The organism is Caulobacter sp. GW822-FHT07D08 (genome assembly GCF_058798735.1).
Window position 1 is genome coordinate 1 of record NZ_JBXAKU010000027.1, and the last position, 55,551, is coordinate 55,551.

Below are 55,551 nucleotides of genomic sequence, written 5' to 3' on the forward strand. Positions count from 1 at the left end.
GTATTGACCTGCTGAAGGCCGGTCGCCTGTTCCTGAGCCGAGGCCGAAATCGACTCGACGATGCCGGTGATCCGTCCGACCAGGCAGGCGATATGGGTCAGGGCCGCGCCGGTTTGGCCGACCAGATCCACCCCCGCATCGACCTGACGTGAGGAGGCGCCGATCAGCAGGCGAATTTCCTTGGCCGCGCTTGCCGACCGCTGGGCCAGGGCGCGCACCTCTTGGGCGACAACGGCGAAGCCGCGGCCTGCGTCACCCGCCCGGGCGGCCTCGACCCCGGCGTTGAGGGCCAGGAGGTTGGTCTGGAAAGCGATCTCGTCGATCACGCCGACGATCTGGCCGATCTGACCGGCGGAGGCCTGAATGGCGCTCATCGAGTCCACCGCGCGGTTGACCAGGTCGACGCTGCGATCGGCCTCGTCCTTGGCGGCCGCGACGATCTGGTGGGCGTCGGTCGAGCCCTCGGCGGTCCGCATCACCGTGCCGGTGATCTCATCAAGCGTCGCGGCGGTCTCCTCAAGGCTGGCGGCCTGTTGTTCGGTGCGCCGCGACAGGTCGCTGGCCGCCTCGCTGATTTCCTGGGAGCCTGAGCCGATCGCCTCGGCGTTGAGAATGATCAGGCCCATGGTGTCATTGAGCTTGGCCACCGCGGCGTTGAAGTCGGCGCGAAGCTGTTCGTATTCAGGCGCGAAAGTCTGCGTCAGGCGTTGGGTCAGGTCGCCGGCCGAAAGTTTGCCCAATCCGTCGGCGATGGCGGCGACCACGGCCGCCTGCTGCCCCGCGGCCAGGGCGCGTTGGGCCTCATGCTCCTGGCGTTCAGCCTCGGCGGCGGCGCGCTGGGCGGCCGTTAGGGTTTCCAGATCCAGCTTTTCAATGGCGTTTTGGCGGAAGATCAGCACCGCTTGGGCCATGTCGCCGACCTCGTCGCGGCGACCGATCGCCGGGATTTCCACATCGTGACGTCCGGCCGCCAGGGCGCCCATGGTTTGGGTCATGGCCGCCACAGGGACCGCGACGCCGCGGGTCAGGAGCCATCCGGCGAGGCCGGCGAGCGCCACCACGGCGCCAGATCCCAGCCACAGGATCAGGGTCGAATGACTGACCGCCGCGCGATGGGCCAAGGTGCGACGCTGATAGACCTGGTCAATATTGCGCGCGATGGTGGCGCTGAGCGCCTGGGCCGCCGCCAACTTGCCCCCGCTGATCATGGCCACCGCCTGCGGTCGGCTCGCTGGGTCACTCGCCAGGCGGATTTGGTTCAGGGCCTCGTCGCGCCGCCAGGCGTTGGCGGCGGCGTCCATCTGACCGACCAGCGCCAGGTTCTTGCGATCGGTTGCGACCCGACGCAGATGGCCAAGGGCGGCGTCATAGGCGCGCCCTTCCTGGCGATAATGATCAACGAAGGCGGAATCTTGAGTGGCGACGAACGCGCGCACGGCGCTTTCCTGCGCCAGCAGCGCGGTGTCCATCGCCGCGCGATCTTCCATCACCATCTTGGTGATGTCCTTGGACGCCGCCGCGGCGGTTATGGTCGACAGGTTGAAATGAACAGTGGCGCTGACGCCGATAAAGACGGCGATGATCGCGCTGAAGGCGACGGACAGTTTTCGCGAGATGCGAAGATGCGACAGCATGGGGGTCTCGGGACTGACGAACACCTCACGCCCGGATGAGGCGATCTGAGACGGCGCGAGGCAAGCGAGCGCCTGGTCCACGCACCAGGATCGAACACCAGGGCTGCCAAAGGGAAGGGCCGCATCCAGTGTTGCGATCAGCCTGACACAGGCTGCGCCGGCTGTAATTGACCCCCATCAGCTCCGGTCTGGTTGAATGTCAGGAGTCCGCAAAGCGAAGGTCTACGCGGCGCATGGGTCGGCTCGAAAGCCGCCGTGATAGGGCCCGCTCGTCTCTGGTTCGGGGGCTCTCGGGGCGACCCCGACGCAGCGATCAGCCCGCCGTCAGCAGGCCCCGCGCGATGATGTCGCGCTGCATCTCGCTGGCTCCCGAATAAATTGTCGCGGCGCGCAAGCACAGGCGCCGCGCCATGACTCGCGCGCCGACGTCCAGCGCCTCGCCGCCGGCCAGATCGGCGGCCACGCCCAGGGCGTCGAGCGTGGCCGACGCCGCGTCGCCGGCGATCTCCATCGCCAGCTCAGCCACCTGCTGATGCAGTTGGCTGCCGACCAGCTTGAGCATGGACGGGGCCGTCTGATCGTGAGGGCCGGGGCGACCCGATGGAAGCGCCGCAAGCTCCAGCTGCTCGAAGACGTCCACCTCGATCGCCAAGCTCGTCAGGCGCCGGCGCAGGTCTGGATCGACGCTCAGCCCTGCCCGGTCCAGTTGCCCGGCGGCGTGGCGGAAGGCGCGACGCACCAGGGCCGCGGGAGTGTTGTTGGCGCGAGCCAATTGCATCAGGCGCTTGGCCATCGTCCAGCCGTCATGCTCGGCCCCAACCCGGTTGTCGACCGGGACGACCACGTCGTCGAAGAACACCTGATTGAACTCGTGTTGGCCCGCCAGGTCGAGGATTGGCGACACCGTCAGGCCAGGGCTGTCCATGTCGATCAGCAGAAAGGTCAGTCCGTGTTGGCGGCGCTCGCGGTCGGCGGTGCGGAAGATGCCAAACATCCGGTTGGCCAAATGGGCGCCGGTGGTCCAGATCTTGGTCCCGCTGACATGATAGGCTTCGCCGCGACGGACCGCGCGACACGACACCGCCGCCAGGTCCGACCCCGCCCCTGGCTCGGAGAACCCCTGACACCAGAGATCCTGCCCCGACAGGATCGGTCCCAGATAGCGCGCGCGCTGGGCGTCGCTGCCTTGCTCGATCAATAGCGGGCCCAGGCTGCGCAGACCGCCGGCGAACAGGACCGGCGCGTCGTTCAAGGCGCATTGGCGGTCGAACAGGAACCGCTGGCGAGCGCTCCAGCCTGTCCCGCCCCAGGGCGCCGGCCAGGCCGGGGCGATCCAACCGCGCGCGAACAATCGCGCGTGCCAGATCCGGCACGCCTCGATCTCGGAATGGACGCCCAGGGTTTGTCGGCCCGCCCGCCGAAGGTCGGGTGTGAGCGCCTCCTCGAGGAAGGCGCTCACCAAGGCCAAGAAGGCCTCATCCGACGCCGATCGCATCGAAACTGGATCCGGAAGGGGGGTTGCTCGATGAACCACTAAGCCGATCCTGGCCCCGCGCAGTCCGCGGCCCTCTCCTCCTAGGCCGCCCGGAGGGCTCACGCCTTGATGGACCGCAACCGCCATCGACAAAGTCGCCGTCCGCCAGTTTGATGGGCGGCAAGTCCGGACACGACAGCCATGCGCCATCGTCGCAAGCCCCGGATTCGCCCTTGCTTGCCCCGTCGGCGCGCCTATCGTCCGCGCCGCATGAGCTCACCTGTCCCTCCATCGTCGGGCGGCCTAGACGACGGTGACGTCGCCACGGCGACCCGACGGCCGATGATCACCCTGACCCAACAGCCCTTCGCGCCCGGCGTGCTGCTCGACGCCTTTTGCCGCGGTCGCGCTGAGGTCGGTGCGATAGCGAGCTTCACGGGCCTGGCGAGGGCCGAAGGCGGCGCGGCCCAGATCCTTGAGCTGGAGGCCTATCCAGGTTTCACCGACGCGGTGATCGCCGACTTCGCAGAGCGGGCCAAGATGCGGTTCGCGTTGTTGGACTATCAAATCGTCCATCGCACGGGCTCCATCGCCCCCGGCGAGGCGATCGTCTTCGTGGCCACGGCCGCGGGCCACCGTCGCGCGGCCCTCGATGCCTGCGATTTCCTGATGGATTATCTGAAAAGTCAGGCCCCGTTCTGGAAGAAGCAGCATGGCCCAGACGGCGTCCGTTGGATCGAGCCGACCGCCCAGGACCATAACGACGTCGGGCGATGGGATCGCTCGCGCCTTCCCACCGAGGATCTTGCCCAATGACTCGCCTGACCCACATCGACGACGAGGGACGGGCCAGGATGGTCGACGTCACGGGCAAGGCGTCGACGACCCGCGAAGCGGTGGCGGCGGGCTTCGTGCGCATGACGCCCGCGACCCTGGCCCTGGCGCTGTCGGGGACCGGCGCCAAAGGTGAGGTGCGAGCGGTGGCCGAGATCGCCGGGGTGATGGCCGCCAAGAAAACGTCCGACCTGATCCCGCTGTGCCACCCCCTGGCCCTGTCCAAGGTTGAGGTCTGCGTCGAGCCCGGCGAGGGCGGATTGGCGGTGACGGCGCGGGTCAAGACCACCGGCCCGACCGGGGTAGAAATGGAAGCCTTGACCGCCGTCTCGGTGGCCTGCCTGACCATCTATGACATGCTCAAGGCGGCCGAGAAGGGCATGGTCATCGAGGCTGTGCGTCTGACCGCCAAGAGTGGCGGCAAGTCAGGAGCCTGGCTTTCATCGCCCCCGGGCGATGCTGGCCAATCCCGCCCCCTACCGTGACGGCCGCCCTTTCGCCTCGTCGCCGGTGGCGTCGAGCAGGATAGAGGTCCAGGCTGATGTCGTGTCCAGGCGACCTTGATCTCGCGCAAGGGCTTGGTCTGTCAAATACCCCAAAGGTGCGCCCATGACCGAAGACTCCCACTTTCAGCAACTGCTGAAGACCGCCGCCGCCCAGGTGCAGCCTCATCGCCTGCTGTTTGTGTTCGCTGGCGCCGAACTGCCCGATCATCCGACCCCGACGCAGCGGGTAAACTTCCTGGCCGGACGCGGCGGCGCCTTAGCGGCGCTGATGTGCGTCGACAAAGCCCCTGACGAGCTGTCTGACTTCGACAGCTTGGCTCGCGAATCCAAGGACGCGGGACCGCCCTGGCAGGTTGTGTTCGCCGCCGCCCTGTCCGGGCGCGACGGAAGCCCCCCGGCCAAGGCCGAGATCGACGCGGCGCTCAAGACAATGGTCGAAGCCGTGCGGGTGGGTGGCGTCGATCGATACGCCGCCTTCGGCCCCAACGGCGATCCGCTTCATTTCCACTGAGCCGGCCGATTGGTGATTTTAGGCCGTCGGTTCAGAGAGGATCGCGCGCTCGCCCGACCCCCGGCACGCGAACTTGGCCGATCCCCCCAGCATTGTGATCGTTTTCCGCGGCCGCTCGGCGGACATGGGCTCGCAAGCCTTCCGTCGCGGGCTCAACGATCGTCCCATAAGACGAACCGAGGCCGGCCTTCAACCGGGCAAGGTAGAAAGACACAATTGACCGGAGAGCAACGGTCCATGCGCGTTGGTTATGCCTGTAAGGACGGCGGAACCGTCCCGGCGCCCATCAGGCCAAGCTCTGTCTAGAGGGATTGTCGACCTGCTGGGCACGTTCAGCCAAGCTCCAAAGGCGTGGATGTCCGCCGCATGGCCGAAGGACCAGCCCTCGCCATGGAGCAGCGCGTTGTGAAGTTGCTGGACCTGGCGGCGGGGGTCGGGCGCGCTGGCATAGCCGCGCAGCAGCCGGCGAGCCTTCACAAGCGCCTCGGCGCGGGTGGTTTTGAACACAGCAGGACGTCCCAAGATTACGGAGTCGGCCAGCGCCGACAGCAGCGATCTAAGAGGGCTGCAAGCCCACGACCACCCCACAACACGCCGCTCGAACACTCACGCGATGACGAGCGGCGCGCTGGCATGATCCTGGCCGGCTCTTGCTCGAAATCTAAGGCGATCCGCATCACGTCTTTCGAGCCTTGCGGCCGCGCGTGAAGCCGCGATCGCTCTCCATGAAGCGGCCGACCATCGGCACGATCAGCTTGCCGTAATCGAGCAGATCGCGGTGCAGGGCCGCGGGCAATTCCACCGTGACCTTCACGGGGGTGTCGTCCTCGATAGGACCCAGTTTCAGCTTGCTCATTGGGGGCCTTCCACAGTGTAGGGCTCAAGGACCAGATCGCGCGACAGCAGCACCCGCAGCGGCGCAGCGGCGCAGCGGCGCAGCGGGTCGAATGGTGAGGGTCGGCGTCAAGGCAAGGCTGCGTCCGACGGCCTGCTGGCCCACGTCACTGATCGACTGGCTGGCGCCGCGACGGATCGCCCGCTCCAGGTCACCGCCGTCGCTTGACTGCCCGGCCTCGGCCCCGATGGCCAGGACCGTGCTAAGCGCGGCGGCGGCGAGCACTGCCTTCCCGTGCCGGTCGACGCCATCGGCCAGCCCGGCCATGCCTTGGGCGTCGGCGCCCGGCAACTTGTCGAGCATGATCGAACGGCCCGAGGGCAGGATCAGCCGCGTCCACGCCACCGACAGCCGGCTCTGGCCGACGTGGGTGGCGGTTTCGTATTGGCCGATCAGCCGGGATCCGGCCGGGATCAGGAGGTGATGGCCGCCCAGGCTGTCGAAGACGTCCTGACTGACCTGGGCGATGGCCAAGCCCGCCGCGTCCGATCGAAGGCCCGTCACGAGGGCCGCCGGAATGATCGATCCGGCTTGCAGGAGGTAAGGCGAGGCCGGCGGCTGGAGCCGCTCGGGGCTGGTCGCCCGTTCGTCGGCGATGCTGGCGACTGCCGCGCCTACGGAAGCGGCGGGCAAGGTCTGCTCACCGCCCTTCATCGTCGCCGCCGCGAAGAGACCGGCTTTGCGCGCCGCCTGCCGGGCCTGGACCGCCGGGCCCACCGCCGCCGGCCTCTCGACTGGACGCGCAGTCACTGGCGGCGGCAAGGACGTCGTGGGTTCCGACGACGCGGCTGAAGCGCCAAGCCCGCGAGCGCGCTGGGCGCTGAGCATGGGCCGGCCAAGATCGCCGGGCAGCGGCGGCCCCAGCACCGGAACCTGCCGACGTTGTAGGTAGTCGCGCGGCAAGCCGGTGACCGCTTCGGGCGGCGAGGCGGCAGGCTGGAACACCGGCTGAGCGGCGGAACGCTCGCGTTCGCGAAGCGACCACGCCACGGCGGCGGCCATGCGACAGCGCGCCACTTCCGGACATTCACGCACCCGCGGAAACCAGGCACTCGTTTGGTCCACCGACGACCAGCTTGACGAGCCCGGTTCAATCGATTGGTAGGAGTCGGCGGGCCGGTAAGGAGCCACTGACCGCGCCTAGGGCTTGCCCTGCATCGCGATCCCGTCGAGCCCGCTGCCACGATTAGGGTTCTGGTGGCGACGAGAAGAAATGCGTGAGGCGCGGATTATCCGGGCCGCAGATATACTCGCCCAAATCTTTTAGCTCGACGAAGACGAACAGATCTCGCTCTCCAACGCGAGGATTTCCGCTCGCAAGGAGCCGCCAGACTGCGAAGAGAAGCGTGACCCGCGTGAACGACCCCGGCCGCTAGATCAACGAGCTTGACCCCGATGCCCGATTAGAGAAGCGGACATTGGCATGCCTCCAGAAACGCGAAGTTTGCTGGTTCGGTGTGCCGACGTCTTGCGCACTGCTGCCAGGCGGCGACATGCGTTCCGCGCCCGAGCGCCATTTACGCTGCGGGTCCAGGACGTGCGCGAGCGCTGGTGCGAGCCGGAGGAACTAACACGCGCTTCGCTCTCGACTGCTTTCGCGAACAGGAGCCAATTCGGCCGCCAAGCCGTGACGCGACGCGCGCTCGCGGCCGATCCGCGGTGATCAGATCGCCGCCGTTGAAGCCCTGATGATGATCTCATGGGCCGTGCAGTCGGCGGATATCTTGACCTTGTCGTCCCCGTCGCGGCCCCCGTCTCGCAGCGTCATGACCAGGGCCTCGACAGCTAAGTCCGCCATCATGTCGATCGGCTGACGGACCGTTGTCAGGGCCGGCCACAGCTTGGTGGCGATTGACGAGTCGTCGAAGCCCGTCACGGAGAGATCCTCGGGAATCCGCACGCCGCGACGCTGAGCCATCGCCATCACACCGGCGGCGGTATCATCATTGCTGCAGACGATCGCCGTCGGTGGGACCTTGAGGTCCAACAGGCGCGCGGCCGCCTCCAGGCCGGAGACGAAGGTGTAGTCACCCTCGACGATGAGCGCGGGATCGCGGTCGACGTCGAAACGCGCAGCGAGGAAGCCCTTGAGGCGGGCGTGGGCGGAACTGTGTCCCTCAGGTCCCCGGACGAAGCCGATTCGCCGGTGCCCAAGCGCGCACAGATGCTCGGTGATGTCACGCGCGGCTTCCAGCTCGTTGATCCGCACCGAGGCCATATCGGCCAGCGCGGCGCCAGGGGAAAGACCGACGAGCGGGACGTCCAATTGCGCGGTGATTCCCGTCGCGCTGACGAGTTCGCAGATCGGCGCTGAGAGCAGCAGGGCGTTGGCCCCGCTCTCGATAAGTTGCTGCAACTGCGCGCGCGTCTCGTCCGTCGAGCCAGGATGCCATTTTCGGACGAGAAGCTGCACGCCGTGTCGGCTGGCCGCGTCCAGCGCCCCGACCAGGACCAGGCCAAGATAGCCGTTGTCGACCGCCCCATGCGGGAGTCCGATCCTGAGCTCCTGAGCGCCTCTCAGCGCGCGCGCCGTGACGCTGGGTGCGTAGTTCAAGGCTTCCACCGCGTCCAGGACGGCCCGCCGGGTGGCTGGCGCCACCGTCTTGGTGCCGTTGAGAACGTTCGATACGGTCATGGCGGAAACGCCGGCACGCTCGGCAACCGCAATGATCGTCACGCCTGACCGCGATCGCCCCGGCCTTCGCGCCATTCGCGTCTCTCCTAAACCCGCCGCTGAATAGCCCTTGCGACCAGAGCGCGCCACCGCCCCGTCACACGGACGCGGCGACACGTTCCAATATATGTTGACACGTCCCATATAACGGTCATTTTAACGTTAAACCGGCGCAGACCGGTTCTGAACCAATTCGGCTTGTGTGTGGCCGCTGGTCGAGCGCCGAAGCGCTTCAAAAACAAAGAGGGAGAGACATCATGTCCATCCGGGCATCCACAGTCCTATTGCGCTCGGCGGCCGCCGCCGCATTGATCGCTGGCGCGGGCCTGACCGCGACGTCGGCCGCCGCTCAGGTCGCCGCCCAGTCCGAAGCGTCCGCGCCCGCCGCCCAGGACGAGTCGAACGCGGTCGAGGAGATCGTCGTCACGGGCACCCTGATCCGCGGCGTGGCGCCGGTCGGGACCAACGTCATCGGCGTCAATGCCGACACCGTGGTCGCCTCGGGCACGTCCAACTCCAATGACCTTCTCGCCCGGATTCCCCAGGTCTCCAGCGCTTTCAACCAGAGCCAGAGCCCCGGCGGCACCATCGCTCTGCCGATCGTGCGCCCCAACATCCGCAACCTCGGCGCCTCGGGCGGCTCCACGACCCTCATCCTGTTGAACGGCAAGCGCATGGTTGGCGCGGGCGTGCTGCAGACCTCGCCCGACCCGTCGTCGATCCCTCCGGGCATGATCGCGCGCGTCGAGGTGATCCCGGACGGCGGCTCGTCGATCTACGGCTCGGACGCCATCGGCGGTGTGATCAACTTCATTACCCGCAAGAGTTTCGACGGCGTGCAGGTCAATGGGCGGTATGGCTTCGCTGACGCCTATGAGCAGGTCGACGCCGACATCACGGCTGGTCGCAGCTGGGGCGGGGGCTCGGCGATGGTCTCCTACGCCTATGCCACACATAGCAATATCTCGGCGCGCGACCGCGACTATATCTCCGCCGATCATGCGGCCCGAGGCGGCTCGGACTTCCGCACCAGCAATTGTTCGGCGGGCAACATCACCGCCGCTGGCGTGACGTACAGCCTGCCCTCGCGCACGCCGGGGACCAATCGCTGCGACGAAAATCAGGCCATCGACTTCTACCCCTACGAACAGCGTCACAGCCTATTTGGCGTGGTCACCCAGTCGCTAAGCGACAGCCTGACGTTCGACGCGACGGCGCTATACTCGGTCCGCAACACCAAGCGGTTCGGCCAGAGCCCCACCGACGGCACGGGCCTGCGCGGCAGCGGCACGATCACCTCGGCCAATCCCTACTTCCGTGCGATCGGAACGGAGACCTCGCAGACCGTGGCCTTCAACTATGCGCCGGTGTTCGGCGCGGCTGAAAGCAACCCGAGCCGCTTCACGACCTTTGGCGTGACGCCCAGCTTGACTTGGAAGATCGACGACAACTGGCAACTGGTCGGCTCGGCCAACTACGGCAAGAGCACCAACAGGGTTATCACCAACCAGATCGACACTGTCGCTCAGGCCGCGGCGCTGGCGGGAACGACGACAGCCACGGCGCTGAACCCCTATAATGTCGCCGCGACCAGCCCCGGGGTGCTGAGCGGCATCCGCAACTTTGCCCTCTATGGCGACTCCACCCAGAAGATCTCGGAGCTGAGGGCGGTCGCCGATGGCCGAATCTTCAGCCTGCCGGCGGGCGACGCCAAGCTCGCCGTCGGCGCCGAGTTCCACAAGGAGAACCTGCGCGCGGCGCAGGGCCAGGGCCCGCGCGGCGCCCCTGTCCTGTTCCGCTCGACCTCGGAGCGTAAGGTGAGCTCGGTCTTCGGGGAGCTGCTGGCGCCCCTGATGGGATCGGACTCGGCGATCGGCTCGCTCGACCTGTCGGCCTCGGCGCGCTTCGATGACTATGACGATGTCGGCTCGACGACCAACCCCAAGATCGGCCTGACCTGGCGTCCAACGCCCGAGCTGCGCATCCGCGGCAATTGGGGCACGTCGTTCCACGCCCCCAGCCTCGCCGACACCGGCGGCGCGGTGGACACCAGGGCCCAGGTCCTGGCGGTCAGCCCGTTCCGTCCGTCCACCAGCGCGCCGACAGATCTCTTCCGGCCGACCATCCTGCTGGCCGGCGGCAACCCCAACCTGAAGCCTGAGACCGCACACACCTGGTCCATCGGCGGCGACTGGACACCGAAGGGCGCGCTGGATGGCCTGACGGCGAGCCTGACCTATTTCAACGTCGACTTCACCGACGCTATTGGCCTGGCGCCCTTCTTCAATGGCGCCAGCTATTTCGCCAACCCGAGCTACGCTTCCTACTATGTCATCAATCCTACCCAGGCCCAGGCCCTGGCGGCGACGGCCGGGATGCGGGTGGAGAATGCGCCGAGCATCGCCAGCCTCTATGGCGGCGCGACCACGCCCTACGCCCTGATCGACGCGCGCCGCACGAACCTCGGCTCATTGAAGGTCGATGGCCTGGACTTCAGCCTTGGCTATAGCCGCCCGACAAGCTTCGGCTCGGTCAACGCCAGCATCGCCGGCACCTACACGCTCAACCGCGACTCGCGCGCGATCCCGGGCGCGCCGAAGGTCGACGAACTGAAGAACGGCACCGGCAAATACAATCTGGTCGCCACGGCGGGTGCGAAGGCCGGAGCGTTCGACACCCTGATCACGGTCAACCACAGCGACGGCTATCGGGTGATCGGCGTCCTTGGACAGTCCAAGGTGTCCGCGTTCACAACCGTCAACGCCTATGCCAGCTACAAGCTCTCGCTGACCGGCTGGATGGCCGACACCACCTTGACCCTCAACGTCGACAACCTCTTCGACGCCGAGCCGCCCTACTACAACGACGCCGATGGCTACGCCAACGGCTCGACCCTGGGCCGGCTGGTGTCGCTGGGCGTCAGAAAAAGCTTCTGACGATCAGCCAGGCGCGCCTCTCCCCCAGGTAAGCGCCACGTTCCGCCCGGGCTCTTCAGGAGCTTGGGCGGAACCCTCCCCTCGCCGACCAGTCGGCGGCTCGCCCCAGTAGCTCTCCAAACGAAAACGAACGCGGTTCGCCCCGGAGAGATCGCGGGCAAAAGGAATGTCTCCGGTGCGCGCAAAGGCTCTTTCGGCCGCAACGCCCCGCTTTGTTTGAGGATCGATCCGCATGGCCCCTTCCGTCCGTCGCCTTCTCCAAGCCGGCAGCATCGCGGCGCTCCTGTGGAGCGCCGGCATGGCCCATGCTGACGCCGGCCGGGTGGATGCGCTGGTCGGCCAGATGAGCCTGGATGAGAAGATCAACTTCCTCCACGGCCATGACGATCCCGCCCATCTCGGCGGCGCCGGCTATATTCCCGGGCTTGCCCGACTGAAGATCCCTCCCCTGCGACTGGCCGACGGCCCCGCCGGCGTTCGAACAGCCCGGACCGCGACCGCTTTTCCCGCGCCCGTCGCGCTGACCGCGACCTTCTCGCCGGAGTTGGCCAGGGCCTGGGGCTTGGCCGTGGCCCGCGAGGCGCTGGAGCGCAACCAGCAGGTGCTGCTCGCGCCGATGACCAACATCGTTCGGGCGCCGAGGGCCGGACGAAACTTCGAGACCTTCGGGGAGGATCCGCTCCTGGCGTCGAAGCTTGTCGGCGAAAGCGTGCGCGGCCTGCAGGACGGCGGCGTCATCGCGACGATCAAGCATTTCGCGGCGAACAACCAGGAAACCGATCGTTTGACGATCGATGTCGCGGTCGATGAGCGCACTCTGCGCGAGATTGAATTCCCGCCCTTCCAGGCCGCCATCAACGCCGGAGCAGGCGCGGTGATGTGCGCCTACAACAAGCTCGGGGGCGTCGCCGCTTGCGAGAACCCGTTCCTGCTCGATCAGGTGCTGCGCCGCGATTGGGGTTTCAAGGGCTTCGTGATGTCCGACTGGGGCGCCGCCCATAGCGGCGCGCGCGCGTTGAAGGCGGGCCTGGACATGGAAATGCCGCGCGGCCGGTTCTTCGCCGACGATCTGAAGGCGTCCGTCAACAGCGGCGTGGCGGCCGAGGCCGACATCGACCGCGCCGTCCGGCGCATTCTGACCCAAATGGACAGGATCGGCCTTCTCGATGCGCCGGCGACGCGCCTCACCGAAGACGAGGCCCAGATCAAGGCCCATGAGGCGCTGGCGCTGACGATCGCCGAACAAGGGGCCGTGCTGCTCAAGAATCAGGGCGGCGTCCTGCCGCTGGTCCCGGCCCGTCTCAAGCGGGCTGTGGTGATCGGCCCGACCGCCAGGCGCGCCCTGTTCGGCGGCGGCGGCAGCGCCGAGGTCAAACCGACCGCGCTCGACAATCCCTATGAAGCGCTGGCCGAGTCGGCTGGAGGCGCGCTCGCCTTCGCCGAAGGCTTCCGCCTCGAAGGCTCACCTGTTCCGGCCTCGGCTTTGAGCTGGAAAACAGGACCAGGCCTTGTCGATACTGGCGGGCGGGCGGCCCCGATTGCGCTTACCGGCGACCAGGCGCTGCCCAAGGGGCAGTCGCGGGTCTGGGAAGGCTCGATCACCGCCGCCGAAACCGGCGATTATGATCTCATGCTGCACTTCTCGCCGGTCGGCGGCTTCGCGATGCCGGAGGCCGACCGGGGCGCGGCCGACGTGGAACTTGACGGCCGCAAGATCATCGAAGGCGGCCGGTTGTTCGGCGGCTCTCGCCTTGTCAAGACGCCTGACGGCCTGCTCAACCAGGGCCACACGGTGCATCTTGAGGCCGGTGTCGCCCACCCGATCAGGATCAGCGTCAAGGCCACCGCCGCCGAGCCGCTGCAGCTGCGGCTGGCCTGGACGACGCCAGCCGAACGACGCGCCTTGATCGAGCAGGCCGCCGCCGCGGCGAAGGCCGCGCCCGTGGCCCTAGTATTCGCGCATGTCGAAGGAACCGAAGGCGGCGACAACCCGTCCCTCAGCTTGCCAGATCGCCAAGACGCGTTGATCCAGGCCGTGGCCAAGGCCAACCCCAACACCGTCGTCATCCTCAACACCGGCGCGCCGGTGCTCATGCCCTGGCTGGGCCAGGTCAAGGCGGTGCTGCAGATGTGGTATCCCGGCCAGCGCGGCGGGAAGGCCACGGCCGCGATCCTGAGCGGCAAGGTCAATCCGTCGGGCCGGCTTCCGGTGACCTTCCCGGCGAGCGAGGCGCAGACCCCGGTCAGCCAGCCCGAGCGCTTCCCCGGCGTGAATGGTCACCAAAGCTATTCGGAAGGCGTGCTGGTCGGCTATCGCTGGTATGACGACCAGAAGGTCGAGCCGCTGTTTCCGTTCGGCCACGGCCTGTCCTTTACCCATTTCGCCTATAGCGGCCTGACGGCCAGGGCGACCAAGGACGGCCTGGACGTCGCCTTCACCCTGCGCAACGCCGGTCCCGTCGACGGCGCGGAAGTGGCGCAGGTCTATGTCGACAGGCCCGCCTCGCCGCCCGAGGGATTGACCTTCGCCCCGCGTGTCCTGGCTGGCTTCCAGCGCGTGGCGCTGAAAGCGGGCGAAACACGCGAGGTGCATCTGCGCATCGATACTCGCAGCCTTGCCTATTGGTCGCCGCAGGCCAAGGCCTGGCGCCAGCCGAGCGGCCCACGCCGTCTGCGTGTGGGCGGCTCGTCCCGCGATCTGCCGCTGTCGATCCAATATCAGCCCACGCCTTGAAGCCGCGACGCGACGCGACGCCCTCATCCTGTCCGCACGCCCGACGAATGGAGATTGTCGATGACCAGCCGCCAACCTGACCGCAGGAGCAAGCGCGTTCGCGACTGGTCCATCACCGTTGGCGCGCTGGCCCTGATGACGGGCGCAGCCTTGGCCGGGCCGGCTGCCGCCCCGAGCGCCGATTCGCTGCGCGCCGGGTTCGAGACCCCGCCAAACGCCGCGCGTCCTCGAGTGTGGTGGCACTGGATGGATGGCAATGTGGCGCTTGACGGCGCCAAGCTCGACCTGGAGTGGATGCAACGCATCGGCGTCGGCGGGGTCCATACCTTTTCCGGCGGCGGACTGGGCGGCAAGCCCATGGTGGCCCATCCCCAGCCGTTCATGAGCGCAGGCTGGCGCGATGTCTTTCGCGAGACGACACGGATCGCGCACGACGCCGGCATGGAGGTGTCGATCGCCGGGTCTCCGGGCTGGAGCCAGACAGGCGGCGTCTGGGTCGCGCCGCGGGACGCCATGAAGAAATATGTCTGGAGCGAGACGCGGATCGAGGGCGGCCAACCGTTCGACGGCGTGCTCGCGGGGCCGCCCGCCACGACCGGGCCGTTCCAGGGCGTGGCGAAGGAGTATCGGGGAACGGGTCCGGTCGGGTTCAAGGGCGATCTTTACGGCGACAGCCTCGTGATCGCCTTTCCGACCCCCGCCACGGAGACGGGCGGCGGCGCGCCCACGATTAGCACCGCGAGCGGTCCCCTCGATCTGACCCCGATCGCGACGCCAGCCCTGGCCGGCGCCATTGGCCTGCCGTTCTTGGACGGCGACAAGACGGCGTGGGTGCAGGCCACCTACGACAGGCCCGCGACGCTCTCGGCGATCGCCTTGGGCAGCAAGGCGCCGGCCGAGGTCGAGATCCTGGTCAGCGACGACGGGCATGATTTCCGGAGCATTCTGCGCGCCGCTCCAGATACGGCCGAGCATCCAGCGCCGCAGCGCACCTATGCGTTCAAGCCTGTCAGCGGCCGCGTGTTTCGCGTCGTGCTCACAGCGCCCGCGCCCGCCCCGCCCCTGCCCGACACGCCTGCCTTCCTGTTCGGGCCGCCGAAGGCCGCCAAGGGTTTCGAGCTGACCCGGCTGTCGTTCGAGCAAGGCGCGCGGATCGACCGGTTCGAGGCCAAGGCCGGGTTTCAGTCGACGCTGGGCGACCAGCCGGACGCATCCCCCGCCGAAGCCGCCAATGTTGGCGCGATCGCCGCCAGCCGTGTCATCGACCTGACCTCGAAGATGGGGCCGGACGGTCGCCTCGCGTGGACGCCGCCGGTCGGGTCCTGGACGGTGCTGCGGTTCGGCTGGTCGTTGACCGGGGCCACCAATGGCCCGGCGGAGCCTGAGGCGACGGGCCTTGAGGTCGACAAGCTCGATGCGGCGGCGGTCGGACGCTATATCGACGCCTACCTGAAACTCTACGACGAGGCCACGGGCGGAAAGCTTGGCGCGAGCGGCGTCGAGAACCTCCTGACCGACAGCTGGGAAGCCGGTGTCCAGAACTGGACGCCTGGACTGCTCAAGGCCTTTCAGGAGCGCCGTGGCTATGACCCGACGCCCTTCCTCCCGGTGCTGGCCGGGCGGGTGGTCGAGAGCGCGGCGGCCAGCGATCGGTTCCTTTGGGACTATCGCCAGACGCTGAAGGATCTGCTCGCCGACAACCACTATGCCGTCCTGGCCAAGGCGCTGCACGCCCGTGGCATGGGCTACTACAGCGAGGCCCAAGGCGACACGCCGCGCGCGATCGGCGACGGCATGACCATGAAGTCGCGGGCCGACATCCCGACCGCCGAATACTGGTACCGGCCGTTCGCGACCGCGCCTGGCCAGCCATCGCTCAAGGCCGATCTGCTCGAAGCCGCCTCGGTCGCCCATGTCTATGGCCGTCCGTTCGTGGCGGCCGAGTCTCTCACGGTGGCGGCGACCAATGACATGTGGGGTTTTGCGCCCGCCATGCTCAAGCCGGTGGCCGACGAGATCTTCGCCCACGGCGTCAACCGGATCCTGATGCACGAGTCCCATCAGCAGCCGTTCGTCGATGGCAAACCAGGGCTGGCGATGGCGTTTTTCGGACAGTTCTTCAATCGCAACGACACCTGGGCCGAGCAGGCGGGCCCATGGGTCGAGTATCTCTCGCGCACGTCCTACCTGCTGCAGCAGGGGCGCGACGTCTCCGATGTGGCCTATTTCTACGGCGAGGAACGCAACCTCACCGAACTGTTCCACATGCGCTTCAACACCGACGTGCCCGAAGGCTATCGCTACGACTACATCAATCCCGATGGGCTGCGCACCCAGCTGGCGGTTGAGGACGGGCGACTGATCAGCAAGGGCGGCGCCCACTACCGCGTGCTCTATATGCCGGCCCATGTCACCCACCTGACATTGCCGACCCTGCGGAAATTGGCCTCGCTGGTGAACGAGGGCGCGATCCTGGTTGGCGCCCGGCCGATCGGCGGGCTTGGCCTTCAGTCGCCCGACGCCGAGGTCTTGCACCTCGTCGAGGCGTTGTGGGGACCGCGATCCCAGCCGTCGGCGCACGCCTATGGCAGGGGCCGGGTCTATGGGACCTCGGACCTGGCGGCGGGGCTGGCGGCCGAGGGTGTGGGGCCCGACATCGCCTATGACGGGCGGGCGGCGGACGCCAAGCTGCTGGCGCTGCATCGTCGTGATGGCGATGCCGACATCTATTTCGTCAGCAACCAGAAGGACCGCGCCGAGCGGTTCGACGCCAGCTTCCGGGTCAAGGGCAAGGTCCCGGAACTTTGGAACGCCGAGACCGGGCGCGCGACGCCACTAAGCTACCGCCTGGAGGGCGACCGCGTTCGCGTTCCATTGGAGTTGGGGGCGCAGGACGCTCGCTTCGTGGTGTTCCGCAAATCGGCGACGGCCCCAGCATGGCAGGCCCCTAAAGTAAGTTCGACGACCGTCGCCACCATCGCTGGTCCTTGGACGGTGAGGTTCGAGGCCGGACGCGGCGCTCCGGCGAGCGCCACGCTGCCCAGCCTGAGCGACTGGACCGCCTCTTCCGACCCGGGGATCAAGTATTTCTCCGGCGCGGCCACCTACCAGAAGCGCCTCGAGGCGCCTCGGAATTGGTTCGCCAAGGGCCAGCGCCTGATGCTGGACCTGGGCGACGTGCGCGAACTCGCGGTCGTCACCGTGAATGGCAAGGTGATGCCGACCGCCTGGCGCGCGCCTTACAAGGTTGATGTCAGCGGCGCGCTCAAGCCCGGACGGAACGACATCTCGATCAAAGTTGTCAATCTGTGGACCAACCGGCTGATCGGCGACAAGCAACCCGGCGCGAAGCCGGTGGCGTTCGCGCCGGTCAATTTCTACCAGGCCGACGCGCCGTTGCGGCCGTCGGGTCTTCTGGGGCCGGTCACTCTGCAGGCGGAGACTCTCCAGGTGGAGAAATAGGCGGTTGGAAAACAGGTGCTCGCGTCAGACGGCTGGCAGCCGGCCTCATGCCACGACGCGGCTCGAAGGCCAGATCGACATACCGCCTCGGACGTTCGCGGTGTTCGGCTGGCCTCGGCCTGCCGGCGCCCTGCTGACGCTGAACCCGCTGACCATTTGGCGCATATGTACGCGGTGCTTCAGGCCTGAATGGCTTGTTCTCTTCGTTTCGATACCTAAACCGCCGCCGCGCACGACTGGCCGCTGCAAACGACTCCCCCCAACCGTTACCGTCAGCTAAGATTTTAGGAAAGCTCGGCCCTGTTGACGACCCGGGACTTGATCGCCTGATCACAAACGCAAGATCGGTAATCGACCAACGAGAACTCGGAAGCAGGTTGATGGTGGGCATTGGTCCAAGCCAGACAATTCGAACACTGAACCCCACCGTTCGGATCGCGCTGCCGCTGGAGCACGCTGGGCTGACCGCCCCCCTGGGACCCGCCTGCCGAATAGTCAGACCCGAGCAAGAGGCACGATCTTTAGCTGGGTCTCGACAACCTCTCTCACGGCCGCGTCGATCGGAAGATTGCTCAGGTCTCGACTCCAGACCTCCCTGAAGGCCGCGATCGTCTCGACAGCCGTGCTTAGGACCAGCCCCTCGGGCAGACCCGCCTTACGAGACATGACAATCAGCTCTTCCTGGCCTAAATCCGACCAGCGCTTGCTGCGCGAAACCTTCAGGGCAGCCTTGTCGTCGGGGATGTAGGCCTGGGTCGCCACGAAGTCGTAGGCCGGCGCCAAGGTCGCATTGATCCCATCTCTATAGAGCAGGGACCAGTTCTTCAGGTGCATGTCGGCGTTGCCGATCAGGGCGCTGAACACCAGCCGCCGGACAAATTCGGTCAGGCCACGCTCGCCGGTCTCTCGCCAGATCACCCCGGCGATGCTGCGGTAGGAGGCGCGCTCATACTTGTCCTCTGGGTAGAGGCCGAAGACCTGGGCGAAGTCCTCCATCTGCACGCGCTCGCCCGTTTCGAGACGATCGAAGCGGCGGGTGGCGAATACGCCGCCCTCTAGCCGGCCGACGTCCTCCGGCAGACCATCGATGTCATCGAGAGCGAGCAACCTGATCTCTGGCGTCTCGATACCGATCGCACGCGCCAGCGACATCATCGCGTACTCGTTTTCAGAGACTCCGGCATACTGAGCCGACGGCAGTTTGACGATCCAGTCGCCGCCGTCGCCGTGAACCGGGATGGTCAGGCTCTTCTTTGGCCCAGCCAGGGCAGAAAACTTCAGCTGGACACCGGCGAGCGAGAAGCGCAGCGCCCGATCGGCGCGCGCGGCGGGCGGCGCGTCGCCTGGCCCGGCGCCGACTGGCGGCCCTTCCCCGTCCTCTGACACGATCCGCGTCGCCCCAGGTAGGTCAGCACCGAGCGCCCAGAGCAGAAAGAACTCGCGACTGGACTTCACCCCGGCGCGCTCAGCCAGGTAGTCGCGCATCCGCCCTTCAGGGAGGAGATTGGAGAAGTATGGCAGCAGCCGCGTCTGGGTGCTCCTGTAGTCGCGAATGAGCCCGCCCGCCGCGCTCTTGAACGACAGGCTCAGCGTCGGCCGCTGGGCGTCGTCGGCATAGTCATTATCGAACGTGAAAATCGAGCGGTCACCGCCCAGGGCCGTGATGGCGCCAACTCTGCGTTCGCCGATCCAGACTTGAAGAATGTCGACCATGGCTCAGTCCTCGTCGTCCAGCGTGTAGGCCGGCCGTTCTCCGGCGTGCCGGCCATGGACCATCTGGTTGCGCAGCGACGCCAGCCGGTCGACACCCCGGCGGAAACCACCAAGATCACGTCCCGGCGCACGCGCCCGCTCACGCAGGTCCTCGACGATGTCCGTCAGTTCAGCCTGGGCGGGAGACGACTGGAACAGCGGCTCAAGGGGATGAAGATCGCGGGCGAGCGTTTCGAGCCGGTCAAGCAACGGGTCGTTCGGATAACGGCCGCGCAGGTCACGGACGATCTGCATAAGATCATTGGCCGCGCCACGAACAGTGCGCGCGTCCTGGCCCGCCTCAAGCTCCCTGAGCACGGCGGTGACGCCTGAAAGCGCCGAACGCGGAACCAGGACCGGCTCGAGGTCGAGAATACGAGCAAGCTCGACGAACGTGGCCAAACGCACGTCAGAAGCCCCGCTTTCGATGCGGGACAGCTGAGCCTGGGTCAGCTTCATCCGATCGCTGACATCGCGCTGCGACCACCCCTTGCGGCCTCTAGCGTCGCGCAGGGTATCTGTCAGAGCGCGTGTCCGGCTTTCCAATTTGATATACCTTTTTGCATCATATATGCGCGATGATATCGATTATTATATCATAGTTGCCAAGCGCAATCGAAAATTCAATATTAAATCAAACATCAAAGCCCTTCATCGATATATTTTTCAATATCAAAGCGGCGCAATAGAGCCTTTTACCCTAAGTCGAAGGGCATCTCGCCGGCCCACGCACAATAGAGCGTAACCAGTTGGCGGGGCCTCCCACCTAGTCGGACAAGGGACCCGCGTATTGCGATGGTTTTCGGAGCCGCTATGGGTGGCTGTCGGGACGTATGCGCATCGCTGACTTACGGGCTACGTCGCGCCAGTTGCTGACGTTGACGCCACTCCAGCTTCAGGACATTCAGGCTCCGACGCTGAGGGCGAACTCCGACCCGTAACCGACTTTCGAGGCGGAGTGGTTTTAGACTTCCCGGTCCGTTTTTGGATGGAACTCGCCGACCACTTCATACATGCCGGGCTCAGATCGAGCGAAAGACAGGGCCTCTTCGAGAAATGGGCGTGGAGCCGGGTCTTGGCGCATGGCCTCATAGTCAGCGAACCGAACATGCTGTTCTTCCTATGAAGACCTTGATCGATCGCGGAGTCCGCCCGACCGATACGTATCGCCCAGATCCGTGGACAGCAGACCGCGCGCCTGGGGCGCCAAAAGGCCCGGATTCCCGATATCCTGCGGCTGTCCCCTGCCGCCTTGAGGGTGACGCGCGAGGATCAGACCGCGCCCAGCGCCCGATAGAGGTCGATCGAGGCCTCCAACGCCGCCGAACGGGCGACGACGCCTTGGTCCCGGGCCTGCCAGAGTTGCTGGTCGGCTCGCAGCACCGGATCCAAGGTGGTCTCGCCCACGGCGCGGGCTCGATCAGCGGCGCGGCGGACCTTCTCGATCTCGCCGATCAGCGCCTCGACCTGGCGTGTCCGCTCGGCGCCGGCCCTCACCGCAGCCAAGGCGGCGTCGATCTCGCCCGCCGACTTCTCCGTTGTCGCACGATAGACGGCCAGGGCCTCGGCCTCCCGCCCCCTGGCTTCGCGCAGGTCCGCGTTCAGTCGGCCCCAGTCGAGCAGCCGCCAGCGCACGGAAGCGCCGCCTAGCCAGAGCTTGGCGTCGGGATCGAACAGCCTGGCCGCGTCGGTGCTCGAGAACCCAACCAGCCCGCCGAGGCTCACGGAGGGATAGAACCGCGCCATCGCCACCCGCACGCCGGCGTGGCTGGCGGCGATGGCCCGCTCGGCCGCCGCCACGTCGGGCCGCCGGGCGACCGCGGCCGCCGGCGTGTCCAGAACCGCGGCGGGCAAGGCCATCGGAAGATCTCGGGACTTCGCCAGGAGCGCCCGGCTCTGGCCCAGCGGCGCGCCCTCAAGCACATCCAGCGTGTCCGCGGCCCTGACGAGGCCCGCGTCCAAGGTGGGCCGCGCCGACCTGAGCGCCGCCAGTTCGGCCTTGTCCTCGCTGACCTTGACCACCGCCCCTTCGCCCACGCTGGCGCGACGCTGGTCGAGGCTCAGCGCGCGCTCGGCCAGGGCGATCCGAGCGTCCAAAGCCGCCGACCTCTGCTGCAGGGCGCGTAGCAAGACATAAGCCCGCGCCGTCTCGGCGGCAATCGCCACACGCATGGCCCGCGCCATCTCGTCCTTCATCTCCACCTGCGCCGCGCGGGCTTCGCGCGCCTGCCGGATTTGACCGAAAAGATCCGTCTCCCAACCGATGGTCAGGACGCTGGCGTAGAGGTCGCTCTCTCGGCTCAGCCGAAATCCCTCGAGGAGCCGCCCCTCGGGGCTGGAGGCGCTGTCTTCGCCACGGCCGGCGACGCCGGAGATCTGCCCGATCGGCAGCGACAGGGCTCTTACCGAATCGAGCGCTGCGCGGGCCTGCTCGATCCGCGCGACGGCGGCGCGAAGATCGGCGTTGTTTTTTAGCGCCGCCTCGACACAAGCGCTCAGGACGGGGTCGCCCAGGCCGCGCCACCACGAGGCGAGCGCCATCGGGCTCGACGTCGGCGTGTCGGCCTGGGCTGGAAATCGGGCGGGGAGGTCAGGTTGCGGCGCAACATAAGGGCGTCCAATGGCGCAGCCGGCCAAGGATGCGCCCCAAGACGTCACGGCGATCGCGGAACCCGCGACCAGAAAGGCTCGCCGCGAAATCATCCCATCCTCTTCTTGGCCTAGAAGCCGGAAACTACGCCGCTGGCCGGACGCTCGTCGTGCGTTTGATCAAATTATGCTGCACCGCAATGTCGTAGCTTGCGTCTTCTGTGCGGATCACCGGCGCAACCAAAGCGACCATGATGAAGCGGCTTGCGGCTTTCCTTCTTATCCTCGCGGTCCTGAGCGCGGGCGGCGGATATTGGCTTTGGCGCGCCAGCCGAGACGTCGGCCCGCCAAAGGGCTTCATTTACGCCAACGGGCGGGTGGAACTGCAGCGCTTCGTCGTGTCGGCCAAGATGGCCGGTCGCCTGCTTACGGTCGCGCCGCGCGAAGGCGACCTCGTCGAGGCTGGCGCGGTGCTCGCGACCCAGGAAACCGAACAGCTGGACGCCAGGGCCAAGGCCGCGATCGCCAACGCCGCCGCCGCTCGCGAAGCCGAGGCTCGCGCGGGGGCGCAGGTCCGCGCCCAGCGTGTCGCCGCGACCCTGGCCCAGGTCGAAACCCGCCGCGCCGATCAGCTCGTGGCCGACGAGGCCGTTTCGGCCGCCGACGCGGATCGCCGCCGCGCCCAGCGGGACGCCGCGGTCTGGGCCCTGGCCGGCGCGGAGGCCGCGCGGGCCCAGGCCGCCGCCATGGTCCAGGCCGCCGAGGCCCAGTTGACCGAGCTCCGCTCGGCGATCGGCGACGCCCGCCTGCGCGCGCCGGCGGCGGGGCGGGTTGAGTACCGGCTGCTGGAGCCGGGGGAGATGGTCGGGCCCGGCTCGCGGGTGCTGACCCTGCTGGACCCGCTCGACGCCTATATGACCGTCTTCCTTCCGACACGGGACGTGGCCGCGCTGCGCATCGGCGCGGAGGCCCGCCTGAAGCTGGACAGCGACGGTCCGCTGATCGCGCCGGCCAGGGTCGCGTTCATCGCCGCGGACGCCCAGTTCACGCCTCGCACGGTCGAGACGGCGTCCGAGCGCGACAAGCTGATGTATCGCGTGAAGCTGTCCATCGACCGCGCCTGGCTGGCCGGTCACCGTGACGGCGTTCACGGAGGGCTGACGGGCGAGGCCTATGTCCGCCGCGACGCCAAGGCGCCTTGGCCCGCTGATCTGAGGTTCGCCGATGGCCGTTGAGGCGCTGGTCGAGGTCAGGGGGCTCACGCACCGCTATCGCCGGCGCTTCGCCCTTCGCGACGTGTCGCTGACCATCCCGGCCGGCTCGACCACCGCCGTCGTCGGCCCCGACGGCGTCGGCAAGTCGGCCCTGCTGTCGCTGATCGCGGGCGCGCGCCGAATGCAGACGGGCGAGGTTCGCGTGTTCGGCGCGGACATGCGACGAGAGCGCCAGCGCGCCACGGCGTTCGAGCGTATCGCCTTCATGCCCCAGGGGCTGGGCAAGAACCTCTATCCGACCCTTTCGGTGCGAGAGAACATCGACTTCCACGGCCGCCTCTACAGCCAGTCCTTGGACGAGCGGCGCGCCCGCATCCTGCGCTTGACCGAGGCGACCGGCCTCTCTCGTTTCCTCGACCGACCGGCCGGCGAACTGTCGGGCGGCATGCGCCAGAAGCTCTCGCTCTGCTGCGCCCTGGTTCACGATCCCGACCTGCTGATCTTGGACGAGCCCACCACCGGCATCGACCCCCTGTCGCGCCGCCAGTTCTGGGCTCTGATCGACCAGCTCCGCGCCGAGCGCCCGGCCATGACGGTCCTCGTCGCCACCGGCTATATGGAGGAGGCCGAACGCTTCCAGCGGATCATCGCCCTCGACGACGGCAAGATCCTCGCGGACGGTCCCGCCGCCGAGGTGATCGGCGACGCCGACGGCATGGAAGCCGCATACACCCTGCTCGTCTCGGACAAGCCGGCCGAGCCGATCATCGCCCCTCCGCTGAACGACGGCGACGGGGAGCCCGCGATCCGCGCCCGGGGCCTGACCCGACGCTTTGGGGATTTCGTCGCGGTCGACGATGTCAGCTTCGAGATCAGGCGGGGAGAGATCTTCGGCTTCCTGGGTTCGAACGGCTGCGGCAAGACAACGACGATGAAGATGTTGGTCGGCCTGCTGGCCGCCAGCTCCGGCGAGGTCGAGGTGCTGGGCGAGCCCGTCGACGCCTCGTCGATCGCCCGACGCGCCCGGCTCGGCTACATGTCCCAGGCTTTCTCGCTGTACGAGGAGCTCACGGTCCGAGGCAATCTCGCCCTGCAGGCCAAGCTCTATGGCATTCCGAGCGGGGAGCGGGCGCGTCGGCTGGACGACGCCCTTCGAGCCTTCGATCTGCTGGACGAGGCCGACAGCTACCCGGCCGGCCTGCCCCTGGGCGTTCGCCAGCGCCTGCAACTGGCGGCCGCCTGTCTGCATCGGCCGGACATTCTGATTCTGGACGAGCCGACCTCGGGCGTGGATCCGGCCGCGCGCGACATGTTCTGGCGCACGATCATCCGGCTGGCGCGCGAGGATGGCGTCACCATCTTCCTATCCACCCACTTCATGAACGAGGCCGCCCGCTGCGACCGGATCTCGCTGATGAACGCCGGCAAGGTGCTCGCCGTCGGCGCGCCCGAGGCCCTGCGTGCGCAGCGGCGCGCCGCGACGCTAGAGGAAGCCTTTGTCGACTATCTCGCCGAAGCGCAGGGGGGCGATGATCCGACGGCCTCGCCGGTCGCCGCCACGACGGGACGTCTCGCCCGTTCCCGCCCGCTGGCCCGCGTCTGGGCGTTCGCCAGCCGCGAGAGTCTGGAGCTGCGCCGGGATCCGGTCCGACTAGGCTTCGGGATTCTCGCGCCCCTTCTGCTGCTGTTCGTCTTCGCCTACGGCATCTCGTTCGACGTCGAGAACCTGACCTTCGCCGTGCTTGATCAGGATCAGAGCGTCGAAAGCCGCGGGCTGGCGCAGGCGTTCGAGGGGTCACGCTACTTCCAGCGCAAGCCCCCTTTCGCGAGCGTCGACGACATGACCCGTCGCCTGCGGGCTGGCGAGGTGACCGTCGCCGTGGACATTCCGCCCGGCTATGGCAAGGCGTTGCTGTCCGGACGCCAGCCAGAGCTCGGCTTGACGGTCGACGGCGCCGCGCCCTTCCGCGGCGAGACGGCGGAAGGCTACGCGCTGTCGCTGATGCAAGCCTACGCCGACGATCGCATCCGGCAACAATACGGGGTCTCGCCCGCCCAGGCCGCCCCGATGAGCGTGGAGCCGCGCTTCCGTTATAATCAGGGCTTTCGCAGCGTGTTCGCCATCACCCCGGGCGTGATCATGTTCGCCTTAGCGCTGATCCCGGCCATGACCACCGCCCTCGGCGTCGTGCGAGAACGGGAACTGGGATCCATTCTGAACCTTTACAGCTCCCCGGCGACGGTGGGCGAGTACCTGATCGGCAAGCAGGCGCCCTATGTGGTCGTGGCGATGGTCGCCTTCCTGGCCCTGATCGCCTGCTCCGTCGGGTGGTTCGGCGCGCCGATCAACGGCTCGCGCGTCGCGCTCCTGGCGGGCGGAATGGCCTATGTCTTCGCCAGCACCGCGTTCGGGGTCCTGCTTTCGTCGATGCTTCGCAGCCAGACGGCGGTGATGGCCGCGGCGGCCATCCTGACCCTGATCCCCGCCGTGAACTTCTCCGGCTTCCTCTATCCAGCGTCCGAGATCGAGGGGGCTGGGCGGGTGATCCACGCCATCTTTCCAGGGGCGTGGTTCCAGCAGGTCAGTCTGGGCGCCTTCGTCAAGGCGCGGAGCCTGTCCGATCTGGCGCCGGCGATCACCGTTCTGGCGATCCTGGGCCTTGTCCAGATGGCCGCCGCGCGGATACTGCTCAAGAAGCAGGAACCCTGACCCATGCGTCTGGCGAACGTCCTGAACCTGACCATGAAGGAATTCGCCAGCCTCTGGCGCGATCCGGCCGCCATCGTGCTGATCGTCTTTGCCTTCACCTTCGCGGTCTATGTTGTCTCAAGAGACATCAAGACCGAGGTCAACAACGCCCCCGTCGGGGTGGTCGACGACGACCATTCCCCGCTATCGCGCCGGCTGACCGACGCCCTGCAGCCGCCGCTGTTCCGCGCGCCGGTCCCCTTGACGACGCGGACCGCCGACACGGCCCTGGAGACGGGACGGGTGATCTTCGTCCTCGAAATCCCGCCGAACTTCGAGGCCGACCTCCTGCGCGGCCGCAAGCCCGCCCTGATGCTCTTGATCGACGCCACCGCCATGACCCAGGCCGGCCTCGGGGCCAGCCATATCGGCCGGATCGTCGCCGCCGAGGTGTCGCAGGCGCTCGGATCGCCGGCCTCCGAAGTGTCCCAGCCCGTCCGCCTGGTTCCCCGCATGGCGTTCAATCCGAACCACCAGGCCATTTGGTTCGTCTCGGTGATGCAGATCACTCTGGACCTCACCATCCTTTCGATCCTGCTGGTCGGCGCGGCCTTCATGCGCGAGCGCGAGCGCGGCACGATCGAGCGGCTGCTGGTCATGCCCGTCACCCCGATCGAGGTGGCGCTGGGCAAGATCATCGCCAACGGCGTGGTCGTGGCGATGGCGGCCTTCCTGTCGCTGCAGATCGTCGTTCGGCTGGGCCTGGGGGTGCCCATCCAAGGCTCGGTGGCCGTGTTCATGGCCTGCGTCGCGCCCTACCTGTTCGCCACGGCGGCCATCGGCATCCTGCTGGCGACCTCGGCCGGATCGATGCCGCAATTCGCGCTCATGTCGATCCCGGTCTTCGTCATCCTGAACCTGCTGTCGGGCGCGGTGACTCCCATGGAGAGCATGCCAGCCCCGATGCGCTTGGTCATGCAGGCCTCGCCGACCACCCAGTTCGTCGCCCTGTCCAGCGCCATCCTGTTCCGGGGCGCGGGGCTGGCCGAGGTCTGGGAGCATCTGGCGGCGATCGTGGTCGTGGGGACCCTGGCGCTGGTGCTGGCGCTGATCCGTTTCCGCGCCCAGATGCAGAAAGCCGGATAAACCATGACCCGGAGCGTCAAGCCCTCACCTTGGCCGAGCGCCCCGCCGACGTCCAACCTCGTTCCGATTCTCCATGGGTCCGAGCCCGCGACGTCGTCCCGAAGCTAGAGCGCGTTAGGTTTAAGTGTGAGCGGTTAAACCGCTCGAACGCGCTCTAAGTGTATGAAGATAGAGCCTGTTTATCTGGTTTAGATGGTTCCATCTAAACCAGACAGGCTCTAGTCTCGGGCGCCTGGGTCTCACAGCTTCACATTACAGAAGCTTTATTTGGCGCCGTTCGAGAACGCGGCCATGGCTACCCCGCCCGAGGGGAAAGACATGCGCGTATTGTTTCTGTTGCTGGTGCTTCTTGCCGCACCGTCCGTTGGCCTCGCAGACTCTAACTTTACCCGCGCGAACCCGCCCGGCCCGCACGCGGTGGGATTGAAGGTCGTCGAGCAATACGATTTCTCCCGCGCCTATCGGGGGCTCACCGACGTCGTCACGGGCAAGGGGGTCACCGGAGAGCGAGCGCGGCCGATCCAGACCTTTGTCTGGTACCCGGCGGCAAAGACCGCCAAGCCGACCATGACCGTCGCCGACTATCTCAAGATCGGCGCCAGCGACGACAATTTCGAACATACTCCCGCCGAGCGCGCGGCGCTGGAAGCCGCGTTCGCCGGGCAACGGACCGCCGCCCTGTCGCCGGAGCGCGCCAAGGCAGAGCTGGCCGCGCCGATGCGGGCCCGTCGCGACGCCGCTGCGGCGTCAGGCAAGTTCCCGGTCGTGATCTACGCCCCTAGCTTCAGCGCCTGGGCGTTCGAGAACGCCGACCTGTGCGAATACCTGGCCAGCCAGGGCTATGTGGTCATCGCAAGCCCCAGCCTGGGTCAGGCTCAGCGCGACATGACAACCGACCTGGAGGGCGTCGAGACCCAGGCCGGCGACATCGAATTCCTGATTGGCTACGCCCATGGCCTGCCCCAGGCCGACACCAACCGCTTGGCCGTGATCGGCTATAGCTGGGGCGGCCTGGCCAATGTCCTGGCCGCGGCCAAGGATAGCCGCATCGACGCCCTGGTCGCCTTGGACGGCTCGGTCCGGTACTGGCCCCAGTTGCTCAAGCAGGCCGCCTACGCCACCCAGGCCCGCGCCACCGCACCGCTGCTCTTTATCGCCGCTCGGCCGCGTGAGATCGAGGAGCTGTCGGAGGGGCGCAACGAGGTCACCAGCCCGCTCAACCACATGAAATATGCCGATGTCTACCGCGTGACGCTGGCCCCGATGGTGCACGAGAACTTCTCGGTGATGTTCGGCCAGCGCCTGCTGGGCGACAGCCGCTACGACGAGTACGACAAGGACGAGCTGTCGACCGCAACCGCCTGGATGGAGACCTATGTCCGCCGGTTCCTGGACGCCTATCTGAAAGGCGACGCGGCCAGCCGGGCGTTCCTGGACCTGCCGGCCGCCAAGAGCGGCGCGCCCGCCCACCTGCTCACCACCAGCGTGACCCACAGCCAGGGTGCGCCGCCTACCCGCGCGGCTTTCGCCGCCGAACTGGCTCGCCAGGGCTTCGGCAAGACGTCGAGCGTCTACCAAGCCTTCAAGGCCCGGGAGCCCGACTTCACGCTTTCCGACGACGAGCTTGTAAGCTGGGCTTACCAGCGCATGGGCGACGGCGACATCGGCGCGGCGGTCGCCCTGCTTCGGCTGGACACCGAGATCCACGCGGACAGCTGGAACGCCTTCGACAGCCTGGGCGAGGCCTACGCCAAGAACGGCGACAAGACCCTGGCGATCGCCGCCTACCGCCAGTCTCTGGTGCTGAACCCGAAGAACACCAACGGGGTCGAGCAATTGAAAACGCTCGGAACACAACCTTAGGGAGCAAAAGGCCCGCGACGCAACGTCCACAACCTGTCCCGTCCCGCCGTCTGCAGCGGAGCCAATCCGGACCTTCAGATCGCGGTCGCGAGAAATCGTCGGTCTCGGGTGAAGCACGCCCTTGTGGTGATGGACAGCCGCAGACGGCACGTCGGTGATTTGCGCAAGCGGGCGGCCGAGGCCAGCGCGCGTCTCGTGCGGCTCTATGAAGCCATCGAGAGCGGCGTGGCGGACGCTAGCGATCCGCATCTTAAAGATCGCGTTCGCCAGCTCCAGGAACTGCGCGACAGCGCCACACAGGACGCCGACCGCGCAGGGCGTGCGATCGAACGTCTGGGCCCGCTCATCACGCCGGAGCTGCTTAAGCAGTTCTCAGATGCGACACGCGAAATGCTGCGAAACGAGGACGGCACATTCCGCCGCGACCGGCTCAGAGCTGTTGCTCAGAGAGTCGAGATCAAGTCCGCGAATCTGATTGAGATCAGCGGCTCGCCGTTCGAGTTGTTCCGGACGCTAGCGGCGACGGGGGGTGAAAAAGCCGCCGCTCTCGCCGTTCCAGCGCGGATCCCGGAACCACACTTGGAAAGGGCCACGAGTGGGAACAAGGCTGCAGACGCGGACCTAGTACCCACTCGTGTACCGGAATGGCGCCCCTTGTCGGATGAAACCGATAACTACGAGTACGCTATTGTACTCCATAGGCCCCCTCGCAGTGACAAGGGGCGCAAACGTGCCTGACGGGGCGTGGACAACATCGCCGAGTAGGTCACCTAAAGCATCGCTGCGAAGATGTCCGCATCGCGCCAAAAGCGGCCCAGCCTGTTGGCCGCCTATCGCCAAATCTCCGGCCCGCTTGACGATTTGAAACAGCGCGCTTGATCCTTGGGGACAAATTTACTGGAGCGGGTCATGTCCGAACGCAGCACGCGATGCCTATGCCCAAAGCCAGCTAAGCACGACTGACGTGTCCGCTGACCTGCAGCTGCGTGGTCTGGGGCCTAGGCGAGGTCCAAGCCTCGCTCGCCGCACGCCGGTGCGCCGCCGACACCGCCGCGCGGCCCAAACCGCCGAAGGTCCGGACGTTCGCACCCGGCGCTCGCGTCCGGTGCGAGGGGTCAACTAGGCCTGTCGGTCGTCTAACGAGCTCGGATTTCGCCAGCGCTTGACGACCATCAATCGCCTCGGGGCCATTCTAGGCTCTAATACCGCGATGACCTTTGCCCGACCGGACGCCATCGACGCCCGGCCAACGGAACCCACCCTATTCGAACGGACCGAGCTCATCCGTAGCGCCAGCGGCACAGCTATGAGACGCGCCAACGATGCTTGAGGTGATCTGGACAACGGTGAGGCTGGCGGTCGTCACGACAGTCTTGCTGCTCATCGTATCGACGCCCCTGGCCTGGTGGCTGGCGCGCCAGCGGGCGTGGTGGAAGGAGATCATCGCCGCCGTCGCCGCCCTTCCTATTGTCTTGCCGCCCACCGTACTGGGCTTCTATCTGCTGATCCTGCTGGCTCCAGCCAGTCCGTTGATGAGCCTGCTGCACCCCTTTGGGGTTCGCAGTCTGGCCTTCACCTTCACCGGCTTGGTGATCGGCTCGATGGTCTATTCCCTGCCCTTCGCCGTGCAGCCGATCCGCAATGCCTTCGAGGCCATGGGCGATTCCCCGATGGAGGCGGCCGCTACCCTGCGCGCGACGCCGCTGGACGCCTTCTTCACCGTCGCCCTGCCCCAGGCCCGCCGTGGCTTGCTGACCGCCGCAGTGCTGGTCTTCGCTCACACCATCGGGGAATTTGGCGTGGTGCTGATGATCGGCGGCTCCGTGCCGGGGGAAACCGAGGTGATTTCGACGCGCATCTATCAGCAGGTGGAGTCGCTGCAATTTGCCCAAGCCCATCAGCTCTCGATCGGCCTCCTGGTGTTCGCCTTCGGCGTCCTGCTGGCCATGCTGCTGATCGAACGGCGCACGTCACGGCCCGCGCGATGACCCTGTCGCCCGCCAGAACCGACGTGAAGGCGCGGTTCGCGGGACGCCTGGGGGCCTTCACGCTCGACGTCGTCTTCACCCTGCCGCCCAGGGGGGTCACCGCCTTGGTGGGCCCGTCGGGCGCGGGCAAGACCAGCGTGCTGCGCTGTCTGGCCGGGCTTTCCAGCCTTCCAGGCACCTTGGTCGTCGAGGGTGAGACCTGGCAGGACGAGCGCCGGTCTTTGCCGCCGCATCGCCGAGCGATCGGCATGGTGTTCCAGGACGCCAGTCTGTTGAGCCACCTGTCGGTGACAGACAACCTGCGCTACGGCCAGCGACGCACGCGCGAGCCGCTGGCCACGGGCTTTGAAGAGGTCGTCGCGCTGCTGGGGCTGGAGGCGCTGCTGGGGCGGTCGACGACCCACCTTTCCGGCGGCGAGCGGCAGCGGGTCGCGCTGGGTCGCGCCCTGCTTTCCCAGCCGCGCCTGCTGTTGATGGACGAGCCGCTGTCCAGCCTCGACGCCGACAGCAAGGCCGAGATCCTGCCTTATCTCGAAAGCCTGCACCGGACCCTGGCCATCCCCGTGCTCTATGTCAGCCATGACGCCGACGAGGTGCGACGTCTGGCCGATCACCTCCTGGTCATGCGCGCCGGACGCGTCATCGACACGGCGACCGACGTGCGGGCCGCCGCCGATGTCCAGCGCGCGGCCGCCGCCCAGCGCCTAGCCGGCATGGAGCCGGCGAGCATAGGCCGCCTGGCCTTGGCCGCGCTCTTGGCCGGCCTGGATCCAGCCTAGAGCCTCGCCGGCGTCGGCGAGCCGCTTGACTTCCGACAATCGCTTTGCCGCGCCGCGGGTGTAGGTCGAGGGCGGCCGATCACGGTTGGCGACGATGGATTTTGTGATGTCCCAAGGTTTGGCTCAGGGATCCGCCGCGATGGCGACGATCCAGATTTGTTTTTTCGGCAAGGTCGCCGACCGTTTCGGACGCGGCCTGGCCGTGGATATTCCCGCCGAGGGTTGCTCGCTGTCCTGGCTGAGGGCGCAACTGGCCGCTCAGACCGATGGCGGCGACGAGGCCCTGAGCGAACGCGGCCTGCGCGCGGCCGTCGATCATCTGATCGTCGGCGACCAGGCCTGGATCAGCCCCGGGCAGGAAGTGGCCTTCCTGTCGATGTTTTCTGGAGGTTGACCATGGATGACGCGCCCCTGGCCGCGAAGGGCCGCAAGGCCGGTATCGACGAGCGCCTGCCCTTCTATCCGCTCAACATAGCCGTGCTGACCATTTCCGACACCCGCGACCACAACACCGACACCTCCGGCGCCCTCTTGGTCGATCGCCTGACCGCGGCCGGCCATCACCTGGCGGGCCGCGTGATCGTACCCGACGAAGTCGAGGCCATCGCCCGTCAGGTCCAGGCCTGGGCCGACGACGAGGCGGTCGACGTCATCCTCACAACGGGCGGCACCGGCTTTGCGCCGCGCGATGTCACGCCCGAGGCGGTGACGCCGCTGTTTCGCCGGACCATGGACGGCTTTTCGGTGGTCTTCCATCAGGCCAGCCAGGCCACGGTGGGGGTGGCGACCCTGCAGTCGCGCGCTCTTGCCGGCCAGGTTGGCGACACCTTCGTGTTCTGCGTGCCCGGCTCGACCGGGGCCTGCCGCGACGCCTGGGACCTGGTGCTCGGCCAGGAACTGGACAGCCGCTTTCGCCCCTGCTCGCTGGTGGGCCAGATCCCGCGCTATCGCGGCGTCTGCAATTGATCAGTTACGATGAGGCCTCGGCCCTGGTGATGGGCCTGGCCCAGCCCTTGGGCCGCGAAACCGTGCGCCTGGACAGGGCCGACGGCCGCGTCCTGGCCGCGGCCATCGTCGCGCGGCGCGCCACGCCTTGCGCCGACGTCTCGGCCATGGACGGCTATGCGGTGCGTGACGACGACCTGACCGACGCGCCGGTCCGCCTGGCGGTCATCGGCGAGGCCTATGCCGGCCAGGCCTTCGACGGGGTTCTGACGCCGCGCGCCTGCGTGCGCATCTTCACCGGCGCCGTGGCGCCGGCCGGAACCGACCGGGTGGTGATCCAGGAAGAGGTCGAGCGCGAGGGGCCGCTGGCTCTCTTCGCCCATCCGCCGCGCGGCCCAAGCAACCTGCGGCTGGCCGGTTCGGATTTCAAGCCCGGGGACGTGCTGGTCGAAGCCGCCGCCCGGCTCAACGCCCAGAGGCTGGTGGCGGCCGCCGCGGCGGATCTGGCCAAGGTCTCAGTGATAGTCCGGCCCAAGGTGCTGGTCATCGGCACCGGGGACGAACTTGACGAGCCGGGCCGCCCCTCCAGCCTGCGCCCCGGCATCCCCGAGAGCGTGACCTTCGGCGTCGCCGCCATGGCCCGCGCCTGGGGAGGCAAGGTGGTGGATCGCTGGCGGGTCGGCGATGAGCTGTCGGCGCTGGAGAAGGCGGCGCGATCGGCGGTCGAGCTGGCCGATATCGTCGTCGTCACTGGCGGCGCCTCAGTGGGCGACCGTGATTTCGCCAAGACCATGTTCGCGCCCCTCGACCTGGACCAGGCCTTTTCCAAGGTGGCCATCAAGCCGGGCAAGCCGGTGTGGTTGGGCCGGGCGGGCGGCGCGCTGATCGTTGGCCTGCCGGGCAATCCGACCTCGGCCATGGTGACCGCCCGTCTGTTCCTCGCGCCGCTGATCGCCGGCTTGGCTGGCCTAGAGCCGGGCGAGGCGCTCGGTTGGCGCCAAGAGCCCCTGACCGCCCCGCTTGGTCCTTGCGGCGATCGCGAGACCTTCGTGCGGGCCAGACGCTTGCCTGGCGGCGTCGCGCCGATCGGCGACCAGGACGCCTCGGCCCAGAAGGCCCTGGCGATGAGCGATGTCCTGATCCGCCGCCGCCCAGGCGCGCCGCCGGCAAAGGCCGGGACGCTGGTGGAGACGCTCGACTTCTGACGAGCCGCGCCGCCCTAGACGGCGCCGGCGAAATGCGGAAACAGGATCGCGTCTTCCAGACGCATGTGCTCGCGCAGCTCGCGATCGATTTTGCGGCAAAGCTGATTGAGGGCCCGCCAGGTGCGGCAGGCTTCCTGGGGCGGCGTGAAATCCTTGGTGATCACCGCCAGGCGGGTCAGTTGTTCGACCACGTCGCGATGTTCGGCCTGCATCCGGGCGATGGCGATGCGGACCATCGGCCCGCCGCCGTGGCGCATCATCGGAAACAGCGCCGCCTCCTCCTTGCGCTGGTGGCCCGCCAGCTCGTCGGCCATCAGCGCCAGGTGATCGGCCAGGCCGTCGGGGCATTCGGCGTCGGCCACATGCACCGCCTCGACCTTGCGCGCCAGGGCGATGGCCTGGGGGAAGTCCTCCATATGGACCTGATGATAGCGGGTTAGGATGTGATCGATCAGCGCCCCGGCCTGCTGGGCGGCCTCGGGATCGCCTGGGGCGTGGAGCACCAGATAGGCCTCGACCGCGCGGGTGTCGGCGGGGTCGAGGCTAAATAGCACGGCTGCGTCAGGCCCGGCGGGCGGGCGGCTCAGTGCTGAGATCTGGGCGTTTTCGGTCATGGAAGCTCCTCCCACCCCAACCCTAAGGACTTTGCCAGAGGCGTGCATTGAGCGGCGCCGGCCCGCGCCTTGATGTTGCGCAAGGCCCGGCCTGGCCGATGTCGCAGACTGGACGGGCGACGACGCCTTTCATGCGCCGCAGGGAATCACTCAGCCTTTCCTCTCCAAATTCAGAAAGAGCGACCATGGCGTTCGACAACCCCTTCGCCGGCGAGATCTGGTCCAGCAAGTACCGCTTCGCGCCGCCGGACGGCGGCGGGGACGCCAACGTCGACGAGACCTGGGCGCGGGTCGCCAGGGCCATCGCCCAGGCCGAGACGCCCAAGCTGCGCGAGGGTTTCGAAGCCGAGGTCCTGGAGGCCCTCACTGATTTCAAGGTCCTGCCGGCCGGCCGCATCCTGGCCGGCGCCGGCACCGCCCGGGCGGTGACCCTGTTCAACTGCTTCGTCATGGGGGTGACGCCCGACGACCTGGGCGGCATCTTCGAGCATGTGCGCGAAGCGGCCGTCACCCTCCAGCAGGGCGGCGGCGTGGGCATGGACTTCTCCTCGATCCGCCCGGCCGGAGCCAGGGTGGAGGGCGTCGGGGCCGACGCCTCCGGCCCCCTCAGCTTCATGGATGTCTGGGACTCGATGTGCCGCACCATCCTGTCGGCCGGACAAAGGCGCGGGGCGATGATGGGCTGCCTGCGCATCGACCATCCCGACATCGAGGCCTTCATCGACGCCAAGCGCGCGGCGGGCCGCTTCCGCAACTTCAATCTCTCGGTGCTGGTCACCGATCCGTTCATGGCCGCGCTCGAAGCCGACGCCGACTGGCCGCTGAGCTTCGGCGGCCAGGTCTATCGCACGGTGCGCGCCGTCGACCTCTGGGCCAGGCTGATGCAGGCTACCTATGACGCCGCCGAACCGGGGGTGATCTTCATCGATCGAGTCAACGCCGCCAACAACCTGGCCTATTGCGAGCAGATCCTGGCCAGCAATCCCTGCGGCGAACAGATGCTGCCGCCGTATGGCGCCTGCCTGTTGGGCTCGCTCAACCTGGCCCGCCTGGTCGACAACCCGTTCGAACCCGGCGCCGTCCTCGACGAGGACAGGCTCGGCGCCCTGACCCGCACAACCGTGCGCATGCTAGACAATGTCATCGACATCTCCCGCTTTCCGCTGGAAGCCCAGGCGGTCGAGGCTAGGGCCAAGCGGCGGCTGGGGATCGGCGTCACCGGCTTGGCCGACGCCCTGGTGTTCTGCCGCGCGCGCTATGGCGACGACCAAGCCGTGGCGCTGACCCAGCGGTGGCTGGGGGTGATCAAGCGCGAGGCCTATCGCGCCTCGGCGCGGCTGGCCGCTGAGAAAGGCCCCTTCCCCCTCTACGACCCCCGGATTCTCGACCGGCCCAACCTCACCAGCCTGGACGAGGAAACCCGGGCCCTGATCGCCGCCCACGGCCTGCGCAATGGCTGCCTGACCTCCATCGCCCCGACCGGCACCACCTCCCTGCTGGCGGGCAATGTCTCCTCGGGCATCGAGCCGGTCTTCGCCTACGCCTATACTCGCAAGGTGCGCCAGCCGGACGGAACCAGCCGCGAGGAGCAGGTCGAGGACTACGCCCTGGCGGTGTGGAAGCGGCTGCATGGCGACGCCCCGCCCCCCGAGGCGGCGTTCGTCAGCGCCCAGGACCTGGCCCCGGCCGATCACCTGCGCATGCAGGCCGCCGCCCAAGCCCTGGTCGACAGCTCGATCTCCAAGACCGTCAACTGCCCCGAGACCATCGCCTTCGACGACTTCGCCGACATCTATCGCCAGGGCTACCGACTGGGCTGCAAGGGCTTGACCACCTATCGGCCCAACGCCATCACGGGCTCGGTGCTGTCGGTGGCGCCGCCGGCTGCGGCTCCCGCGCCCGAGCTTCCCCTGCCCTCGCGCCCCGACGCCCTGGGTGGCGCGACCTACAAGATCAAATGGCCCGACAGCGCTCATGCCGTCTATGTGACGATTAACGACGTCGAGGCCGAGGACGGCCGCCATCCCTTTGAGATCTTCGTCAACTCCAAAAACATGGAGCACTACGCCTGGACGCTGGGCCTGACGCGGATGATCTCGGCGGTGTTCCGGCGGGGCGGCGACGTGTCGTTCGTGGCCGAGGAGCTGAAGGCGGTGTTCGATCCGCGCGGCGGCGGCTGGATCGATGGGCGCTACACTCCGTCCCTGCTGGCCGCGATCGGCGGGGTCATCGAGCGGCACCTGAGCGGCCAGCCATCGCACGAGCCGGGCGTCGAACAGCCCCCGAGAACGTCGACCGAGACCTCGGCCAATCCGTTCGCCGCCAACAAGGCCTGCTGCCCGCGCTGCGGCAGTTTCGAGATGGTGCGCAAGGAGGGCTGCGACACCTGTTTCGACTGCGGCTATTCCAAATGCGGCTAAGCGGTTGACGATCATCAAGGCGGCCAGGACCCCTATCAAGGCGTGAGCGTCGGTTCGGGTGCAGGGTGTCCCGATGTCAACCGCCGCCGCCCGCCGCGCCTATCGCGGCCCCGCCTTGTTCAGCTTCGGCTTTCGCCCCTTCTACCTTCTGGGCGCCCTCTGGTCGGCGCTGGTCGTCCCGCTGTGGCTGTGGAGCTACCTGGCCGGCGGCCCGGGCATGCTGACGCGCGACTGGCACGTTCATGAGATGCTGTTTGGTTTCCTGGCGGCCATCGTCGCCGGTTTCCTGACCACGGCGGTGCCCAACTGGACCGGACGCATGCCGATCATCGGCGCGCCCCTGGCCCAGTTGGTCGGACTTTGGCTGGCCGGACGCGTGGCCATGCTGTTCCAAGCCAACCTTGGCGCCGCCGCCGTCGGGGTGATCGACAGCCTGTTCCTGCTGGTCTTCGCCAGCGTCCTCTGGCGCGAGGTGTTGGCCGGCCGCAACTGGCGCAACCTGCCGGTCTGCGGCCTGGTGAGCGCCCTGGCTCTGGGCAATATCGCCTTCCATCTGCAGGGCGTCAGTTGGGCCTCGGGGCTGGGCGAGCGGCTGGCCCTGGGCGTGGCGACCCTGCTGATCGCACTGATCGGCGGACGTATCACCCCCAGCTTCACCCGCAACTGGCTCAAGGCCCGGGGCATGGCCGCCCAGCCGGCGGTCTTTGGCCTGATCGACCGCGCCGCCCTGGCCTTGACGGGCCTGGCCGCCCTCGCCTGGGTCGCCTTTCCCGACGCCCTTTTCACCGGCGTCCTTCTGGCCCTCTCTGGCCTGGCTCATCTGGTCCGACTAGCGCGCTGGCGCGGCTGGGCCGCCCGGCGCGAACCGCTGGTGTGGATTCTCCACCTTGGCTATGGCTGGCTGGGCTTGGCCCTGCTGCTGCTGGGCGCCTCGGTGCTCGATCCGGCGATCCCGCGCACCGTCGGCGTCCACGCCCTGACCGCGGGGGCGATCGGCGTCATGACCCTGGCGGTGATGACCCGCTCCAGCCGCGGCCACACCGGTCGTCCGCTTCACGCCGACGCGGCCACCGCCGCGATCTATCTGGCCATCAACGCCTCGGCCCTGGCGCGGATCGTCGCGCCGTTCACCGGCGCGGGCCAACGGAGCCTCCTGATGCTCTCGGCGGGCCTTTGGGTCCTGGCCTTCGCCGGTTACGTGGCCGCCTATGGCCCCATGTTGATTGGGCCGCGCCCGACCAAGGCTTGACCGATATCAAGCCCTGCGGCGCATGGCGTCATGGCCTCCCCCGCCGGCAAGGCCTACCGATGAGGCTCGCTCCGAGCGTTCGGGCCTAAAGCGCATCCGCGCCAGGGCCGGGCCGCCGCGCCGGCTCCGCCGGCAAGGGTGACGGGGGAAACGCCGTCGCCTCCCTTGCTTGGAAAGGAGCCCGCATGGGACGCTTGGTTGACGGCTTTGGCCGCCGCTTTCGCTATCTGCGCCTCTCGGTCACCGAGGTGTGCAACTATCGCTGCACCTATTGCCTGCCCGACGGCTTCAAGAAGTCCGGGTCGATGGCTTTTCTCACCCCCGACGAGATCGACTGCGTGGTGCGCGCCTTCGCGGGCTTCGGCGTCGCCAAGCTGCGCCTGACCGGCGGCGAGCCGAGCGTGCGCCGTGACCTGGTCGAGATCATCGGGCGCGCCGCGGCCACGCCCGGCATCGACAAGGTGGCGGTCACCACCAACGGCTGGAGCCTCAAGCGCAATATCCAGGCCTGGCGCGAGGCGGGCCTGACCAATCTCAATGTCAGCATCGACGCGCTCGATCCGGCCGCCTTCCATCGCATCACCGGCCACGACCAGTTGAACGAGATCATCGCCGGCCTCGACCTCGCCCTGGCCTTGAACATGCCGACGGTGAAGGTCAACGCCGTCCTGCTGCGCTACACGGTGGAGACCGGATTCGACATCTTCGCCGATTTCGTCCGTGATCGGCCGATCTCGTTTCGCTTCATCGAGCTGATGCGCACTGGCGACAACGCCGCCTATTTCGACGACCAGCACGTCTCCGGCGTCGACCTGCAGGGCTGGCTGGCGATGCGCGGCTGGTCGCCCGTTCCCAAGGCCTTCGACGATGGGCCGGCCACCGACTACGCCCATCCCGACCACCGCGGGCGCATCGGCCTGATCGCGCCCTATGCCCCGGGTTTCTGCGATAGTTGCAACCGCCTGCGCATCACCGCCAAGGGCGCGCTGCGCTTGTGCCTGTTTGGCGAATTGGGGGTCAATCTTCGCGATCTGCTGATTCCCGGCCAAGAAGAAGCCTTGCAAGCCCGCATCGAGGCGGCCCTGATCGGCAAGCCGGTCGGCCACCGGCTGCATGAGAACAACAGCGGCGACACACGGCAGTTGGCGCAGTTCGGCGGCTAGGCCGAGCTTAGGGGACCGAGCGAATATCCCGCGCCGTCGGCCAGCGCTCGCGCTGCGCCTTGCCGGTCGGCGCATCGGTGGGCAGGGTGTGGTTGTCGATCAGGGGATCGGGCTTGGCCAGGCGCTCCAGCACCACCGGCCGGGCGATCGTCACCCGCGGTCCGTTGACCACTACGCCATAGTCGGCGATCGCCGCGAAGGCCCGCGACAGGTTCTCCGGCGTCATGCCCAGCACCGAGGCGAGCAGGCGCTTTTCGTGCGGCAGGGTGAAGGTGTCTGCCCCGCCCTGGCGCACCTTCTGGGTGATCAGATAGTTGGCCAGCCGCTCGAGCCCGCCGCGCAGCTTCTGGTTTTTGATGGCCCGCACCAGGCCGCGATAGCAGCCCGACAATTCCTGGGCCACGGCGAAGCCGAAGGCGGCGTCCTCCTTCATCGCCCGACGCAGAGCCTCTCCCGACAACATCAGGATGTCGGACCGTTCGATCGTCTGGGCGCTCATCAGGGCGTCGGCGTCGAGCACCACGGCGGCCAGGATGAAGGTGGAGACCGGCCGCAGCACCGCCAGGGTGGTGTCCTTGTCATTCCAGGTCGCGCCCAGTTCGACGCTGCCGTCGAGCAGCACATAGAGGAAGTCGACCGCGTCGCCCTCGGTGAGCAGGGTCGTACCGGCCGGAAACTTCTGCAGGAAGGCGCCGCCGGTGACGTTCCTGAACGCCTCGTCCGACATCACGCCGAACAAGGGCAGACTCCTGACACGGTCGAGATCAGCGCTTCTCATCATGCCTCCCTCATGGCGTCGTCGCGACCGGGCGGCCTTGACGCAGGTCAACCCGACTAATGACGCGTCGCTTGATGACTATCAATCGCATACTTGACGCGTTAGTCAATTGCGATTGATGAAATAAAACCGTGCCCTTTTGCCGCACCGAATACTCATAAGTGAACGTCGGTTATTTCGCTTTGCTTGATGCTTATCAAATGCGCCGAAGCCTCCCCCCGCAATAGATTGCTCGCGGCAGATGTTGTCGTGCGCGATTTGGGGGCAGACATGCAGACGGCGACGCCATCACAACAGGGAGCCGGATCGGCCCTAACGATGAGCACGATCGCCTTCACCGCCTGTTTCGCGGTATGGACGGTGTTCTCGATCATCGGCGTCAAGATCAAGCAGGACCTGGGGCTGAGCGAGGCGCAGTTTGGCCTGCTGGTCGGCACCCCGATCCTGACCGGTTCGCTAGTCCGGGTGTTCCTGGGCGTCTGGACCGAGCAATATGGCGGCCGCTTGGTCAATCTGCTGGTCATGCTGTCAGCGGCGGCGGCGACCTTCCTGTTGTCCTACGCCCAGACCTATCCGCAGTTTCTGCTGGCGGCCCTAGGCGTGGGCCTGGCCGGCGGCTCGTTCGCGGTCGGCGTGGCCTATGTCTCCAAGTTTTTTCCCAAGGAGCGCCAGGGCGCGGCGCTGGGCATATTCGGGGCGGGCAATGTCGGCGCCGCCGTCACCAAGTTCGCCGCCCCCTTCGTGATGCTGGCGCTCGGCTGGCAGGGCGTGGCCCAGATCTGGGCCGGAGCGCTGGCCCTGCTGGCGGTCGCCTTCTTCCTGACCACCAAGGACGAGCCCGACCTGCTGACCCGCCGCCGCACAGGCGCCAAGCCGCAGGCCACCAGCGCCCAGCTGGCCCCGCTGCGCAAGCTGCAGGTCTGGCGATTCGCCCTCTACTACTTCTTCGTGTTCGGCGGCTTCGTGGCCCTGGCCCTGTGGCTGCCGCACTATCTGGTCGCGGTCTATCACCTCGACATTGTCGCCGCGGGCATGCTGGCGGCCGCCTATTCCATCCCCGGCTCGCTATTTCGCGTCTTCGGCGGCTGGCTGTCGGACAAGATCGGCGCTCGCAAGGTCATGTATCTGACTTTTGGGATCAGCGTGGTTTGCGCCTTCCTACTGTCCTATCCGGCCACCAGCTACGTGGTCGACGGGGTGCATGGGCCGATCACCTTCCGCTTAGCCACAGGCCTGGTCCCATTCGTGATCCTGCTGTTCGCCCTCGGCTTCGCCATGAGCCTGGGCAAGGCGGCGGTCTACAAACACATTCCGGTCTACTACCCCGACCATGTCGGCTCGGTCGGCGGTCTGGTCGGCATGGTCGGCGGCCTAGGCGGCTTCATCATGCCGATCGCCTTCGGGGCTCTCAACGACCTTACCGGCGTCTGGACCAGCTGCTTCATGCTGCTGTTCGTCCTGGTCGCCGGCGCCCTGACCTGGATGCACCTGGCCATCGGCCGGATGGAGCGCGCTAACGCGCCCCAACTGGCCAACCTGCCGGAGTTTCCGGAAATGGCCGGCCTGTCCAAAACCACCTCCTTCGCCGCGCCCGGCGGGCGCGTCGCCAACCCTCCCGCTCACTCGTGAGTAAGGCGCAATCGATGTCGACTTCCAAACCTAGCCCGGTGATCACCGACTGGCGTCCCGAGGACGCCGCGTTCTGGAGTGAAACCGGCAAGCGCGTCGCCACCCGCAATCTGTGGATCTCGGTGCCCAACCTCCTCCTGGCCTTCTCGGTCTGGATGGTCTGGTCGATGGTCATCGCCAAACTCAAGCTGGTCGGCTTCAAGTTCACCACTGAGCAGTTGTTCTGGCTGGCCGCCCTGCCCGCGCTGTCAGGCGCCACCCTGCGGATCTTCTACAGCTTCATGGTGCCGATCGTCGGTGGGCGGCGCTGGACGGCCCTGGCCACCCTGTCGCTGCTGATCCCGGCCATCGGCATCGGGGTGGTGGTGCAGCACCCGGAGACCCCTTACAGCGTCTTCGTCCTGCTGGCCCTGGCCTGCGGCCTGGGCGGCGGCAACTTCGCCTCCTCGATGGCCAATATCTCGTTCTTCTTCCCCAAGAGCGAAAAGGGCGCGGCGCTCGGCGTCAACGCCGGCTTTGGCAATCTCGGCGTCAGCGTCATGCAGTTCCTGGTGCCGGTGGTGATCGGCCTGGCGCTGTTTGGCCCGCTGGTCGGCGCGCCCCAGACCATCGTCGAGCACGGCGTGGCCAAGTCGATCTGGCTGCAGAACGCCGCCTATGTCTGGGTCCCCTTCATCGTCATCGCCGCCGTGGCCGCCTGGTTTGGCATGAACGACCTTGCGTCGGCCAAGGCCTCCTTCTCGACCCAGGCGGTGATCTTCACCCGCAAGCACAACTGGATCATGTGCTGGCTCTATCTGGGCACCTTCGGCTCCTTCCTCGGCTTCTCGGCCGCCTTCCCGCTGCTGACCAAGACCCTGTTTCCGGACATCAACGTCCTGCAGCTGGCCTTCCTGGGTCCGCTGATTGGCGCGGCCTCCCGCGCCCTGACCGGCGGGATCTCCGACCGCTTCGGCGGCGAGCGCGTCACCCACTGGGCGTTCCTGGCCCTGACCGTCGGTGTCCTGGGCGTGCTGGCCGGAGTCGGCGCCTATGGCGCGGCGCCCTCCTTCCCGATCTTCTTCGTCAGCTTCCTGTGGCTGTTCTTCTGGACCGGGGTCGGCAACGCCTCGACCTTCCAGATGATCCCCGCCATCGTCCGCGCCGACATGCCCCGGCTGATGCCGGGCGCGCCCCTCGAGGCCCGCCAGCGCGCCGCGGAAATGGAGTCGGCGGCCATCGTCGGCTTCACCTCGGCCGTCGGCGCCTTCGGCGGCTTCTTCATCCCCAAGGCGTTCGGCGACTCGCTAAAGGCCACCGGTGATCCCCAGTTCGCCCTCTACCTGTTCCTGGGCTTCTACATCAGCTGCGTGGTCGTCAACTGGGCCTTCTACGGCCGCAAGGCTTCGCTGCTGCACACCTCCGCGCCCGCCCTCATCAAGGTTCCCGCCCAATGAGCCATACCCTGGACCGTCTTGCCTTCTTCACGCGCAAGACCGAGTTGTTCTCCGACGGCCACGGCGTCATGAACGATGACGACCGCACCTGGGAACAGGCCTACCGAAACCGCTGGCAGCACGACAAGATCGTGCGCTCCACCCACGGGGTGAACTGCACCGGCTCGTGCTCCTGGAAGATCTATGTCAAGGGCGGCATCGTCACTTGGGAAACCCAGCAGACGGACTATCCGCGCACCCGGCCGGAACTGCCAAACCACGAGCCGCGCGGCTGCGCCCGCGGCGCCAGCTACAGCTGGTATCTCTATTCGGCCAACCGGGTGAAATACCCGCTGATCCGCTCGCGCCTGCTGAAGCTGTGGCGGGCGGCTCGGGTCACCCGCAGCCCTGTGGCCGCCTGGGCCTCGATCCAGAACGACCCGGCCCAGCGCGCCGACTATGTGACCCGGCGCGGCGGCGGCGGCTTCATCCGCGCCACCTGGGACGAGGTCACTGAGATCATCGCCGCGGCCAACGCCCACACCATCAAGGCCCATGGCCCTGACCGGGTGTTCGGCTTCTCGCCGATCCCGGCCATGTCCATGGTCTCCTACGCCGCTGGGGCCCGCTATCTGCAGCTGATCGGCGGGGTCTGCGGCTCGTTCTATGACTGGTACTGCGACCTGCCGCCGGCCTCGCCTCAGACCTGGGGCGAGCAGACCGACGTCGCCGAAAGCGCCGACTGGTTCAATTCCAGCTTCATGATCCTGTGGGGCTCCAACGTCCCGCAGACCCGCACCCCCGACGCCCACTTCTACACCGAGGCGCGCTATCGCGGCGCCAAGTCGGTGGTGATCTGTCCCGACTATTCGGAGGCCTCCAAGTTCTCCGACCTGTGGCTGGCGGTCAAGCAGGGCACCGACGCGGCCCTGGGCATGGCCTTTGGCCACGTGATCCTCAAGGAGTTCCACGTCGACCGCCAGGTCCCCTACTTCCGCGACTATCTGCGCAAGTACTCCGACCTGCCGATGCTGGTGCGCCTGGTCCCACAGGACGGCGCCTATGTGCCCGAGCGCCTGCTGCGCGCCGCCGAGTTCGACCAGGCCCTAGGCGAGACCAACAACCCCGATTGGAAGACCGTCGCGCTGGACGACGCCACCGGCCAGGTGGTGGTCCCAGGCGGCTCGATCGGCTTCCGCTGGGGCGAAGATGGCAAGTGGAACCTGGAGGAAAAGGACGGGGCCGGCCGTGAGACCACCCTGCGCCTGGGCCTCAAGGGCGTTCATGACGACGTCGTCGGCGTGCGCTTCCCCTATTTCGGCGGCGCGGCCACAAACGGCTTCGCCATGACCGACCACCCCGACGTGCTGGTGCGCAACGTGCCGGTCAAGCGGATGATACTGCCCGAGGGCGAGACCCTGGTGGCCTGCGTCTACGACCTGTTCCTGGCCAATTATGGCGTCGACCAGGGTTTTGGCGGCGATCACATGCCGGCCGACCATGACGACGTCCAGCCCTATTCCCCGGCCTGGGCCGAAGCCATCACCTCGGTGCCGCGTGACCAGATCCTGGCCGTGGCCCGCGGCTTCGCCGGCAACGCCGAGAAGACCGACGGCAAGTCGATGATCATCATCGGCGCGGCGATGAACCACTGGTACCACATGGACATGAACTACCGCGCCGCCATCAACATGCTGGTGATGTGCGGGTGCGTGGGCCAGTCAGGCGGCGGCTGGTCGCACTATGTCGGCCAGGAAAAGCTGCGGCCGCAGACCGGCTGGGCGCCGCTGGCCTTCGCCACCGACTGGATCAAGCCGCCAAGGCAGCAGAACTCCACTTCGTTCTTCTACGCCCACAGCGACCAGTGGCGCTACGAGACGGTCGGCATGGACGAGATCCTCTCCCCGACCGCGCCCGACGGCGTGTGGAACGGCTCGATGATCGACTTCAACGCCAAGGCCGAACGCATGGGCTGGTTGCCCTCGGCCCCGGCCCTGAAGACCAACCCGCTGGAAGTGGCCAAGGCCGCCGCCGCCAAGGGCCAGGACGCCAAGGCCTATGCGCTCGACCAGCTCAAGAGCGGCGAGCTCGAGATGTCGTGCATGGATCCGGACGACCCGGCCAACTGGCCGCGCAACATGTTCGTCTGGCGCTCCAACCTGCTCGGCTCCTCGGGCAAGGGCCACGAATACTTCCTCAAGCACCTGCTGGGGGCCTCGCACGGGGTGCAGGGCAAGGACCTGGGCCAGACGGGCGGGGTCAAGCCGACCGAGGTCGCCTGGCATGACGAGGCGCCGGAAGGAAAGCTCGACCTGCTGGTCACCCTCGACTTCCGCATGTCGACCACGGCGGTCTATTCCGACATCGTCCTGCCGACCGCCACCTGGTACGAAAAAAACGATCTCAACACCTCCGACATGCACCCCTTCATCCACCCGCTGAGCGCGGCCGTGGATCCGGGCTGGGAGTCGAAATCGGACTGGGAGATCTTCAAGGCCATCGCCAAGACCTTCTCCAAGATCGCGCCGGAGGTGCTGGGCGTGGAACAGGACGTCGTCCTGACCCCCATCCAGCACGATAGCGCCGCCGAGCTGGCCCAGCCCTTCGACGTCCGCGACTGGTCCAAGGGCGAGTGCGAGGCGATCCCCGGCAAGACCATGCCGCAGATCACCATCGTCGAGCGCGACTACCCCAACACCTACAAGCGCTTCACCGCGCTTGGCCCGCTGCTGGCCAAGAGCGGCAACGGCGGCAAGGGCATCGGCTGGAAGACCGACCACGAGGTCGATCTGCTCAAGGCGTTGAACGGCGAGGTGCTCGAGGAGGGCCAGACCCAGGGTCTGGCGCGCATCGAGAGCGACATCGACGCCTGCGAAACCATCCTGATGCTGGCGCCGGAGACCAATGGCGAGGTGGCGGTCAAGGCCTGGGGGGCGCTCGAAAAGCAGACCGGCCGCGAACACGTCCATCTGGCCATGCCCAAGGAAGACGAGAAGATCCGCTTCCGCGACCTCCTGGCCCAGCCGCGCAAGATCATCTCGTCGCCGACCTGGTCGGGCATCGAGAGCGAGAAGGTCTGCTACACGGCCGGCTACACCAACGTCCACGAGTTGATCCCGTGGCGAACCCTGACCGGCCGCCAGCAACTCTATCAGGATCACCTGTGGATGCGGGCCTTCGGCGAGGCGTTGTGCGTCTATCGCCCGCCCATCGACCTGAAGACCACTCACGTCATGGGCGCCAAGCCCAATGGCGAGAAGGAGATCGTCCTCAACTTCATCACCCCGCACCAGAAGTGGGGCATCCACTCCACCTATAGCGACAACCTGATGATGCTGACCCTCAACCGCGGGGGACCGGTGGTCTGGGTGTCGGAGGTCGACGCCAGGAAAGCCGGCCTGGTCGACAACGACTGGATCGAGGTCTTCAACGCCAACGGCGCCCTGACCGCCCGGGTCGTGGTCTCCCAGCGCATCCGTGAAGGCACAACCTTCATGTACCACGCCCAGGAAAAGATCGTGAACACGCCAGGCTCGGAGATCACCGGCCTGCGCGGCGGAATCCACAACTCCTGCACCCGCACCGTGCTCAAGCCGACCCACATGATCGGCGGCTACGCCCAGCTAGCCTACGGCTTCAACTACTACGGCACCGTTGGCTCCAACCGCGACGAATTCGTGGTCGTGCGCAAGATGACCAAGATCGACTGGCTCGAAGAAACGCTCGTTCAGAAGGACTTCGCCCAATGAAGGTGCGCGCGCAAATCGGCATGGTGCTGAACCTGGACAAGTGTATCGGGTGTCACACCTGCTCGGTCACCTGCAAGAACGTTTGGACCAACCGTGAGGGCGTCGAGTACGCCTGGTTCAACAACGTCGAGACAAAGCCCGGCATCGGCTTTCCCAAGGATTGGGAGAACCAGAAGAAGTGGAACGGCGGCTGGGTCCGTAAGGCCAATGGCAAGATCGAACCGAAGATGGGCGCCAAATGGCGCATCCTGGCCAAGATCTTCGCCAATCCCGACCTGCCCGAGATCGACGACTATTACGAGCCGTTCGACTTCGACTACGCCCACCTGCAGAACGCCCCGGAGATGAAGAACTTCCCCACCGCGCGGCCACGCTCGAAGATCACCGGCCAGCGGATGGAGAAGATCGAATGGGGTCCCAACTGGGAGGAAATCCTGGGCGGCGAGTTCTCCAAGCGCTCGGCCGACGCCAATTTCGAGGGCGTCGAGAAGGAGATCTACGGCCAGTTCGAAAACACCTTCATGATGTATCTGCCGAGGCTCTGCGAACATTGCCTCAACCCCACCTGCGTGGCCGCCTGCCCGTCGGGCGCGATCTACAAGCGCGAGGAGGACGGCATCGTCCTGATCGACCAGGACAAGTGCCGCGGCTGGCGGATGTGCGTCTCGGCCTGCCCCTACAAGAAGATCTACTACAACTGGGAATCGGGGAAGTCGGAGAAGTGCACCTTCTGCTTCCCGCGCATCGAGGCGGGTCAACCGACCGTATGTTCGGAGACCTGCGTCGGCCGCATCCGCTATCTGGGCGTACTGCTCTATGACGCCGACCGCATCCAGGCCGCCGCCTCCACGGCTGACGAGAAGGACCTCTACCAGGCCCAGATCGATATCTTCCTGGATCCCAACGACCCGGCGGTGATCGCCCAGGCGCGCGCCGACGGCATTCCCGAGGCCTGGCTGGACGCGGCCCGCAAGAGCCCGGTCTACAAGATGGCGATCGACTGGAAGGTCGCCTTCCCGCTGCACCCCGAATACCGCACCCTGCCGATGGTCTGGTACGTGCCGCCACTGTCACCGATCCAGTCGGCCGCCTCGGCCGGAGCGCTGGAGATGGACGGCGACATGCCCGACGTCGCCTCGCTGCGCATCCCGGTGCGCTACCTGGCCAACCTGCTGACCGCCGGCAACGAGCCGCCGGTCGTTCAGGCCCTGGAGCGGATGTTGGCCATGCGCGGCTTCATGCGCGCCAAGACCGTCGATGGCCGCATCGACCACGCCATCGCCAACAAGGTCGGCCTGACCGCCGCCCAGGTGGAGGACATGTACCGCTACATGGCCATCGCCAACTATGAGGACCGCTTTGTTATTCCCTCGGCCCACCGCGAGGCGGCCGAGGACGCCTACGACCTGCGCGGCTCCTGCGGCTTCACCTTCGGCAATGGCTGCTCGGGCGGCCGCACCGAGCTGGGCCTGTTCGGCTCCAATCCGCGCTCGCGCGCCAAGACCCCCATGGAGGCCTAAAGTCATGGCCCGCACCTACAAGGCGCTTGCCCTGCTCCTGACCTATCCGAGCCCGCAAGTGCAGGACGCCACGCCCTATGCGCTGGGGGAGATCATCAAGGAAAACCTGCTGCCAGCGCCCCTGGTCAAGGCCTTGGGCGGTCTCGCCTCGATCCTGAGCAACGACGATATCTATGACCTGCAAGAGCGCTACACCGATCTGTTTGATCGCACGCGCTCCCTGTCGCTCAATCTCTATGAGCACGTCCATGGCGAAAGCCGCGATCGCGGCGAGGCCATGGTCGCGCTTCTGGAACTCTACCGCACCAAGGGCCTGGAGCTGACGGCCAACGAATTGCCCGACTTCCTGCCGGTGTTCCTGGAGTTCCTGTCGATCCTGCCCGACGCCGAGGCCTCTTCGCTGCTCGGTGAGGCGACCCACGTTCTGGACGCCATGGGCGAGCGCCTCAAAAAGCGCGACAGCCCCTATCGCGCGATCTTCGGCGCCCTGGCCAGTCTGGCGTCCCAAAAGGCCGATCCGGGGGCCTTGGCGGCCCTGCTCAGCGAGCCTGACGAGGATCCCGACGATCTCGAAGGTCTCGACAAGGCCTGGGCCGAAACCGCCGTCACCTTCGGTCCTTCGGATGTCGGCTGCCCCAAGGCCGGCGCTCTGGTCGAAGCCATGCAGGCCGAACCGGGCCGCGTTCCACGCCGGGCTCGCGCCGGCGCCCCCCAAGGAGCCTGATCATGGCCGTGCTCAACCAACTCTTGTTCGGGGTCTATCCCTATATCTGCCTGGCGGTGCTGGTGCTCGGCAGCGTTCTGCGCTTCGATCGCGAGCAATATACCTGGCGCTCGGGCTCATCCCAGCTGCTGCGCCGTCGCCAGCTGATGCTTGGCTCGGTGCTGTTCCACGTCGGCGTGCTGGTGATCTTCGGCGGCCACTTCGTGGGTTTGCTGACGCCGATCTGGGTGTTCGACGCCCTGCATATTCCGCACGGCGCCAAGCAGATCCTGGCCATCGTCGCTGGCGGCCTGGCGGGGGTGATGTGCCTGGCCGGCGGCCTGCTGCTCTTGCATCGGCGATTGTTTGATCCGCGCATCCGCAAGACGTCCAGCTTCAGCGACATCGCCATCCTGGTGATCCTGATGGTTCAACTGATCCTGGGCCTGTCGACCATTCCCGTCTCCCTGCAGCACCTGGACGGCCACGAGATGGTCAAGTTCATGACCTGGGCCCAGGGGGTCTTCACCTTCCGGCCGGGCATCGCCAGCGCGGTCGCCGACGTGAACCCGATCTTCAAGCTGCACCTGGTGCTCGGGATGACCATCCTGCTGCTGTTCCCGTTCACGCGCCTGGTCCACATGCTGTCTGCGCCGGTCTGGTACCTCAATCGCCGCGGCTGGCAGCTGGTGCGCACCAAGCGCGGCATGCCGATCTCCCCCGAGCCGGCCGCGCCGGTCTATCGCGACAAGATCGAAGCGGTGTGGCCGCCCTCTTCCTTCAAGACCCGGGAGTAGCCGAATGACCGCCACCACCGTTGTCGACGGCGTCGAGATTCCCGAGTTCCTGATCGCCCAGGAAGCCCAGAACCATCCCAGCCTTTCAGCGATGGAGGCCCGTCGGGCCGCGGGCAAGGTCCTGGCCGTGCGGGCTCTACTCCTGCATCGCGCCGACGAGTTAGGCCTGCGCCCTGAGCCCGAGCGCGATGCGGCCGATCGCGAAGAAACCGACGAGGAAGCCTTGATCCGCGCCGTCCTCGACGAGGAGGTCGATATCGAGACCCCTACCACCGAGCTCTGCCGACGGATCTACGACACCCAGCGCGAACGCTTCACCAGCCCCGCCCTGGTCGAGGCGGCCCATATCCTCATCGCCCCGCAAGGCGCGGAGGACGCCCACTGGGAGGCCGCCCGTCTGACGGCGCTCGACGCGGTGGCGACCCTGGTCAACAGCCCCGGCCAGTTCGCCGCCCTCGCTAAGGCCCTGTCGAGCTGCCCGTCGAGCGAGGTCGGCGGCTCCTTGGGACAACTTGGTCCAGGGGATGTGGTCAGTGAGATCGAACAGGCCTTGGTCGCTTTAAAGCCTGGCCAGGTTCTCAATCAGCCGGTGCGCTCGCGGTTCGGCTGGCATGTCCTCAAGCTGGATCGCCGCATCGAGGGGCGCGAGCTGCCCTTCGAGTATGTCGAGGACAAGATCCGGCTACATCTGGAGAGCCGGGCCTGGACGGCGGCGGCCACGCGTTACGTGTCCGACCTGGCCGATCGCGCCAGGGGCCTGGGCGTGGCCTTCAGCCTGACCCGTGACGGTCGCTTCGACACCGGGGCGCTGTCCCTAGGCGAACGGCTGGCCGGCGCCTCGGCGGCCGGTCTCGAGGCCTGGCTCGACACCTGCGACCCGGACTTGGCCACACGCGTGCGCACGGCCGCTTCGGCGGCCGGCGTCGATGTCGAGACCTTCGTGCAGCGCGCCGTTCAGGACTTCGTGAACACCGCCGGAGACGAGTCCTGGACCCATCTGATCTCCGCGGCCCAAGGGGCCGAAGATCCGGCCATCGCCGCCATCGCTTCCCTGCTGCGCACCCGGCTCACGCCCAAAGCGCGCACCTATACGATCTTCCGGAAAGTCTAGATCCTCATGCGTATCCTCTGGCTGCTGCCCCTGGCCGCGGCCCTTCCCAACCTGGCCCAGGCCGCCGAACCAGCCCGCGGCCAAATCCTGCTCGACGCCCGCCTTCGCTACGAGGCCGTCTCCCAGGACGGCCTGTCCAAGGACGCCCAGGCCCTGACGCTGCGCACGCGCCTCGGCTACGAGACCGCCGCCGTTCACGGCCTGAAGCTGCTGGTCGAGGGCGAAAACGTCACCGCCCTGGACGGCCGCTACAACAGCCAGATCAACGGCAAGACGGCCTATCCGGTGGTCGCCGATCCTGAAACGACCCAGCTCAACCGTCTGCAGCTGTCCTGGACCGGTCCGCTCGGCGGCGGCGCGACGGGCGGCGCCACCGTGGGTCGCCAGCGCCTGATCCTCGACAACGCCCGCTTCATCGGCAATGTCGGCTTTCGCCAGACCGAACAGACCTTCGATGCGGTGACCCTGGTCTATCGCCCCTCGCCCAAGCTCAGCCTGACCTATGCCTATCTGGACAAGGTCCACCGTATCCTTGGCGACGGTCATGCCCAGGGAAGCTGGCGTAGCGACTCCCATGTCGCCCAGATCGCCGCCAAGACCCCGATCGGCCAGGTCTCGGCCAGCGCCTACCTGCTGGACTTCGCCAACGCTCCGACCCAGTCCAGCGCCACCTACGACATCCGGCTGAGCGGCGCGCGTCCCTTGCGCTCGGACCTGACGCTCACCTATGAGGTGCAGTACGCCCGGCAAGGCGACTACGCCAACAGCCCGGCCGCCTTCAGCCTCGACTATCTGAACCTGATGGCGGGCCTAAAGACCAAAACCAGCGCCGTGGCGCTGGGGATCGAGCGCCTGGACGGCGACGGAAGCCGCGGCTTCCAGACCCCGCTGGCCACCTTGCACGCCTTCCAGGGCTGGGCTGACGTCTTCCTGACCACCCCGGCCAGCGGCGTGCGCGATTTGCAGCTGGCCGCCTCCACCAACCTGACCGCCTCCAAGGCTCACCCCATCAAGCTGCAGGCGGCCGCGCATCGCTTCGACGCCGCGCGCGGCGACGCCCGACTGGGCGATGAGCTGGACCTGGCCATCTCGGCGCCGCTGACGTCGAGGTTGTCGGCGGAGCTGGCGGCGGCGGCGTTCGACGGCGACCAACCAGCCTATCGCGACCGCACCAAGGTATGGCTGACGCTCGCCTACAAGCTCTGATCCACGGGCCCGGCCCGATGAGGACGCTATGACGACGACCCAGATCGAGGCCATTCCCCTGCATCTGCTGGCCGAGCCGATTGAGTGGTTCTTCGCCGAGCACTATCGTCATCGGCAGGCCTGCAAAATGATCGAGATGGCCGCCGCGGCCATGGTGTTCGACGGCCCGATGCTCTTCCAGCTGATCGGCTTCCTCGATCACGACCTGCCGTTGCATGTGATCGACGAGGAGGAGGACTTCTTCCCGCTTTTGCGGCGGCGCTGCGAAGCGGGAGACGATGTCGAGCGGGTGCTGGGCATGCTGTCGGCCGAGCATCGGGCCGACGTGGTCCAGGCCGGCGCGGTGCGCGCGCATCTGCAAGCCTGCCTGGAGCGCCGCTGCGCTCCAGGCCTAGATCCCGCGCAGCGCAAGGCCATGATCGCTTTCGCCGCCCAGGAACGCCGTCACCTGGGCCTGGAGAACGCCATCGTCTTGCCGATCGCGCGCCTGCGCCTGACACCTGACGACCTGACGACTCTGGGCCGCCGGCTCGCGGCTCGTCGCGGTCACCTGCTCAGCGCTGTTGTTGACTAAAGGAACAGGCAGGGCATGACCGAAGATCTGCTGACCAGCAACATGGCCTGGGTCGCCGGCCGCTATAACGATAGCGAGTTTTTCAGGCGCACGGCAGCTGAGCGCCAGACCGATTACCTCTGGCTGGGCTGCGCCGATAGCAGGCTCTCTGGACAGGAGCTGACCGATCTGCCGCCCGGCGCGATCTTCCATCATACCAATCCGGGAAACCTAGCCCCGCCTCTGGACGTCGGATTGCTGTCCAGCCTTCAGTTCTCGCTGGAAGTCTTGAAAGTGCGACATATCGTGGTTTGCGGCCACTATGGCTGTGGGGTCATGGCCGCGGCGCTGTCCAACGCGCCGATTGATCTCCTTGATCGCTGGCTCGGCCCAGTGCGTGCCCTGGCCTCGCGTCATGCCGAGGCGTTGGAGACGATCATGGATCCGGGCGCTCGAGCCAATCGGCTTTGCGAGCTCAATGTGACCGCGCAACTGGTCAATCTCGCCGGTAATCCATTGGTCCAGGACGCGTGGCGTCGCGGCCAGTCCCTGACACTGCACGGCTGGGTCCATTCGGCGGCCGACGGCCTGCTGCGCGATCTGGAAAATACCATCAGTAGCTTGAAACAGGCCATGGCCTTCGTCGGCGGCCTGGTGCCGGAGGCCCCGCGGCGGCGAAACGCGCGAAGGACCTCGGCATGAGCGAACCGAGCGTTGCTGTGGTCCTCGCCGGCGGCGCGGGTTTGCGCATGGGCGGCGGAAAGCCGCTGCGGGCCTGGGGTGAGGTTTCGCTTGTGGCCCGCGCCTTGGCCCTGGCCCAGGGCTATGCCGAGCACGTCGCCGTCGCCGTCCGCGACGCCGGGCAATTGGGCGACGGCGTGGGCGCCCCGCTGCTGTTTGATCATCCCGACGTTCCTGGCCCCTTGGCCGGTCTGGCCTCCGCCCTGGCTTTCGCCCGCGCCCGCGGCGCGGCGCGGGTGCAGCTCCTGGCCTGCGACATGCCCGTCCTGCCCGCCGATCTGACCCGCCGCCTGGCCGCGGTCCTGACTTCAGGGGGCGCGGTCGCCCTGCCCGCCAGCAACGGCCGGCTGCATCCGGTCTGCGGGCTCTGGAGCGTCGAGGTGGAGTCGACCCTGTCCCACTACCTGGCCCAGGGTCGCTCATCGCTTCGGGGATTGGCCGAAACGACGGGTCTGGCGGTGGCCGACTGGGGCGCGATCGTCCCCGACCCGTTCGTCAATCTCAACACCCTGGCCGAGCTCCAGGCCCAGCAGCCCCGTCGCCAAGCCGACTTGACGCGGGTCAAGGCCACGCCGCCCGTCCAGGGCCAGACTGCCGTCTAGGAGACCACCGATGTTTGACCCTGCCGAGCCGATCACCACCTTCCTGCGTCAGGATGAGGTCATCGCCGTGCGGATTCGCCGGGACTTCGACACCACGCCCGAGCGCCTGTGGACCGCCCTGACCCAGCCCGAGGACCTGGTCCAATGGCTGGCTCCGGGAACCATCGCGCTGGAGATCGGCGGCGCCGTCCAACTGGACTTTGGCGACAGCGGCGTGGTCATCAACAGCTTGGTGACGGCGTATGAGCCGGGTCTGCTGCTGGAATACGGCTGGAGCGGCGCGGGCGACACGGCCCGTCCGTTACGCTGGGAGATCGAGGCCTCCAACAACGGCGCCCGCCTGATCCTGAGCTTGACCCTGCCCGCCAGCGAGGACGCCGGCCGCGCCGCCGCGGGCTGGTCGGCGCATCTGGACATGCTCGCCGCCGCCCTGGCTGAGGTCCCCATTCGTTTTCCCTACGCGCGCTTCCAGGCCGCCTGCGAGGCCTATCGCGCTCCGGTAGCGTTCGCCCAGGCCGCTTGGGGGCTTGGCGCGACGCCCGCGGCCAACGCCGTCCCCGCCTGACTTCGCCGCCACGACCCTCGCCCCTCTGTCCGCCCGCCCCGACGCCGGCCTGATCGCCAGATATGACGGCCGCGCGCCGCGCTACACCAGCTATCCGCCGGCCACCCAGTTCACGCCGCAGGTCACCGCGCAGACCTATGGCGCGTGGCTGCGCGACTTGCCGACTGATCAGGCCGTGTCGCTCTATCTGCACATCCCGTTCTGCGCCCGGCTGTGCTGGTACTGCGGCTGCAACACCCGGGCGGTGAACCGCCACGAGCCGGTCGGCGACTACGTGCGTCTGCTGCTCGACGAGATTGACCTGCTGGGCGCCGCCCTACCCGCCCGCCTCGCGGCCGGCGCGGTGCATTTCGGCGGCGGCACCCCCAACATGTTGTCGACCGCCGAGGTCGACGCCATCTTCGACGGCCTGAGCCAGGTCTTCGACCTGACGTCTGACATCGACATCGCCGTCGAGATGGATCCCGCTATACTGACCCAGGACTGGGTGCGCGCCGCCGCCGCCCGCGGCATGAACCGCGCCAGCCTGGGGGTGCAGAACCTCACCCCCGAAGTCCAGGCGGCGGTCAATCGCCGCGACACCTTCGAACACATCGCCGACTGCGTCGCCTGGCTGCGCGAGGCCAAGGTCGGCTCGATCAATCTCGACTTGATGTATGGCCTGCCCCACCAGACCACCGCCAACACCCTGTCGACCCTGGACCAACTGCTGACCCTGCGCCCCGAGCGGCTGGCCCTGTTCGGCTATGCCCACGTGCCGTGGATGAAGAGCCACCAGCAGCTGATCGACGAGGCGGCCCTGCCCGGACCCCAGGCGCGCCTGGACCAGAGCGAAAGCGCCGCCGAACGGCTGGCGGCAGAAGGCTATGTGCGGATCGGCCTCGACCATTTCGCCCTGCCCGAGGA

General features: G+C 67.2%; 42 protein-coding genes and 1 riboswitch. Of the genes, 32 read left to right on the forward strand and 10 right to left on the reverse strand.

From position 1 onward, the window contains the following. Nucleotides 1–1,634, reverse strand: a 1,634-nt coding sequence (locus tag AC1RJ9_RS26565; RefSeq protein ID WP_492841563.1) for a methyl-accepting chemotaxis protein, incomplete at its 3' end; no start/stop codon positions are given. Nucleotides 1,635–1,947: 313 nt separating this feature from the next. Beyond that, nucleotides 1,948–3,129, reverse strand: coding sequence for an acyl-CoA dehydrogenase family protein (locus AC1RJ9_RS26570; RefSeq protein WP_492841561.1), 1,182 nt, complete (start codon nucleotides 3,127–3,129; stop codon nucleotides 1,948–1,950). 321 nt (nucleotides 3,130–3,450) lie between these two features. Between AC1RJ9_RS26570 and AC1RJ9_RS26575 the strand changes: the two genes are divergently transcribed. From AC1RJ9_RS26575 to AC1RJ9_RS26585, 3 genes are all read left to right on the forward strand, one after another. After that, nucleotides 3,451–3,924 (forward strand): molybdenum cofactor biosynthesis protein MoaE, encoded by a 474-nt coding sequence (locus AC1RJ9_RS26575; protein WP_492841559.1) that lies wholly within the window; start codon nucleotides 3,451–3,453, stop codon nucleotides 3,922–3,924. Beyond that, entirely contained in the window at nucleotides 3,921–4,427 is a 507-nt protein-coding gene (gene moaC / locus AC1RJ9_RS26580; RefSeq protein ID WP_492841557.1) for a cyclic pyranopterin monophosphate synthase MoaC, read from the forward strand. The genes AC1RJ9_RS26575 and moaC overlap by 4 nt, the downstream gene beginning before the upstream one ends. Nucleotides 4,428–4,551: 124 nt before the next feature. Further along, nucleotides 4,552–4,959: a ribonucleotide reductase subunit alpha gene (locus tag AC1RJ9_RS26585; RefSeq protein ID WP_492841555.1), complete on the forward strand. Its 408-nt coding sequence runs from the start codon at nucleotides 4,552–4,554 to the stop codon at nucleotides 4,957–4,959. 676 nt (nucleotides 4,960–5,635) lie between these two features. On the opposite strand, the gene AC1RJ9_RS26590 is transcribed toward AC1RJ9_RS26585, so the two are convergent. The 3 genes from AC1RJ9_RS26590 to AC1RJ9_RS26600 all read right to left on the reverse strand — a co-directional run bounded on the left by AC1RJ9_RS26590 (nucleotide 5,636) and on the right by AC1RJ9_RS26600 (nucleotide 8,531). Further along, entirely contained in the window at nucleotides 5,636–5,815 is a 180-nt protein-coding gene (locus AC1RJ9_RS26590) for a DUF2274 domain-containing protein (RefSeq protein WP_492841553.1), read from the reverse strand. Nucleotides 5,816–5,839: 24 nt separating this feature from the next. Next, on the reverse strand, nucleotides 5,840–6,856 hold the full coding sequence (locus AC1RJ9_RS26595; RefSeq protein ID WP_492870921.1) for a TraB/TrbI/VirB10 family type IV secretion system protein: 1,017 nt from the start codon (nucleotides 6,854–6,856) through the stop codon (nucleotides 5,840–5,842). Nucleotides 6,857–7,517: 661 nt separating this feature from the next. Next, complete coding sequence (locus tag AC1RJ9_RS26600; RefSeq protein ID WP_492841549.1) at nucleotides 7,518–8,531, reverse strand: LacI family DNA-binding transcriptional regulator; 1,014 nt, start codon at nucleotides 8,529–8,531, stop codon at nucleotides 7,518–7,520. Between the two features lie 254 nt (nucleotides 8,532–8,785). Here AC1RJ9_RS26600 and AC1RJ9_RS26605 point away from each other — a divergent pair, with 254 nt between their 5' ends. From AC1RJ9_RS26605 to AC1RJ9_RS26615, 3 genes are all read left to right on the forward strand, one after another. After that, on the forward strand, nucleotides 8,786–11,464 hold the full coding sequence (locus AC1RJ9_RS26605; protein ID WP_492841547.1) for a TonB-dependent receptor domain-containing protein: 2,679 nt from the start codon (nucleotides 8,786–8,788) through the stop codon (nucleotides 11,462–11,464). A gap of 232 nt (nucleotides 11,465–11,696) precedes the next feature. Further along, nucleotides 11,697–14,198, forward strand: coding sequence for a glycoside hydrolase family 3 C-terminal domain-containing protein (locus AC1RJ9_RS26610; protein ID WP_492841545.1), 2,502 nt, complete (start codon nucleotides 11,697–11,699; stop codon nucleotides 14,196–14,198). A 60-nt stretch (nucleotides 14,199–14,258) separates the two neighbouring features. Further along, nucleotides 14,259–17,660, forward strand: coding sequence for a glycosyl hydrolase (locus AC1RJ9_RS26615; RefSeq protein ID WP_492841543.1), 3,402 nt, complete (start codon nucleotides 14,259–14,261; stop codon nucleotides 17,658–17,660). Nucleotides 17,661–18,155: 495 nt separating this feature from the next. On the opposite strand, the gene AC1RJ9_RS26620 is transcribed toward AC1RJ9_RS26615, so the two are convergent. The 3 genes from AC1RJ9_RS26620 to AC1RJ9_RS26630 all read right to left on the reverse strand — a co-directional run bounded on the left by AC1RJ9_RS26620 (nucleotide 18,156) and on the right by AC1RJ9_RS26630 (nucleotide 22,115). Then, nucleotides 18,156–19,373, reverse strand: a complete 1,218-nt coding sequence (locus AC1RJ9_RS26620) for a type II toxin-antitoxin system HipA family toxin (protein WP_492841541.1) — start codon at nucleotides 19,371–19,373, stop codon at nucleotides 18,156–18,158. A gap of 3 nt (nucleotides 19,374–19,376) precedes the next feature. Further along, nucleotides 19,377–19,958: a helix-turn-helix domain-containing protein gene (locus AC1RJ9_RS26625; RefSeq protein WP_492841539.1), complete on the reverse strand. Its 582-nt coding sequence runs from the start codon at nucleotides 19,956–19,958 to the stop codon at nucleotides 19,377–19,379. A gap of 726 nt (nucleotides 19,959–20,684) precedes the next feature. Then, nucleotides 20,685–22,115, reverse strand: a complete 1,431-nt coding sequence (locus AC1RJ9_RS26630) for an efflux transporter outer membrane subunit (protein WP_492841537.1) — start codon at nucleotides 22,113–22,115, stop codon at nucleotides 20,685–20,687. Between the two features lie 263 nt (nucleotides 22,116–22,378). Here AC1RJ9_RS26630 and AC1RJ9_RS26635 point away from each other — a divergent pair, with 263 nt between their 5' ends. From AC1RJ9_RS26635 to AC1RJ9_RS26680, 10 genes are all read left to right on the forward strand, one after another. Beyond that, nucleotides 22,379–23,236, forward strand: a complete 858-nt coding sequence (locus AC1RJ9_RS26635; RefSeq protein WP_492841535.1) for an HlyD family secretion protein — start codon at nucleotides 22,379–22,381, stop codon at nucleotides 23,234–23,236. Beyond that, complete coding sequence (gene rbbA / locus AC1RJ9_RS26640) at nucleotides 23,226–25,925, forward strand: ribosome-associated ATPase/putative transporter RbbA (RefSeq protein WP_492841533.1); 2,700 nt, start codon at nucleotides 23,226–23,228, stop codon at nucleotides 25,923–25,925. The genes AC1RJ9_RS26635 and rbbA overlap by 11 nt, the downstream gene beginning before the upstream one ends. 3 nt (nucleotides 25,926–25,928) lie before the next feature. After that, on the forward strand, nucleotides 25,929–27,050 hold the full coding sequence (locus AC1RJ9_RS26645; RefSeq protein ID WP_492841531.1) for an ABC transporter permease: 1,122 nt from the start codon (nucleotides 25,929–25,931) through the stop codon (nucleotides 27,048–27,050). A gap of 318 nt (nucleotides 27,051–27,368) precedes the next feature. Next, nucleotides 27,369–28,913 carry a dienelactone hydrolase family protein gene (locus AC1RJ9_RS26650; protein WP_492841529.1) on the forward strand — a complete coding sequence of 515 codons (1,545 nt, stop codon included), beginning with the start codon at nucleotides 27,369–27,371 and terminating at the stop codon, nucleotides 28,911–28,913. 108 nt (nucleotides 28,914–29,021) lie between these two features. Then, nucleotides 29,022–29,651, forward strand: coding sequence for a hypothetical protein (locus AC1RJ9_RS26655; RefSeq protein ID WP_492841527.1), 630 nt, complete (start codon nucleotides 29,022–29,024; stop codon nucleotides 29,649–29,651). A 584-nt stretch (nucleotides 29,652–30,235) separates the two neighbouring features. Next, nucleotides 30,236–30,901 carry a molybdate ABC transporter permease subunit gene (modB, locus tag AC1RJ9_RS26660; RefSeq protein ID WP_492841525.1) on the forward strand — a complete coding sequence of 222 codons (666 nt, stop codon included), beginning with the start codon at nucleotides 30,236–30,238 and terminating at the stop codon, nucleotides 30,899–30,901. Beyond that, entirely contained in the window at nucleotides 30,898–31,680 is a 783-nt protein-coding gene (gene modC / locus AC1RJ9_RS26665) for a molybdenum ABC transporter ATP-binding protein (protein ID WP_492841523.1), read from the forward strand. The genes modB and modC overlap by 4 nt, the downstream gene beginning before the upstream one ends. A 94-nt stretch (nucleotides 31,681–31,774) precedes the next feature. Next, nucleotides 31,775–32,074 carry a MoaD/ThiS family protein gene (locus AC1RJ9_RS26670; protein WP_492841567.1) on the forward strand — a complete coding sequence of 100 codons (300 nt, stop codon included), beginning with the start codon at nucleotides 31,775–31,777 and terminating at the stop codon, nucleotides 32,072–32,074. A gap of 2 nt (nucleotides 32,075–32,076) precedes the next feature. Further along, nucleotides 32,077–32,646, forward strand: a complete 570-nt coding sequence (gene moaB / locus AC1RJ9_RS26675) for a molybdenum cofactor biosynthesis protein B (protein ID WP_492841521.1) — start codon at nucleotides 32,077–32,079, stop codon at nucleotides 32,644–32,646. Further along, a complete protein-coding gene (locus tag AC1RJ9_RS26680; RefSeq protein ID WP_492841519.1) occupies nucleotides 32,643–33,830 on the forward strand; it encodes a molybdopterin molybdotransferase MoeA in 1,188 nt (395 codons plus the stop codon). Before moaB ends, AC1RJ9_RS26680 begins: the two co-directional genes overlap by 4 nt. A 14-nt stretch (nucleotides 33,831–33,844) precedes the next feature. On the opposite strand, the gene AC1RJ9_RS26685 is transcribed toward AC1RJ9_RS26680, so the two are convergent. Then, nucleotides 33,845–34,444, reverse strand: coding sequence for a hemerythrin domain-containing protein (locus AC1RJ9_RS26685; protein ID WP_492841517.1), 600 nt, complete (start codon nucleotides 34,442–34,444; stop codon nucleotides 33,845–33,847). A gap of 185 nt (nucleotides 34,445–34,629) precedes the next feature. On the opposite strand from AC1RJ9_RS26685, the gene AC1RJ9_RS26690 reads away from it, so the two are divergent. The 3 genes from AC1RJ9_RS26690 to moaA all read left to right on the forward strand — a co-directional run bounded on the left by AC1RJ9_RS26690 (nucleotide 34,630) and on the right by moaA (nucleotide 39,276). Beyond that, the gene (locus AC1RJ9_RS26690; protein WP_492841515.1) at nucleotides 34,630–36,864 is read left to right on the forward strand and encodes an adenosylcobalamin-dependent ribonucleoside-diphosphate reductase; all 2,235 of its coding nucleotides are present in this window, start codon (nucleotides 34,630–34,632) and stop codon (nucleotides 36,862–36,864) included. 73 nt (nucleotides 36,865–36,937) lie between these two features. After that, nucleotides 36,938–38,113: an NnrS family protein gene (locus tag AC1RJ9_RS26695; protein WP_492841513.1), complete on the forward strand. Its 1,176-nt coding sequence runs from the start codon at nucleotides 36,938–36,940 to the stop codon at nucleotides 38,111–38,113. Nucleotides 38,114–38,170: 57 nt separating this feature from the next. Next, nucleotides 38,171–38,309: riboswitch (molybdenum cofactor riboswitch) on the forward strand. Beyond that, on the forward strand, nucleotides 38,299–39,276 hold the full coding sequence (gene moaA / locus AC1RJ9_RS26700; protein ID WP_492841511.1) for a GTP 3',8-cyclase MoaA: 978 nt from the start codon (nucleotides 38,299–38,301) through the stop codon (nucleotides 39,274–39,276). It overlaps the preceding riboswitch by 11 nt. 7 nt (nucleotides 39,277–39,283) lie before the next feature. Here moaA and ftrB read toward each other — a convergent pair whose 3' ends face one another. Then, nucleotides 39,284–40,054: a transcriptional activator FtrB gene (ftrB, locus tag AC1RJ9_RS26705; protein WP_492841565.1), complete on the reverse strand. Its 771-nt coding sequence runs from the start codon at nucleotides 40,052–40,054 to the stop codon at nucleotides 39,284–39,286. A 318-nt stretch (nucleotides 40,055–40,372) separates the two neighbouring features. On the opposite strand from ftrB, the gene AC1RJ9_RS26710 reads away from it, so the two are divergent. From AC1RJ9_RS26710 to AC1RJ9_RS26770, 13 genes are all read left to right on the forward strand, one after another. Continuing rightward, entirely contained in the window at nucleotides 40,373–41,683 is a 1,311-nt protein-coding gene (locus tag AC1RJ9_RS26710) for an MFS transporter (RefSeq protein ID WP_492841509.1), read from the forward strand. Nucleotides 41,684–41,697: 14 nt separating this feature from the next. Next, complete coding sequence (locus AC1RJ9_RS26715) at nucleotides 41,698–43,119, forward strand: NarK family nitrate/nitrite MFS transporter (RefSeq protein WP_492841507.1); 1,422 nt, start codon at nucleotides 41,698–41,700, stop codon at nucleotides 43,117–43,119. Next, a complete protein-coding gene (locus AC1RJ9_RS26720) occupies nucleotides 43,116–46,847 on the forward strand; it encodes a nitrate reductase subunit alpha (RefSeq protein ID WP_492841505.1) in 3,732 nt (1,243 codons plus the stop codon). The genes AC1RJ9_RS26715 and AC1RJ9_RS26720 overlap by 4 nt, the downstream gene beginning before the upstream one ends. Beyond that, nucleotides 46,844–48,367 (forward strand): nitrate reductase subunit beta, encoded by a 1,524-nt coding sequence (narH, locus tag AC1RJ9_RS26725; RefSeq protein ID WP_492841503.1) that lies wholly within the window; start codon nucleotides 46,844–46,846, stop codon nucleotides 48,365–48,367. Before AC1RJ9_RS26720 ends, narH begins: the two co-directional genes overlap by 4 nt. 4 nt (nucleotides 48,368–48,371) lie before the next feature. Continuing rightward, nucleotides 48,372–49,091 (forward strand): nitrate reductase molybdenum cofactor assembly chaperone, encoded by a 720-nt coding sequence (narJ, locus tag AC1RJ9_RS26730; RefSeq protein ID WP_492841501.1) that lies wholly within the window; start codon nucleotides 48,372–48,374, stop codon nucleotides 49,089–49,091. A 2-nt stretch (nucleotides 49,092–49,093) separates the two neighbouring features. Next, entirely contained in the window at nucleotides 49,094–49,867 is a 774-nt protein-coding gene (narI, locus tag AC1RJ9_RS26735; RefSeq protein WP_492841499.1) for a respiratory nitrate reductase subunit gamma, read from the forward strand. Nucleotides 49,868–49,871: 4 nt separating this feature from the next. After that, nucleotides 49,872–50,978: a peptidylprolyl isomerase gene (locus AC1RJ9_RS26740; protein WP_492841497.1), complete on the forward strand. Its 1,107-nt coding sequence runs from the start codon at nucleotides 49,872–49,874 to the stop codon at nucleotides 50,976–50,978. A gap of 6 nt (nucleotides 50,979–50,984) precedes the next feature. Further along, nucleotides 50,985–52,184: an alginate export family protein gene (locus tag AC1RJ9_RS26745; RefSeq protein WP_492841495.1), complete on the forward strand. Its 1,200-nt coding sequence runs from the start codon at nucleotides 50,985–50,987 to the stop codon at nucleotides 52,182–52,184. 28 nt (nucleotides 52,185–52,212) lie between these two features. Next, complete coding sequence (locus AC1RJ9_RS26750; protein WP_492841493.1) at nucleotides 52,213–52,758, forward strand: hemerythrin domain-containing protein; 546 nt, start codon at nucleotides 52,213–52,215, stop codon at nucleotides 52,756–52,758. Nucleotides 52,759–52,773: 15 nt separating this feature from the next. Continuing rightward, a complete protein-coding gene (locus AC1RJ9_RS26755) occupies nucleotides 52,774–53,439 on the forward strand; it encodes a carbonic anhydrase (RefSeq protein ID WP_492841491.1) in 666 nt (221 codons plus the stop codon). Continuing rightward, complete coding sequence (locus AC1RJ9_RS26760; protein WP_492841489.1) at nucleotides 53,436–54,080, forward strand: molybdenum cofactor guanylyltransferase; 645 nt, start codon at nucleotides 53,436–53,438, stop codon at nucleotides 54,078–54,080. Before AC1RJ9_RS26755 ends, AC1RJ9_RS26760 begins: the two co-directional genes overlap by 4 nt. 10 nt (nucleotides 54,081–54,090) lie before the next feature. Next, nucleotides 54,091–54,645, forward strand: a complete 555-nt coding sequence (locus AC1RJ9_RS26765) for an SRPBCC family protein (RefSeq protein WP_492841487.1) — start codon at nucleotides 54,091–54,093, stop codon at nucleotides 54,643–54,645. After that, a partial coding sequence (locus tag AC1RJ9_RS26770; protein WP_492881719.1) for a radical SAM protein occupies nucleotides 54,608–55,551 on the forward strand: 944 nt, incomplete at its 3' end. The genes AC1RJ9_RS26765 and AC1RJ9_RS26770, both read left to right, overlap by 38 nt.

Coding starts and splice junctions, on each gene's coding strand:
- AC1RJ9_RS26570 (WP_492841561.1), bottom strand. CDS start 3,129: ATGCGATCGGCGTCGGATGAGGCCTTCTTGGCCTTGGTGAGCGCCTTC.
- AC1RJ9_RS26575 (WP_492841559.1), top strand. CDS start 3,451: ATGATCACCCTGACCCAACAGCCCTTCGCGCCCGGCGTGCTGCTCGAC.
- moaC (WP_492841557.1), top strand. CDS start 3,921: ATGACTCGCCTGACCCACATCGACGACGAGGGACGGGCCAGGATGGTC.
- AC1RJ9_RS26585 (WP_492841555.1), top strand. CDS start 4,552: ATGACCGAAGACTCCCACTTTCAGCAACTGCTGAAGACCGCCGCCGCC.
- AC1RJ9_RS26590 (WP_492841553.1), bottom strand. CDS start 5,815: ATGAGCAAGCTGAAACTGGGTCCTATCGAGGACGACACCCCCGTGAAG.
- AC1RJ9_RS26595 (WP_492870921.1), bottom strand. CDS start 6,856: ATGGCCGCCGCCGTGGCGTGGTCGCTTCGCGAACGCGAGCGTTCCGCC.
- AC1RJ9_RS26605 (WP_492841547.1), top strand. CDS start 8,786: ATGTCCATCCGGGCATCCACAGTCCTATTGCGCTCGGCGGCCGCCGCC.
- AC1RJ9_RS26610 (WP_492841545.1), top strand. CDS start 11,697: ATGGCCCCTTCCGTCCGTCGCCTTCTCCAAGCCGGCAGCATCGCGGCG.
- AC1RJ9_RS26615 (WP_492841543.1), top strand. CDS start 14,259: ATGACCAGCCGCCAACCTGACCGCAGGAGCAAGCGCGTTCGCGACTGG.
- AC1RJ9_RS26620 (WP_492841541.1), bottom strand. CDS start 19,373: ATGGTCGACATTCTTCAAGTCTGGATCGGCGAACGCAGAGTTGGCGCC.
- AC1RJ9_RS26630 (WP_492841537.1), bottom strand. CDS start 22,115: ATGATTTCGCGGCGAGCCTTTCTGGTCGCGGGTTCCGCGATCGCCGTG.
- rbbA (WP_492841533.1), top strand. CDS start 23,226: ATGGCCGTTGAGGCGCTGGTCGAGGTCAGGGGGCTCACGCACCGCTAT.
- AC1RJ9_RS26645 (WP_492841531.1), top strand. CDS start 25,929: ATGCGTCTGGCGAACGTCCTGAACCTGACCATGAAGGAATTCGCCAGC.
- AC1RJ9_RS26650 (WP_492841529.1), top strand. CDS start 27,369: ATGCGCGTATTGTTTCTGTTGCTGGTGCTTCTTGCCGCACCGTCCGTT.
- modB (WP_492841525.1), top strand. CDS start 30,236: ATGCTTGAGGTGATCTGGACAACGGTGAGGCTGGCGGTCGTCACGACA.
- modC (WP_492841523.1), top strand. CDS start 30,898: ATGACCCTGTCGCCCGCCAGAACCGACGTGAAGGCGCGGTTCGCGGGA.
- AC1RJ9_RS26670 (WP_492841567.1), top strand. CDS start 31,775: ATGGATTTTGTGATGTCCCAAGGTTTGGCTCAGGGATCCGCCGCGATG.
- moaB (WP_492841521.1), top strand. CDS start 32,077: ATGGATGACGCGCCCCTGGCCGCGAAGGGCCGCAAGGCCGGTATCGAC.
- AC1RJ9_RS26685 (WP_492841517.1), bottom strand. CDS start 34,444: ATGACCGAAAACGCCCAGATCTCAGCACTGAGCCGCCCGCCCGCCGGG.
- AC1RJ9_RS26690 (WP_492841515.1), top strand. CDS start 34,630: ATGGCGTTCGACAACCCCTTCGCCGGCGAGATCTGGTCCAGCAAGTAC.
- AC1RJ9_RS26695 (WP_492841513.1), top strand. CDS start 36,938: ATGTCAACCGCCGCCGCCCGCCGCGCCTATCGCGGCCCCGCCTTGTTC.
- moaA (WP_492841511.1), top strand. CDS start 38,299: ATGGGACGCTTGGTTGACGGCTTTGGCCGCCGCTTTCGCTATCTGCGC.
- ftrB (WP_492841565.1), bottom strand. CDS start 40,054: ATGAGAAGCGCTGATCTCGACCGTGTCAGGAGTCTGCCCTTGTTCGGC.
- AC1RJ9_RS26710 (WP_492841509.1), top strand. CDS start 40,373: ATGAGCACGATCGCCTTCACCGCCTGTTTCGCGGTATGGACGGTGTTC.
- AC1RJ9_RS26715 (WP_492841507.1), top strand. CDS start 41,698: ATGTCGACTTCCAAACCTAGCCCGGTGATCACCGACTGGCGTCCCGAG.
- AC1RJ9_RS26720 (WP_492841505.1), top strand. CDS start 43,116: ATGAGCCATACCCTGGACCGTCTTGCCTTCTTCACGCGCAAGACCGAG.
- narH (WP_492841503.1), top strand. CDS start 46,844: ATGAAGGTGCGCGCGCAAATCGGCATGGTGCTGAACCTGGACAAGTGT.
- narJ (WP_492841501.1), top strand. CDS start 48,372: ATGGCCCGCACCTACAAGGCGCTTGCCCTGCTCCTGACCTATCCGAGC.
- narI (WP_492841499.1), top strand. CDS start 49,094: ATGGCCGTGCTCAACCAACTCTTGTTCGGGGTCTATCCCTATATCTGC.
- AC1RJ9_RS26740 (WP_492841497.1), top strand. CDS start 49,872: ATGACCGCCACCACCGTTGTCGACGGCGTCGAGATTCCCGAGTTCCTG.
- AC1RJ9_RS26745 (WP_492841495.1), top strand. CDS start 50,985: ATGCGTATCCTCTGGCTGCTGCCCCTGGCCGCGGCCCTTCCCAACCTG.
- AC1RJ9_RS26750 (WP_492841493.1), top strand. CDS start 52,213: ATGACGACGACCCAGATCGAGGCCATTCCCCTGCATCTGCTGGCCGAG.
- AC1RJ9_RS26755 (WP_492841491.1), top strand. CDS start 52,774: ATGACCGAAGATCTGCTGACCAGCAACATGGCCTGGGTCGCCGGCCGC.
- AC1RJ9_RS26760 (WP_492841489.1), top strand. CDS start 53,436: ATGAGCGAACCGAGCGTTGCTGTGGTCCTCGCCGGCGGCGCGGGTTTG.
- AC1RJ9_RS26765 (WP_492841487.1), top strand. CDS start 54,091: ATGTTTGACCCTGCCGAGCCGATCACCACCTTCCTGCGTCAGGATGAG.